The 57,671-nt window shown below is 68.4% G+C and carries 46 protein-coding genes (1 of these 46 running past the window's edge); 21 read left to right on the forward strand and 25 right to left on the reverse strand.

Going from position 1 to position 57,671, the window contains the following annotated elements:
- Positions 1–92: 92 nt before the first annotated feature.
- Positions 93–257, reverse strand: a complete 165-nt coding sequence (locus tag ASF26_RS08145; protein ID WP_026175630.1) for a YqaE/Pmp3 family membrane protein — start codon at positions 255–257, stop codon at positions 93–95.
- Between the two features lie 335 nt (positions 258–592).
- Here ASF26_RS08145 and ASF26_RS08150 point away from each other — a divergent pair, with 335 nt between their 5' ends.
- Positions 593–1,132, forward strand: a complete 540-nt coding sequence (locus ASF26_RS08150; protein ID WP_348271079.1) for a hypothetical protein — start codon at positions 593–595, stop codon at positions 1,130–1,132.
- A gap of 89 nt (positions 1,133–1,221) precedes the next feature.
- Here the strand turns inward: ASF26_RS08150 and ASF26_RS08155 are convergent, their stop codons facing one another.
- The 5 genes from ASF26_RS08155 to ASF26_RS08175 form a co-directional block, all read right to left on the reverse strand.
- Positions 1,222–2,520 (reverse strand): DUF4167 domain-containing protein, encoded by a 1,299-nt coding sequence (locus ASF26_RS08155; protein ID WP_056252016.1) that lies wholly within the window; start codon positions 2,518–2,520, stop codon positions 1,222–1,224.
- A 402-nt stretch (positions 2,521–2,922) separates the two neighbouring features.
- Positions 2,923–3,885, reverse strand: a complete 963-nt coding sequence (gene prmC / locus ASF26_RS08160; protein WP_244475874.1) for a peptide chain release factor N(5)-glutamine methyltransferase — start codon at positions 3,883–3,885, stop codon at positions 2,923–2,925.
- An 11-nt stretch (positions 3,886–3,896) separates the two neighbouring features.
- Entirely contained in the window at positions 3,897–4,982 is a 1,086-nt protein-coding gene (prfA, locus tag ASF26_RS08165) for a peptide chain release factor 1 (protein ID WP_056252020.1), read from the reverse strand.
- 99 nt (positions 4,983–5,081) lie between these two features.
- Positions 5,082–7,346, reverse strand: coding sequence for a phosphoenolpyruvate--protein phosphotransferase (gene ptsP, locus ASF26_RS08170; RefSeq protein ID WP_056252024.1), 2,265 nt, complete (start codon positions 7,344–7,346; stop codon positions 5,082–5,084).
- Positions 7,347–7,419: 73 nt separating this feature from the next.
- Positions 7,420–8,655 carry an aspartate kinase gene (locus ASF26_RS08175; RefSeq protein WP_056252028.1) on the reverse strand — a complete coding sequence of 412 codons (1,236 nt, stop codon included), beginning with the start codon at positions 8,653–8,655 and terminating at the stop codon, positions 7,420–7,422.
- Positions 8,656–8,845: 190 nt separating this feature from the next.
- Here ASF26_RS08175 and ubiG point away from each other — a divergent pair, with 190 nt between their 5' ends.
- The 3 genes from ubiG to ASF26_RS08190 all read left to right on the forward strand — a co-directional run bounded on the left by ubiG (position 8,846) and on the right by ASF26_RS08190 (position 11,265).
- Entirely contained in the window at positions 8,846–9,592 is a 747-nt protein-coding gene (gene ubiG, locus ASF26_RS08180) for a bifunctional 2-polyprenyl-6-hydroxyphenol methylase/3-demethylubiquinol 3-O-methyltransferase UbiG (RefSeq protein WP_056252031.1), read from the forward strand.
- A 49-nt stretch (positions 9,593–9,641) separates the two neighbouring features.
- On the forward strand, positions 9,642–10,211 hold the full coding sequence (locus ASF26_RS08185) for a YbhB/YbcL family Raf kinase inhibitor-like protein (protein ID WP_056252036.1): 570 nt from the start codon (positions 9,642–9,644) through the stop codon (positions 10,209–10,211).
- A gap of 79 nt (positions 10,212–10,290) precedes the next feature.
- Positions 10,291–11,265 (forward strand): NADPH:quinone oxidoreductase family protein, encoded by a 975-nt coding sequence (locus tag ASF26_RS08190; protein WP_056252039.1) that lies wholly within the window; start codon positions 10,291–10,293, stop codon positions 11,263–11,265.
- Positions 11,266–11,464: 199 nt separating this feature from the next.
- Here the strand turns inward: ASF26_RS08190 and ASF26_RS08195 are convergent, their stop codons facing one another.
- From ASF26_RS08195 to ASF26_RS08205, 3 genes are all read right to left on the reverse strand, one after another.
- Entirely contained in the window at positions 11,465–14,779 is a 3,315-nt protein-coding gene (locus ASF26_RS08195) for an error-prone DNA polymerase (RefSeq protein ID WP_056252042.1), read from the reverse strand.
- A gap of 352 nt (positions 14,780–15,131) precedes the next feature.
- Positions 15,132–16,703, reverse strand: coding sequence for a DNA polymerase Y family protein (locus tag ASF26_RS08200; protein WP_056252045.1), 1,572 nt, complete (start codon positions 16,701–16,703; stop codon positions 15,132–15,134).
- Positions 16,627–17,397 carry a hypothetical protein gene (locus ASF26_RS08205; protein WP_056252049.1) on the reverse strand — a complete coding sequence of 257 codons (771 nt, stop codon included), beginning with the start codon at positions 17,395–17,397 and terminating at the stop codon, positions 16,627–16,629. The genes ASF26_RS08200 and ASF26_RS08205 overlap by 77 nt, the downstream gene beginning before the upstream one ends.
- Positions 17,398–17,703: 306 nt before the next feature.
- Between ASF26_RS08205 and ASF26_RS08210 the strand changes: the two genes are divergently transcribed.
- Positions 17,704–18,618 (forward strand): collagen-like protein, encoded by a 915-nt coding sequence (locus ASF26_RS08210; RefSeq protein ID WP_056252127.1) that lies wholly within the window; start codon positions 17,704–17,706, stop codon positions 18,616–18,618.
- On the opposite strand, the gene ASF26_RS08215 is transcribed toward ASF26_RS08210, so the two are convergent.
- From ASF26_RS08215 to ASF26_RS08225, 3 genes are all read right to left on the reverse strand, one after another.
- Positions 18,613–19,848 (reverse strand): TIGR03862 family flavoprotein, encoded by a 1,236-nt coding sequence (locus tag ASF26_RS08215; protein ID WP_056252052.1) that lies wholly within the window; start codon positions 19,846–19,848, stop codon positions 18,613–18,615. The two genes, ASF26_RS08210 and ASF26_RS08215, sit on opposite strands and share 6 nt — an antisense overlap.
- 58 nt (positions 19,849–19,906) lie before the next feature.
- The gene (locus tag ASF26_RS08220) at positions 19,907–20,671 is read right to left on the reverse strand and encodes a ComF family protein (RefSeq protein ID WP_056252055.1); all 765 of its coding nucleotides are present in this window, start codon (positions 20,669–20,671) and stop codon (positions 19,907–19,909) included.
- Between the two features lie 100 nt (positions 20,672–20,771).
- A complete protein-coding gene (locus ASF26_RS08225) occupies positions 20,772–20,999 on the reverse strand; it encodes a hypothetical protein (protein WP_056252058.1) in 228 nt (75 codons plus the stop codon).
- A gap of 101 nt (positions 21,000–21,100) precedes the next feature.
- On the opposite strand from ASF26_RS08225, the gene ASF26_RS08230 reads away from it, so the two are divergent.
- Together ASF26_RS08230 and ASF26_RS08235 are read left to right on the forward strand one after the other, a co-directional pair.
- Entirely contained in the window at positions 21,101–22,012 is a 912-nt protein-coding gene (locus ASF26_RS08230; RefSeq protein ID WP_056252130.1) for a methyltransferase domain-containing protein, read from the forward strand.
- Positions 22,013–22,022: 10 nt separating this feature from the next.
- Positions 22,023–22,382, forward strand: coding sequence for a DUF427 domain-containing protein (locus ASF26_RS08235; protein ID WP_056252061.1), 360 nt, complete (start codon positions 22,023–22,025; stop codon positions 22,380–22,382).
- Between the two features lie 6 nt (positions 22,383–22,388).
- Here ASF26_RS08235 and ASF26_RS08240 read toward each other — a convergent pair whose 3' ends face one another.
- From ASF26_RS08240 to argJ, 4 genes are read right to left on the reverse strand one after another with little or no spacing between them, the layout of a single operon-like run.
- Complete coding sequence (locus ASF26_RS08240) at positions 22,389–23,927, reverse strand: DUF6880 family protein (protein ID WP_056252065.1); 1,539 nt, start codon at positions 23,925–23,927, stop codon at positions 22,389–22,391.
- A gap of 52 nt (positions 23,928–23,979) precedes the next feature.
- The gene (mutT, locus tag ASF26_RS08245; protein ID WP_056252066.1) at positions 23,980–24,399 is read right to left on the reverse strand and encodes an 8-oxo-dGTP diphosphatase MutT; all 420 of its coding nucleotides are present in this window, start codon (positions 24,397–24,399) and stop codon (positions 23,980–23,982) included.
- A gap of 14 nt (positions 24,400–24,413) precedes the next feature.
- Entirely contained in the window at positions 24,414–25,145 is a 732-nt protein-coding gene (locus ASF26_RS08250; RefSeq protein WP_056252068.1) for an SIMPL domain-containing protein, read from the reverse strand.
- Positions 25,142–26,392 (reverse strand): bifunctional glutamate N-acetyltransferase/amino-acid acetyltransferase ArgJ, encoded by a 1,251-nt coding sequence (gene argJ, locus ASF26_RS08255; protein WP_056252072.1) that lies wholly within the window; start codon positions 26,390–26,392, stop codon positions 25,142–25,144. The genes ASF26_RS08250 and argJ overlap by 4 nt, the downstream gene beginning before the upstream one ends.
- A gap of 287 nt (positions 26,393–26,679) precedes the next feature.
- Between argJ and ASF26_RS08260 the strand changes: the two genes are divergently transcribed.
- The gene (locus ASF26_RS08260; RefSeq protein ID WP_018042091.1) at positions 26,680–27,084 is read left to right on the forward strand and encodes a hypothetical protein; all 405 of its coding nucleotides are present in this window, start codon (positions 26,680–26,682) and stop codon (positions 27,082–27,084) included.
- A 112-nt stretch (positions 27,085–27,196) separates the two neighbouring features.
- Here ASF26_RS08260 and ASF26_RS08265 read toward each other — a convergent pair whose 3' ends face one another.
- On the reverse strand, positions 27,197–27,727 hold the full coding sequence (locus tag ASF26_RS08265; RefSeq protein ID WP_056252075.1) for a PRC-barrel domain-containing protein: 531 nt from the start codon (positions 27,725–27,727) through the stop codon (positions 27,197–27,199).
- A 181-nt stretch (positions 27,728–27,908) separates the two neighbouring features.
- On the opposite strand from ASF26_RS08265, the gene ASF26_RS08270 reads away from it, so the two are divergent.
- The 3 genes from ASF26_RS08270 (at position 27,909) to ASF26_RS08280 (ending at position 29,402) form a co-directional block, all read left to right on the forward strand.
- Entirely contained in the window at positions 27,909–28,466 is a 558-nt protein-coding gene (locus tag ASF26_RS08270) for a glutathione peroxidase (protein ID WP_056252078.1), read from the forward strand.
- A gap of 380 nt (positions 28,467–28,846) precedes the next feature.
- Positions 28,847–29,074: a hypothetical protein gene (locus ASF26_RS22940; protein WP_056252081.1), complete on the forward strand. Its 228-nt coding sequence runs from the start codon at positions 28,847–28,849 to the stop codon at positions 29,072–29,074.
- An 88-nt stretch (positions 29,075–29,162) separates the two neighbouring features.
- Entirely contained in the window at positions 29,163–29,402 is a 240-nt protein-coding gene (locus tag ASF26_RS08280) for a hypothetical protein (protein ID WP_018042095.1), read from the forward strand.
- Between the two features lie 418 nt (positions 29,403–29,820).
- Here the strand turns inward: ASF26_RS08280 and ASF26_RS08285 are convergent, their stop codons facing one another.
- A complete protein-coding gene (locus tag ASF26_RS08285; RefSeq protein WP_082477563.1) occupies positions 29,821–31,128 on the reverse strand; it encodes a GGDEF domain-containing protein in 1,308 nt (435 codons plus the stop codon).
- Between the two features lie 333 nt (positions 31,129–31,461).
- Between ASF26_RS08285 and ASF26_RS08290 the strand changes: the two genes are divergently transcribed.
- Together ASF26_RS08290 and ASF26_RS08295 are read left to right on the forward strand one after the other, a co-directional pair.
- A complete protein-coding gene (locus ASF26_RS08290) occupies positions 31,462–32,088 on the forward strand; it encodes a nitroreductase family protein (RefSeq protein ID WP_056252089.1) in 627 nt (208 codons plus the stop codon).
- A 10-nt stretch (positions 32,089–32,098) separates the two neighbouring features.
- On the forward strand, positions 32,099–33,718 hold the full coding sequence (locus ASF26_RS08295; RefSeq protein WP_056252092.1) for an AMP-binding protein: 1,620 nt from the start codon (positions 32,099–32,101) through the stop codon (positions 33,716–33,718).
- Positions 33,719–33,806: 88 nt separating this feature from the next.
- Here the strand turns inward: ASF26_RS08295 and ASF26_RS08300 are convergent, their stop codons facing one another.
- Positions 33,807–34,481: a hypothetical protein gene (locus ASF26_RS08300; protein WP_056252096.1), complete on the reverse strand. Its 675-nt coding sequence runs from the start codon at positions 34,479–34,481 to the stop codon at positions 33,807–33,809.
- 149 nt (positions 34,482–34,630) lie between these two features.
- On the opposite strand from ASF26_RS08300, the gene ahcY reads away from it, so the two are divergent.
- The 5 genes from ahcY to addB all read left to right on the forward strand — a co-directional run bounded on the left by ahcY (position 34,631) and on the right by addB (position 44,974).
- Complete coding sequence (gene ahcY, locus ASF26_RS08305; protein ID WP_018042100.1) at positions 34,631–36,031, forward strand: adenosylhomocysteinase; 1,401 nt, start codon at positions 34,631–34,633, stop codon at positions 36,029–36,031.
- A gap of 312 nt (positions 36,032–36,343) precedes the next feature.
- A complete protein-coding gene (locus ASF26_RS08310; protein WP_056252100.1) occupies positions 36,344–38,923 on the forward strand; it encodes a PAS domain-containing sensor histidine kinase in 2,580 nt (859 codons plus the stop codon).
- A 411-nt stretch (positions 38,924–39,334) separates the two neighbouring features.
- Positions 39,335–40,921, forward strand: coding sequence for a tRNA (adenosine(37)-N6)-threonylcarbamoyltransferase complex ATPase subunit type 1 TsaE (gene tsaE, locus ASF26_RS08315; RefSeq protein ID WP_056142886.1), 1,587 nt, complete (start codon positions 39,335–39,337; stop codon positions 40,919–40,921).
- A 166-nt stretch (positions 40,922–41,087) separates the two neighbouring features.
- Positions 41,088–41,831: a nucleotidyltransferase family protein gene (locus ASF26_RS08320; RefSeq protein ID WP_056142837.1), complete on the forward strand. Its 744-nt coding sequence runs from the start codon at positions 41,088–41,090 to the stop codon at positions 41,829–41,831.
- A gap of 23 nt (positions 41,832–41,854) precedes the next feature.
- Entirely contained in the window at positions 41,855–44,974 is a 3,120-nt protein-coding gene (addB, locus tag ASF26_RS08325) for a double-strand break repair protein AddB (RefSeq protein ID WP_056252131.1), read from the forward strand.
- On the opposite strand, the gene dmeF is transcribed toward addB, so the two are convergent.
- Complete coding sequence (dmeF, locus tag ASF26_RS08330) at positions 44,975–45,952, reverse strand: CDF family Co(II)/Ni(II) efflux transporter DmeF (RefSeq protein WP_056252103.1); 978 nt, start codon at positions 45,950–45,952, stop codon at positions 44,975–44,977.
- Between the two features lie 102 nt (positions 45,953–46,054).
- Here dmeF and addA point away from each other — a divergent pair, with 102 nt between their 5' ends.
- Positions 46,055–49,525: a double-strand break repair helicase AddA gene (addA, locus tag ASF26_RS08335; protein ID WP_056252106.1), complete on the forward strand. Its 3,471-nt coding sequence runs from the start codon at positions 46,055–46,057 to the stop codon at positions 49,523–49,525.
- On the opposite strand, the gene ASF26_RS08340 is transcribed toward addA, so the two are convergent.
- Positions 49,515–50,789 (reverse strand): PQQ-dependent sugar dehydrogenase, encoded by a 1,275-nt coding sequence (locus tag ASF26_RS08340; RefSeq protein ID WP_056252109.1) that lies wholly within the window; start codon positions 50,787–50,789, stop codon positions 49,515–49,517. The genes addA and ASF26_RS08340 overlap by 11 nt on opposite strands.
- A 392-nt stretch (positions 50,790–51,181) precedes the next feature.
- On the opposite strand from ASF26_RS08340, the gene trxA reads away from it, so the two are divergent.
- Complete coding sequence (gene trxA / locus ASF26_RS08345) at positions 51,182–51,502, forward strand: thioredoxin (protein WP_027170765.1); 321 nt, start codon at positions 51,182–51,184, stop codon at positions 51,500–51,502.
- A gap of 170 nt (positions 51,503–51,672) precedes the next feature.
- Here the strand turns inward: trxA and ASF26_RS08350 are convergent, their stop codons facing one another.
- From ASF26_RS08350 to trpA, 4 genes are all read right to left on the reverse strand, one after another.
- A complete protein-coding gene (locus ASF26_RS08350; RefSeq protein ID WP_018042111.1) occupies positions 51,673–52,497 on the reverse strand; it encodes a hypothetical protein in 825 nt (274 codons plus the stop codon).
- 317 nt (positions 52,498–52,814) lie between these two features.
- On the reverse strand, positions 52,815–54,140 hold the full coding sequence (locus tag ASF26_RS08355) for a folylpolyglutamate synthase/dihydrofolate synthase family protein (RefSeq protein ID WP_056252112.1): 1,326 nt from the start codon (positions 54,138–54,140) through the stop codon (positions 52,815–52,817).
- 28 nt (positions 54,141–54,168) lie between these two features.
- Positions 54,169–55,071 carry an acetyl-CoA carboxylase, carboxyltransferase subunit beta gene (accD, locus tag ASF26_RS08360; RefSeq protein WP_026175637.1) on the reverse strand — a complete coding sequence of 301 codons (903 nt, stop codon included), beginning with the start codon at positions 55,069–55,071 and terminating at the stop codon, positions 54,169–54,171.
- Positions 55,072–55,153: 82 nt separating this feature from the next.
- Positions 55,154–56,020 (reverse strand): tryptophan synthase subunit alpha, encoded by an 867-nt coding sequence (trpA, locus tag ASF26_RS08365; RefSeq protein ID WP_056252114.1) that lies wholly within the window; start codon positions 56,018–56,020, stop codon positions 55,154–55,156.
- Positions 56,021–56,337: 317 nt separating this feature from the next.
- Here trpA and ASF26_RS08370 point away from each other — a divergent pair, with 317 nt between their 5' ends.
- A protein-coding gene (locus ASF26_RS08370; protein WP_056252118.1) for an ATP-binding protein crosses the window boundary here: on the forward strand, positions 56,338–57,671 show its 5' portion. It continues 730 nt past the right edge of the window; only the first 1,334 of its 2,064 coding nucleotides appear in the window; the start codon lies at positions 56,338–56,340; the stop codon falls past the right edge of the window.

The following is a 57,671-nucleotide window of genomic DNA, read 5'->3' on the forward strand; positions in this document are numbered from 1 at the left end:
GTCCCCGCAACCAAACACACCAGAACACAACACGCAAAAGCCCGCAGCGTAAAACGCCGCGGGCTTTGTCATGTCAAATGACATATCGGAACTCAGCGAGAACGCATCACGATCCAAAGCGCGTGGATCGAACCCGGCAGATAGAACAAAATGCACAGCAGGATGTTCAGGAAGAACTGAACCCCGATCCCGACGGTCAGGAGCACCGCGATCGGCGGCAAGAAAATCGCGATGAGAATGCGAATGAGGCTGGACACAGTGTTCCCCTGATCGATCATGTGATTGGTCGCTCCGGTGAACCGAAACGGCCGCGCTTAAGTTCCCTCGGCCTCGCTGTTCCCGCAGCGCGACTGGTCGTCATCTCATGCTGATCGAAAGCCTTCACTACCTGACGACGCCGGTCCCGCGGGCGCAGCGGACGCTGGGGTATCTGCGTGAGAGCGTCCTGTTGATGTCGCGGTCGCGGCGTTGCCGCGCGGCATGGGCGGACCATCTCGATGCGGCCCGGTCCGCCATACGGCAATCCTGCGCAGATCTGGACCGTCGTCGCACCGCGGTGGTCCTCGGGTCGGGCCTCCTGGACGACGTACCCTTGGCTCATCTGGCCCAATGTTTCGAGCGCGTGATCCTCGTGGACATGGTCCATCTCTGGCCGGCGCGCTGGGCGGCGCATCGCTATGCGAATGTCGCTCTGCAGGTCTCGGATCTGAGTGGATGCGTGAAATGGCTGAGAGGGGAGGGGGAGCGGTGTGCCGATCCTCTCTCGGTGTTCGATCGGGGTGACATCGACTTCGTCGTCTCAGCCAATTGTCTTTCGCAATTGCCGATCCTGCCACTGGATTGGTTCGAGTCGCGCAACAGACCTCCTCCCGATGAACTTGGCCGCAGTATCGTGGCGGGTCACCTCGAAGGATTGTCACGTCTGCAGACGCGTGTCTGTCTCGTCGCCGATACCGAGCAGGTGACGGACAATCGCGAAGGCCAGCTCGTCGAACGGTTCGATCTTCTGCATGGCATCGTCCTGCCCGAACCGGATCGGTCCTGGATCTGGGAGATCGCACCGTTCGGTGAAGTCGAACGACACAGAAGGGAATGCCATCGCGTCCAGGCTCATCTCGATTGGCGACCATGAGAGATTGGCAGGGCGTCGTAGCGCCCGAACGAAAAAAGCCGCCCGGTCAGGGGCGGCTTCCGAATTGGTCGGGCAGCGGGTCCGATACCCTATTCCACGGTGGAGGGCGTATCGTCGGTGCTGTTGCTGCCGCCCTCGGAACTCTCCGATCCCTCGAAACGCGGACGACGCCGACGACGGGGCTTGGGGGCGGTGGGAGAGGTATCGTCCTTCGACACGTCGCCGGCGAGATCCCGCGTCGGTTCCGGCGCGGCGGTCGGTTCCACGAAACGCTCAGGCACCGGCGGCGGGGCCACTGGGCGAGGAACGGCGGTCAGGAAGGCCGGAAGGGCAGCCACATCCTCGGAAGACCGTAGATCGGGCTCTTCCCGGCGACGGGAACGCCGCGGGGCCGTCTCCGAAGAACGACGGGCGTCGTTGCGGGCGGTGTCCTGACGGGGGGAATCCTGGCGAGCAGTTTCGAAGCGAACCGGTTCCTGGCGCGGACTCTCCTGACGATGAGCATCCTGCCGGGGCGCTTCCTGACGTGAGGTGTCCTGGGGCGTGACGTCCTGCTTCGGCTGAGCATCGCCGCCCTGAAATTCGCTGCGAGGGTTCTCGTAGCGGGAGCCGTCGTTGCGGCCTTCGTTACGACCCTGGGCACGATTGAAATCGGCACGGGGCTGGTCCTGCCGAGCATAATCCTGGCGCGCCTGGTCAGGCCTCGCCTGCTCGTTCCGCGGCTGCTCGTACCTCGGGCTTTCTTGCCTCGTGTTTTCCTGCCTGTTGCCCTCGCCCCGGAAGGAATCCTGCCGGTTGTAATCCTGCCGACCACCGTCGTTGCGGTTTCCGTCGTAGCGAGAGCTTTCCTGGCGGCCGCCATCTTGCCGGTTGCCGTCTCGATTGCCCTCGAAACGCTGCGGGCGATCGTTGCGGTTCTGGAAGCGCTCACGGCGTGGATGACGCTGATCCGACGGCGAGTCTTGCCGTGTATCTTGCCGGGTATCCTGGCGGGGCTCGTAGGATTGCGGCTGTGGCTGAGGCTGTTGGGCCGGATCGCCGTATTCCTCGTTATAGCCGTTGCCGTAGCCGTTGGCGGCATAGCCCAGGCTCGCGCCCTGACCCTCATCGTCGCCGTCGTCGTCATCGTCGTAGCCGTTACGGGCATACCCACCATTCTGCTGGCGGTTCTGCTCCTGGGCACCCGAGATGATGCGGAAATAATGCTCGCCGTGCTGGAAGTAATTCTCCGCAGCCACTGGGTCGCCGCTGGCTTGCGCATCGCGCGCGAGCTGGGCGTATTTGTCGGCGATATGCTGCGCCGTCCCGCGGATTTTTACATCCGGCCCGTTGGACTCGTAGGAACGCGTCAGCGGATTGGGACCTTTGGGGCGGTTGCGACCGCGCATCCGTCTATTCTGGTTTGGTCTCATCGGTCTCGATTGACCCTCGTTCAAATCGGAGCGTCTGATGATGCGGCGGGGCTACGGGCGAAGAAGGAGAACCCGTTTCGGGCACTTCCTAGTCCTCGTAGGATCCGGTCAGTGGTTCCGCGATCGATTTTGCCGTGCTCGCCGTATGTCCGGTCAACCGATTCCTGCGCTCACAGTGCGGCGCTCATCGGTCGTCTGGCACTCAATTCATCAAGCTTCCACACGGCGTCTCGTGCGTATCGGCTTGATGGTGGGGAGATCGTCTAAAAGTATCGCGTGCTAGACGCCGCCGACACTTCTACCTCGATCCGCCTTGACGGATCGTTCGCGACCTGACTGTGACACTAGCGACTCCCCAAGCCCACAACAAGCTCTTTTTCACCTCCTGTCGTCGTTGGCTGTTGGTGGATGTCCGGCCAGCGTGACGACACGGGCGTGGCCGGCCAGATCTTGCCTCACGGACCCCCGTGCGAACCCCGCCTCGCGGCCGATCCTCAATACGTCCTCGGCCTGATCATGGCCGACCTCGAAGACGAGGGCTCCGTCCGGGGTGAGCAGGGGACGACCGTCCGTCGCCCCGCTCACTTCCCTCACGATCCGTCTGTACGCATCGAGTCCATCCTCGCCACCGTCGAGGGCGCCGAGCGGATCGTGGCAGCGGACTTCCCTGGACAAGGTCGAGATGATCGCGCTCGCGATGTAGGGCGGGTTCGAGAGGACGACGTCGAACGGCTTGCCGAGGGCGGAGCACCAATCCCCCGCAACGAAGGCGGCCCGCCTCCCGACACCGTTGATCCGGGCATTGGTCCTGGCGCAGGCGAGCGCTTCGTGCGAGCGGTCGAGCCCCACTCCGAAGGCCTGTTTCCATTCGCCGAGGAGCGAGACGAGAATGCAGCCGGATCCGGTTCCGAGATCGAGAAGGCGGAGGGGGCGGTCGCGGGTGGTGTGGAGCGCCAAAGCGGCATCGACGACGGTCTCGGTATCGGGCCGTGGCACCAGGGTCGCCGCGTTGAGGATGAACGGGAGGCCCCAGAACTCCCACTCGCCGAGGATGCGCGCCACGGGCTCGCCCGCGAGCCGTCGCCGCATCGCTTGCCCCAGCCGCAGGGCACCCTGCTCGCCGATGGGCTCCGCACCGGAAAGGGCGAGCTCTGTCGGCGTGATGCCGAGGACGTGGAGGAGGAGGAACCGGGCATCGCTTGCCCCACCGTCGATCCCGGCCTGGGAAAAAGCCGCAGCGGTGTGGCGTAGGGCCTGCGAGCGGGGCTGCCGAGGATCGATGCCGCCACTCACCGCGCCGTCTTCCGTCACGCCACGTCGCGTGCCGCCAGGCTCGTTCACGCCAGGCTCGTTCACGCCATGCCTTCGGCGGCCATGAGTTCCGCCTGGTGCTCGGTGATGAGGGCATCCACGAGTTCGTCGAGGGCCTCCCCCGCGAGCACCTCTTCCAGCTTGTAGAGGGTGAGGTTGATGCGATGGTCGGTGACCCGCGCCTGAGGAAAATTGTACGTGCGAATGCGCTCCGAACGATCGCCGGAACCGACCTGCGACTTGCGGTCCGCGGCCCGGACGGCATCCTTTGCCGTGCGCTCCGCATCGTAGAGCTTGGCACGCAGGAGCGACATGGCGCGCGCGCGGTTCTTGTGCTGCGAGCGCTCTTCCTGGACGAAGATGACGATCCCGCTCGGCATGTGGGTGATGCGGATCGCCGATTCCGTCTTGTTGACGTGCTGGCCGCCGGCGCCCTGTGACCGCATCGTGTCGATCTTCAGGTCGGCATCGTTGACGACGATATCGACCTCCTCGGCTTCCGGCAGCACCGCCACCGTGGCGGCGGAGGTGTGAATGCGTCCCTGCGCTTCGGTATCGGGCACGCGCTGGACGCGGTGCGCTCCGCTTTCGAATTTCAGCTTGGCGAAGACGCCCTTGCCCTTCACCTCGGCGATGACCTCGCGATAGCCGCCGACGGTGCCTTCGCTCTCGGAAATGACGTCGACCTTCCAGCCCTTCAGGTCGGCGTATTTCGCGTACATGCGGAACAGGTCGCCGGCGAAGAGCGCGGCCTCGTCGCCGCCGGTGCCGGCGCGGATTTCGAGGATCGCGCTCTTCTCGTCGGCGGCGTCCTTGGGCAGCAGGATGACCTGGAGCGCCTTATGGGCGGCCTCCAGCCCCGCTTCCGCATCGGGCTTCTCGGCGGCGGCGAGAGCGCGCATCTCGGCATCCCCTCCCGGCTCGTCGATGAGGGCCTCGATCTCGGAGAGGTTCGTCGCCGCGGCGCGGTAGGCATGGATCGCCGCCACCACGCCGTCGAGCTCGGCCAGCTCCCTGGACAGCTGGACGAAGCTGTCGGAATCGGCCGAGCCTGCGCTGAGCGTGGCGGTGACGATGTCGTGCCGCGTCAGGATGGCGTCGAGACGGTCTGAAGGAATAGGGGTCATCGCCCGGAGGATACTCTCAACTGTGGAAGACGCATGTCCGACGGACGTGCCGGGTCCGCGGGGGTGGTCGTGGCTCTCGGCAGAACGCCGTCACGCTCGCTAGATAGGCACGCCCTGCGCCTTGGCGAAGGCCGTGAGGAGCGGCCTCAAAGAAGCGCTGTCGCCCGCCCGTTCGATCTCCGCATCGATGAGAGCGGTGACGGCGGCCGCATCGAGGGCGAGCACCATCGCCTTGACCGGGCCGATGGAGGCCGGCGACATCGACAGGTTGCGGAAGCCGAGGCCGATCAGGGCCATCGCCTCCAGGGGCTTGCCGCCGATCTCGCCGCAGATGGTGACGGGGCAGCCGGCGGCGGTCGCCCGCTCCGCGATGAGGCGGAAGGCGCGCAGGGCCGGGATGCTGAGCGTGTCGAACCGGTCGGCGACGCGGCGGTTCTCGCGGTCGACCGCGAAGAGGAACTGCATCAGGTCGTTGGAGCCCACCGACAGGAAGTCGGCGACCTTGGCGATCTCGTCGATCTGGAACAGGAGCGAGGGCACCTCGACCATCACGCCGAGGCGGCAATCGCTCGGCAGGACATGGCCGTGGCGGCGCAGATGCGCCTTCTCGCGGTCGACGATGGCCTTGGCGCGGACGAACTCGTCCACCGTGGCCACCATCGGGAACATGATCTTGAGGGGCCGGCCCGACGCGGCCCTGAGAAGCGCGCGCAGCTGCACCCGCAACAGGGCGGGGCGGTCGAGGCCGATGCGGATGGCGCGCCAGCCGAGGGCCGGGTTCTCCTCCTCGAGGGCCGGCATGTAGGGCAGGATCTTGTCGCCACCGATATCGAGGGTGCGGATCGTCACCGGCAGGTCGCCGGTGGCCGAGAACACCGCCTCGTAGAGCGATTGCTGCTCGGCGGCGGACGGCATCCGCTGCGCCACCATGAACTGCAGCTCGGTGCGGAACAGGCCGATGCCCTCCGCCCCGGTCTCGTGGAGATGGGTCAGGTCCACCAGCAGCCCGGCATTGAGCTGCAGGCCGATGGCGACCCCGTCCCTGGTGACGGCGGGCAGGTCGCGAAGCGCCCGGTACTGTTCCTGGCGGCGCGCGCGCAGGCGGACCTGCTCGGCATAGGCCGCCTCGATCTCGGGCCCAGGCCGGACCTGGATCTCGCCGGTGACCCCGTCGACGATGATCGCATCGCCCGCGTCGCAGAGCGCCGTGGCGTTGGCGATCTCACCCACCGCCGGGATCCCGAGGGCGCGGGCGACGATGGCGATGTGGCTCGTCGGGCCGCCTTCCTCCAGCACCACGCCGCGCAGGGAGGCGCGATCGTAGTCGAGGAGGGCCGCCGGCCCCATGGAGCGGGCTACGAGGATCGCGTTCTCGGGAAGCTCCCGGTGCGTGCCGTTGCCCTCCGTGCCGATCAGCGTGCGCAGGAGGCGATTGGCGAGGTCGTCGAGGTCATGCAGCCGGTCGCGCAGATACGGATCGCTCTGTCGCATCATCCGGGCGCGGTTGTCCGATTGGACGCGCTCCACGGCGGCCTCCGCCGTGAGGCCGGAATGGACCGCCTCGCGCATCCGGCGTAGCCAGCCCTTGTCGTGGGCGAACATCCGCACGGTCTCCAGCACCTCGCGCGATTCGCCGGTGCCGATAATGTCGCCGCGCTCCACGAGTTCGTCGATGGCCGAGCGGACCTCGCCGATGGCCTCCTCCAGCCGCTCGACCTCGCGCTCGAGGTTCTCGGCGATGAGCTGCTTCACGATGATGCGTGGCTCGTGCAGAACCACGTGGCCGAGGCCGATGCCGTCGGCGAGGGCCACACCGCGCTGGCTTACGGCGCGGCGCGCGGCCGAGCCCGCGCCCGGCGCCAGGGATTGCAGTTCACCCGAAGCGATCATCTCGGACAGCACCATCGCCGTCGTCTGGAGCGCCTCGATCTCTTCCTCCGAATAGACCCGGTAAGTGAGGTTCTGCACCACGAGGACGCCGAGGGTGTTCCCCGCGCGCAGGAGCGGCACGCCGAGGAAGGCGTGGTAGGCCTCTTCCCCGGTCTCGGGCCGGTACGAGAAGGACGGATGCGACTGGGCGTCCGAGAGCGAGAGCGGCTCTGCGGTCTTGGCGATGAGGCCGACGAGGCCTTCATCGGCCCGCATCCGGGTCAGGTGGACGGCCGAACGGTTCAGGCCCTCGGTGGCAAACAATTCGAGCGTGTTGTCATCGCTCAGCACATAGACGGAGCAGACCTCGGCAATGACGTTCGCCGCGATGAGGGTGACGATACGATCGAGACGTGCCTGTGGACTGACCGGCTCCGCCATCGCTTCGCGGAGGCGGCGCAGCAGCAGGCGCGGGCCTCCGGGCGCAGCAGGCATGGACTCCTCGATCCGAATTCAGTCCCCCGAGGCCCGCCTGCGCAAGTTTCGTGCGCGACGACAGGGGCGGCGCTCAAGCCTGGTCGAGGCCGTATAGCGAGTGGAGTGTGCGCACGGCAAGCTCCGTGTAAGCCGCATCGATCAATACGGAAAACTTGATTTCCGATGTTGTGATCGCGCGGATGTTGATTCCCTTCTGCGCGAGCGCCCTGAATGCCTTGGCGGCGACGCCCGCATGGCTGCGCATGCCGACGCCGATGGCCGAAACCTTCACGACATCGGTGGCGCCCTCGATCTGGGCGAATTCGATGATGCCGCTCTGGGCGTCGAGAATCGTGCGGGCGCGATCGTAATCGGCGGACGGGACCGTGAAGGTCATGTCCGTGGTCGACTGGTCGCCCGACACGGTCTGGATGATCATGTCCACGTTGATGTTGGCGTCCGCCAGCGGCCCGAAGATCGCCGCGGCGATGCCGGGACTGTCCTTGACGCGCCGGAGGGTGATCTGCGCCTCGTCCTTCGAGAAGGCGATCCCGGTGATGATCTGCTGTTCCACGATGTCGTCCTCGTCGCAGATGAGGGTGCCTGTGCGGGCGTTGTCGGGCGGGTCGAAGCTGGAGCGCACCGTGGTCGGTACGCGATGGACCATGGCGAGCTCGACGGAGCGGACCTGGAGCACCTTGGCGCCGAGGGAGGCCATCTCCAGCATCTCCTCGAAGGTCACGCGCTCCATGCGCCTGGCCTTTTGCACCACACGCGGGTCGGTGGTGTAGACGCCGTCGACGTCGGTGTAGATGTCGCAGCGCTCGGCACCGATGGCGGCGGCGATGGCCACCGCGCTGGTATCCGAGCCGCCCCGGCCGAGCGTGGTGACGCGGCCGGTCTCCGCATGGATGCCTTGGAAGCCGGCGATCACGGCGACTTCACCGCGGGCGAAGCCGGCATCGAGATTTTTGGGGTCGATCGCCTCGATCCGTGCCGAGCCATGGGCGTCGGAGGTCTCGATGGGGATCTGCCAGCCCTGCCAGGAGCGGGCCTTGATGCCGTTCTTCCGGAGCGCCGTGGCGAGGAGGCCCGCGGTGACGAGTTCGCCCGAGGCGACGACGGCGTCGTACTCGGCCTCGTCGTAGAGCGGGTTGGCGTCCTTGACCCAGGCCACCAGTTCGTTGGTCTTGCCGGACATGGCCGAGACCACGACGGCGACGTCGTAGCCGGCCTCGATCTCGCGCGCCACGTGGAGGGCCACGTTGCGGATACGGTCCACGGTCGCCACCGATGTGCCGCCGAACTTCATCACCAAACGGGGCATGTCGGGTCCGCGTCGATCCATTCCAGAGCCGGCCGTATGCCGGGAGCACGGCGCTTTATCGGCTTCGAGCCGGAGCGGCGTCCCGCCGCTGTACCGGCCGGTGCTTCGGCGGGTACAAGGGCACTTCGGACGTGTCAACAATCGGGCATGCGGGCGGGATGGCCCGCATCCGGGTCGGAAGGTCAGGCGAATGAACCCAGCGGCATCCTCTTCCATCGACGCCGAGGAAGTCGCGCGCTTCGAGGGCATCGCCGCGACATGGTGGGCCGAGGACGGGCCGATGAAGGTGCTGCACCGGTTCAACCCGGTGCGCCTCGCCTATATCCGCGACGCGATCTGCCGGAAGTTCGGCCGCGACCCGCGCATGCCCCACCCGCTGAAGGGGCTGACCATCGTCGATGTCGGTTGCGGCGGCGGTGTCCTGTCCGAGCCCCTGGCGCGCCTCGGCGCCAGCGTCACCGGGCTCGATCCGGCGCCCACCAACATCGCCGTGGCGCGTTCCCATGCGAAGGCCGGGGGCGTGGCGGTGGATTACCGCTCTCAGACCATCGAGGAGGTGGTGGCGGCGGGCGAGCGGTTCGACGTCGTCCTGATCATGGAGGTGGTGGAGCACGTGGTCGACATGCCGGCCTTCGTCGCCAGCGCCTGCCAGGCGGTGAAGCCGGGCGGTCTCCTGTTCGCCGCCACCCTGAACCGCACGATGCGCTCCTTCGCGCTGGCCATCGTCGGAGCGGAATACGTCCTCGGCTGGCTGCCGCGCGGAACCCACGACTGGAACAAGTTCGTGAAGCCGGACGAACTGTCCCGCGCCATCGCACGCGGCGGCCTCTCCGTCACCGATACCACCGGCGTCGTGTTCAATCCCCTCGACGGGAGCTGGCGGCCCGCCCGCGACACGGCGGTGAACTACATGGTCGCGGCCGCCCGTTCGGCCTGAACCGGGTGCGCCCCTCCTCGTTGACCACGCGAATCGACGAGGAGACGTCATGCTGGAAAAGCTTCCGCACGCGGTCGGCGTGGCCCTGTCGGGCCTGAAGGCCGGGCTCGACACGACCGCCTACCACCAGGATTTCGGGAGCGTGCCCGAGACGATCTCGCTGACGAGTCCGGCCTTCGCCGATGGGGCGAGCCTTCCTGCGCGCTTCACCGCCGATGGGCCGGGCGTCTCGCCGCCGCTGTCATGGAGCGGCCTGCCGGCCGGTACGAGCCGCGTGGTGCTTCTGGTGGAGGATGCCGGCAGCCCGACTCCGAAACCCCTCGTCCATCTCATCGCCTGGAATCTCGCCGCGAGCGAAAGTCTTCCCGAAGGCGCTCTCGCCAGCGCCGCCGGTGAGGGATCGCAGCATGACCTCGGGCAGAACAGCTTTCTCAAGGACCAATGGCTGCCGCCGGACCCGCCCACCGGACATGGCCCCCACACCTACCTGTTCCAGATCTACGCCCTGGATGCTCCGCTCGATCTGCCGGCGAGTCCGGGACGTGCCGCGCTCATCGAGGCCATGACGGGTCGAGTCCTCGCCAAGGGCTGCCTGACCGGACTCTACGAGCGCCGCTGACGCCGCCGCTTGCGCCGATGCCGCCAATCGGTGCAAGCGCGCTCAAGCAAAAGGCGCTGCGGCTCAAGGGAGGATCGGCATGAAGGCTTTGCTCTGCACCAGGCTCGGCGGCCCCGAGGATCTCGCAATCGTCGAAGTGGCCGATCCGGTCGCCGGTCCGGGTGAGGCCGTGGTGCGGGTGACGCTGGCGGCGCTGAACTTCTTCGATACGCTCATCATCGCAGGTCGCTATCAGGTGAAGCCCGATCTGCCGTTCTCGCCCGGCGGCGAAGCGGTCGGAATCATCGAGGCCCTCGGAGAGGGCGTCGAGGGTTTCGAGGTCGGCGACCGCGTCATCGTCCACCGCACCTACGGCACCTGTGCGGAGCGCATCGCGGTGGGCACCCGGCATCTCACCCCCGTACCCGATGTGGTGAGCAACGAGCAGGCGGCCGGTCTCACCATCACCTACGGCACCTCGCTCCACGCACTGCGGGATCGCGCGAAGCTTCAGCCCGGCGAGACGTTGGCGGTTCTCGGCGCCTCGGGCGGCGTCGGCCTCGCCGCGGTGGAACTCGGCGTAATCATGGGCGCGAAGGTGATCGCCTGCGCTTCCTCACCGGAGAAGCTCGCCGTGGCGCAGGCGCACGGAGCCGAGAGGGGCCTCGACTATAGCGCCGACAATCTGCGCGAGGGCCTCAAGAAGCTCACCGAAGGGCGCGGCGTCGACGTGATCTACGATCCCATTGGCGGCGACTACGCCGAACCTGCGCTACGTTCGCTCGGCTGGAAGGGGCGCTACCTCGTCATCGGCTTTGCCGCCGGCGACATCCCGCGCATCCCCCTCAACCTCGCTCTCCTGAAGGGCATCGACATCCATGGCGTGCATTGGGGTGTGTTCGTTGAGCGCGAGCCCGAGGCTCACCGGGCGAACCAGGAACAACTCCTCGCTTGGGTGGCGGAGGGGCGGCTCAAGGCCAAGATCCACGGCACCTATCCGATGAGCGAGTACGAGAATGCGCTCGGCATCCTCAAGCGCCGCGAGGCCGTGGGCAAGGTGCTGCTGCGGCCGTGAGTCGGACAAGCTCTCCTCCCCCTTGCGGGGAGGAGTTGGAGGTGGGGGTGGTGGGGTGACCCTCAGGGCGTGGAGGCTGGCGGAGCCGCCCCCACTCCTGACCTCTCCCCACAAGGGGGAGAGGGACGCGCTCTGCCTGGAAAAAGCAGATGGATGAATCCGGTAGCCGCCTGCGGGGAGAGGGGATGCGCACCGCCCTTCAATGGAAATCCCGGCTGCGGTAGACGCGCCGGTCCGGCGGCGCCCCGAAATCCGTGGTCTCCGGTGAGAGGGGGAGACCGCCCTCGCGCAGGGTCCGCAATTCCTCCGTCAGGTCGCGGAACTGCTCGGCGACGAGATGGACCACCAGCCCCGAGCGCTGGATGCGCCCGCGCACGGCGATGAACCGGGCGCTCATGGCGATGCGCCGGTTGGCTTCGAAGACCTTCTTCCAGACGATGACGTTGCAGATGCCGGTCTCGTCCTCCAGCGTCAGGAACACCACGCCCTTGGCGGTGCCGGGGCGCTGCCGGGTGAGGACGAGGCCCGCCACCGTGACGCGGGCATTCTGGGCCCATGAGGGATCGTGATGCGCCGCCGCCGGGATCGCGCCGATGCGGGCGAGGCGGGCGCGGAAGAACGCCACCGGATGGCCCTTCAGCGAAAGGCCGGTGGAGACGTAATCCTCCGCCACATGCTCGGAGAGCGCCATGGCGGGCAACTCCACCGCGGGCTCGGCCCGGAACAGGCCGTCATCGGCATGGAAGGCGAAGAGCGGCATCGGCGCATCGAGGAGATGGGTGCGCCGGTCGGTGGAGACGCCCCGCCCGGCGCTGGCGCGCGTCGAGGTGCCTTCCAGTGCCCTCACCGCCCAGAGGGCGGCGCGGCGGTCGAGGTCGAGGGAGCGGAAGGCGTCCGCTTCCGCTAGGCGCTCGAGGGCGTTGCGGGGCAGTGTCAGGGCGGCCTGCAGGCCCTCGACGCTGGCATAGCCGTTGCCGCGCAGAGCAACGAGCCGGGCCATGCCGGCCTTCGGCAGGCCGCTCACCTGGCGCAGGCCGATGCGGACGGCGAAGCGGCGCTCCGGCCCCCTCTGCGCCGAGGCCGGTTCCAGGGTGCAATCCCATTCGCTGGCATTGACGTCGGGTCCGCGTACCTCGACGCCGTGGGCACGGGCATCCCGCACGAGCTGGGCCGGCTGGTAGAAGCCCATGGGCTGCGAGTTCAGGATCGCGGCGAGGAAGACGTCCGGGTGGCGGCACTTCATCCAGGCCGAGGCATAGACCAGCAGGGCGAAGCTCGCAGCGTGGCTCTCGGGAAAGCCGTAGGTTGAGAATCCCTCGATCTGCTTGAAGCAGCGCTCGGCGAAATCGCGCGGATAGCCGCGCCCGGCCATGCCCTCGATGAACTTGGTCCTGAAATTCACGATCTGCCCGTTGTGCCGGAAGGTGGCCATGGCCCGGCGCAACCCGTCGGCCTCCGAGGGCGTGAAGCCGGCCGCCGTGATAGCGATCTGCATCGCGTGTTCCTGGAACAACGGCACGCCGAAGGTCCGCTTCAACACCTCCTTGAGTTCGTCCTTCGGCCCGTGCTCGGGGGAGGGGGACGGGAAGACGACGGGCTCCTCGCCCGAGCGCCGGCGCAGGTAGGGATGGACCATGTCGCCCTGGATCGGCCCCGGACGCACGATGGCGACCTGAACCACGAGATCGTAGAATTCCTTCGGCTTCAGGCGCGGCAGCATCGACATCTGCGCCCGGCTCTCGACCTGGAACACGCCGACGGAATCGGCCTTCGACAGCATCGCGTAGACCTCCGGCTCCTCGCGCGGGAGGTCGGCCAGCGTCTCGTAGGCGATGCCGTGATCCTCGCGCAGGAAGTCGAGGCCGCGCCGGAGGCAGGTGAGCATGCCGAGCGCCAGCACGTCGACCTTGAGGAGGCCGATCGTGTCGATGTCGTCCTTGTCCCATTCGATGAAGGTACGGTCGGCCATCGCCGCGTTGCCCACCGGCACGGTCTCGTCGAGACGTCCCTTCGTCAGCACGAACCCACCCACATGCTGCGACAGGTGGCGCGGGAAGCCGATGAGCTGGATCGCGAGGTCCACCGCCTGCCGGATCGCCGGGTTGGCGGGGTCGAGCCCGGCCTGCGCGATATGCTGGTCGGGCAGGCCGGCGCCCCAGGAGCCCCAGACCGTGTCGGCCATCATGCCGGTGATGTCGGGGGTGAGGCCCAGCACCTTGCCGACCTCGCGGATCGCGCTGCGAGGCCGGTAGTGGATCACCGTGGCGCAGATCGCCGCCCGGTCTCGCCCATACCGGTCGTAGAGATACTGGATCACCTCCTCGCGGCGCTCGTGCTCGAAATCGACGTCGATGTCGGGCGGCTCGTCCCGGCTCTCGGAAATGAAACGGGCGAACAGGAGCCGGATCTTGGTCGGGTCCACCGCCGTGATGCCGAGGCAGTAGCAGACCACCGAATTGGCCGCCGAGCCGCGGCCCTGGCACAGGATTCCCCGGTTCCGGGCGAATTCGACGATGTCGTGGATGGTAAGGAAGTAGCGGGCGTAGTCGAGGCGGCGGATCAGGTCGAACTCGTTGCGCAGGGAGGTTTCGACCGTCTCCGGGATACCGTCCGGGTAGCGCAGTTCGGCCCTTTGCCGGGTCATGTATTCGAGATGCCCCTGGGCCGTCCGGCCGGGGGGAACGGGCTCGTCGGGATACTCGTATTTCAGCTCCTCCAGCGAGAAGACGCAGGTCTCGGCGATCTCGATCGTGCGTGCGATCGCCTCCGGGTGGTCGGCGAAGAGCCGGGCCATTTCGGCGGGCGGCTTCAGGTGACGCTCCGCATTGGCCTCCAGGCGGTAGCCGGCCTCGACCAGGGTGCAGCCTTCGCGGATGCAGGCGAGCACGTCCTGCAGGGGGCGCCGGCCGGGATGGTGGTAGAGCGCATCCGAGACCGCCACCATCGGCGCGCCGAGGCGCTCCCCGAACCCGGCGAGGCGGCCGAGCCGACGCCGCTCGTCGCCGCGATAACGATGGCTCGCGCCCAGGAAGACGCGGCCCGGGGCCGTCTCCGCCAGGGCTGCGAGATGGCGGCCGAAGACGGGATCGTCCTCCTCCGGCGGGAGCGCGATGAAGACCTGCCCCCTTGCCGCCGCGAGCATGTCCGGGACACCGAACCGGCACGCGCCCTTCTCCGAGCGGCGGTTGCCGTCCGTGAGCAGCCGGCAGAGCCGTCCGTAGCCGTCTCGGTCCATCGGATAGGCGACGGCCTCGAACCCCTCCTCGGTGACGAGGCGGACCCCCGGCAGGTAACGGATCGTCGGTTCGCCCGCCTTCTCCCGGCGTTTGGCCTCGGCATGGCCGCGCACCACGCCCGACAGCGTGTTGCGATCGGCGATGCCGATGGCGTGGAGCCCGAACTCGGCGCCCTGCGCCACCATCTCCTGCGGATGCGAGGCACCGCGCAGGAAGGAGAAGTTCGTGGTGACAGCGAGCTCGGCATAGGCGAGTCCCGCGCAGGTTGGAGAGGTCATATGACCCCGACCCTCCCCCCTCTGCGGGCTACGATATGCACACATCTCGCCGGATCCGCGGGTCCCCTCTCCTGGAAGGAGAGGGACAGGGTGAGGTGCGTGAGCTTTCCGGAGATGGACAACACCTCACCACAGCCCTCTCCTTCCAGGAGAGGGGGCCTGTCGCGCCTCGAGTCGAACCTTCTTGGATCGAGCGAACAGCCGTCGAGCGGATGTGTGAATCCAGTAGTCTCTGCGGAGCAGGCGGGAGAGGGGGCGACCTCTCCGGAGACGGCGCTCCCCTCTCCCGACCCTCGCTGACGCGAGGGCCACCCTCCCCCGCAAAGGGGGGAGGGGAGGCGGCGCCAAACCCTCACGCGAACAATCCCTGTACGAACCAGCGCGCCGCCGTTTCAGCCGTGTGGAAGCCCTCCCGGTAGAGCCAGAGGCGCCGGCCGGATTCGTCTTCGACCACGTAGTAATCCCGGGCGGGGGCAGGGGCGTGCCACCAGGCGTCGGCGATGCGCTCGGGACCCTCGGCATGGGCGATCCGGTGCAGGCGCCGCCGCCAGCGGAAGCGCTGGGGTGGTCCGTCCGGGGCGAGCGAAAACACCTCGTCGGCCGCCTCGCTGCGAGACAGGAGAACGAGGGGCCGGGGCGGCATCCCGCCCTGTGGCCGGGTGCCGACCCGCTCGGGCCACCGCATCTCGATTCTCCTCACCCGCCACGGCTCCAGGGCATCGGCGCGTTCGGGGATGTGGCTCGCCCGTGGGCTCATGCGGATGACCCTCGCCCCGATGCGTTGTCTGAGGGCGTCGGCGAGGCGGGCGGTCCCGCCGGTCTCGGCCTCCCGGTCGAGGCCCGTCTCGGCCAGGGCGCCCTGGCGTGCCTCCAACCGGCCGATGCCGGTCACGTCGAGCCGCACGGTCTCGAAACCGAAGCCGGCATCGAGGGCCGGCCCTAGCCGGTCGAGGCGCAGATCGAGCAATCGCCCGACCTGGGTCGGGCAGAGGGTCGGTTCCGACAGGCCGAGATCGAGGCTGCGCTCGATTCCGTCGACCCGGTATAGGCTCAGCCGCAGGGAGCGCGCCCCCAGGCCCGAGGCGGCGAGGCGGGGGGCGATCTCCTGCATCAGCCGTATGGCGGTGGCGACGATGATCGCCTGATGCCCGATCGGGTCGAGAAAACCCCGGCTCGCGCCGAAGGCGGCCGGCTCCCCCAAGGAGACCAGCGGCTCCGGCCTCCTCCCCAGCGCCTGGTCGAGGCGCAGGAGCAGGGTCTCGCCGAAGCGTCGAGCCAGGGGAGGGCGGGCCGCCTCGGCCAGCGCTCCGATCCGGCGGAGGCCGAGGCGGCGCAGGGATTCGGCGATGGCCGGCTCGATCCGCAGGGCACTCACGCAGAGGTCGCGCAGGGCCGGCGCGTTGCCTCCCCGGGGCACGATGACGGGACGCGTCGAAGCACCGTGGCGGGCGAGCGCGAAGGCGCAGGCCGGCGTGTCGGCCAGGGCCAGCCGGGCGGGTATGGCATTGGCCGACAGGCGGGCGGCGAGGTCGCCCATCAGGGCGTCTTCCCCGCCGAACAGGTGGCTCGCCCCCTCCACGTCGAGAAAGAAGCCGTCTCCGCCTTCCCCCGGCCCGAACGGCGCCACCATGGGTGTATACCGCTTGGCCCAGAGGCAGAGACGCGCGAGGGCGGCGGCATCGGCCTCCGGGTCTGCGGGATGGACGGCGATGCCCGGCCCGATCCGGGCGCGAGCCCGTGCGAGGGGCTCGCCCGGACGCAGGCCGAGAGCCCGGGCGGCGGCGTCGACGGCCGTGATGCGCAGGCCTCCCGGCCCGATGGCGGCCACGACGGCGGGAGAGACCGCGTCATCCTGCGCAGCCCGAGCGCGCCTGAGACGCGTCAGCGGCCACTGCTCCAGCCAGACCGAAACGATGCGCGGCATGATCCCACTCCAGAAGCCAATTCCCCGTCCGTCCGTTGCGACAGCGGTCGAGCCGTGCCCGCCAGCAGGGCCGCTCGATGCAGCCGAACCGGTCCCGCAGGGCCGCCCCCGAGCCGATTCGCCAGCGGGTCGCTGCCATGTTCGGGTTTTCCGCCTGCGGTGGCCGCAGGACGAGGAGGAGGCGGGAGGCCGCCTCGCCCGCCAGATGCAGCCGCTGGCTCTGCTTCAGGGGCAGGCCGGCATCCACCAGCCCCGCCACCGCCCTCAGCCCCTGCGAGCGCAGGGCCTCCTCCACGGCTCGGTAGGCATCCGCGTCGCTCTCCACCTCCAGGATCAGCAGGCGGCCCGGATCGAGGCCGAGCCCGGCCAGACCGTGGCCGTAGGGTGTGGGATGCCCCTTGCCGATGACGAGGAGAGCCTCCCCCTCCACCTGTGCGAGGTGTCGGGCCATGAGGGCGAGGGTGAAGCCCAACGCCGCTGCTTCGTCGCCCTCGGATTCCGGGGCGATTTCGTGCGGCCGGCCGAGGGAGAGCCCTCCGCCGGAAAGGCAGGAATCGATATGGGCGATTCCCAGAGGCAGGGTCTCGACGGACAGGACGTCGGCCTGTCCTGCCCCGTGGCCGCGCAGGGCGTCCAGAGCGATCCGCCGGCGCCGTTGAAGCCCGTTCGTCTCCGTTTCGCCGTCATCGCGCATTGTCGTCGAGCCAAATCCATCATGTCCGCCCCATCGCCAGACAATAGGAACAAAACAAGAACAAGCTCAACCGGTTTCAGGGGGATGAAAAATAACCGAACGGTGACAGCCGCTTCCCCTGTGGACGGCTGTGGATGAGTGTGGATGGAGGAATGGCCGCGAGACGGCGGGACGATCCGGGCCGGACTTGACCGCATGACCGGACCCGGCATTGTCCCTCCGCCGTGCCGGACCTCCGGCGCATCAGCCTGGAAAGAACCCATGCGCCTCGACCATGCCGCCCAGTGCCCGGCCCCGACAGGCTTCATGACCAGATCATTGATGGGATTGATGATCCTCGCCGGGCTCGCTGCCAGTCCGGCAGGGGCTCAGGCGCCCGGCCAGGTCAGTCCCGGCCAGCCCGGCCGTGGGATGAGCGCCGCCCCTGCGACGGATGCCGCCGTGGCTCCGGGGCCCAGGGCGGCCAGGGCGGCCAGGCCCAAGCGGGTCGTGGCGCCGTCGCAGCCGATCCAGGTCTACGATGCGCGGATCGAGGCGGGGGATCTGCGGATATCCGGCAGCGTGCGCAAGGCCGGCACCGTCGTGATCCTCGACGAGGACATCTCGGTGATGGCCGATTCGCGGGGCCGTTTCCTGTTCCGCCTGCCATATCGGCCCGCCACCTGCGTCGCGGCACTGAAGGCCGGCGAGGACGAGAGGGAGGCCGTGGTGGCCAATTGCGCGCCGGCCGGCGAGCCCGGCCCCAAGGGCGATGCCGGCCCTCAGGGAGAACCCGGACCTCAGGGCATGGCAGGGCTTGCCGGACCGCAGGGCATGGCGGGACCGGCAGGCGAGGCCGGGCCGAAAGGCGAGGCGGGACCGAAGGGCGAGACAGGCCCGCAGGGGCCGGTCGGTCCCAAGGGCGATATCGGTCCCAAGGGTGAGGTTGGTCCAAAAGGCGATGTCGGCCCCAAGGGGGAAACGGGTCCCAGGGGGCCAGCCGGTCCTCAGGGCGAACCGGGGGCGGCCGGCCTCACCGCCAGTGCCGCCAACTCCACCCTGCGTTCCGTTCGCAACGAGAATTGCTCGTCCGGTGGCTGCGAGTTGAGCTGTGACAGCGGGGAGGCCTTCGTCTCGGCCTATTGCCTGTCTTCCGGCAGTCCGTCCTTCGCCAATGGCGGCGCCAGTGCGTCCTGTCCGTCCGACGCCAAGGGCATGGTCGGGTTCTGCTCGCGCCTATAGGTCCGGGCCGGCCTCATCGAGCCAGTCCATCATTCCGGCGGCCGCCGCACGGCCGCTGGAAAAGGCGCCCTGCAGCAGGTAGCCGCCGGTGGGGGCTTCCCAATCCAGCATCTCGCCGGCGACGAACACGCCGGGCCGCGCCTTCAGCATGAAACGGGAATCGATGGCCTCGAAGGCGACGCCGCCCGCCGTGGAGATCGCCCGCTCGATCGGACGGGGGGCAAGGAGGCGCAAGGGAGCCGACTTGATCAGGGCCGCGAGCTCGGCCGCCGCAGACGGAAGGGCGCGACCGGCGGCCTCGCGCAGCAGACCCGCCGCCACGGGATCGAGCCCCGCATCCTTGCGCAGGCGCGTGGCGAGGGAGGCTCCCTGCTTGTGCGTCGCGAGGCGTCGCATCAGCGCATCCTCGGTGAGGTCCGGCCGCAGATCGAGGACGAGACGGGCCTCACCCTTGGCCTCGATCTCATCGCGGATGAGGCGCGACAGGGCATAGACCGCCCCGCCCTCGATCCCGTCCGCGGTGACCATGGCTTCGCCGCGGACGGTCTCGTCGCCGAGACTGAGCGCAACGCGCTTCAGGGGCGTCCCGGCGAAGCGTTCGCGGAATATGTCCGACCACGGCACGGTGAAGCCGACATTGGCGGGCTTGAGGGGCGAGACGGCGATGCCCGCCCCGGTGAGAAGCGGGACCCAGGTCCCGTCCGAGCCGAGCCGTGGCCAGCTCGCTCCACCGAGGGCCATCAGGGTCGCCCGGGGGGCCACCGTGACGCGCCCGTCCGGCGTCTCGAAAGCCAGGCTTCCATCCGCCTCCCAACCGAGGAAGCGATGACGGGTGAGGATGCGGACGCCGATAGTGTCGAGCCGCCCCAGCCAAGCCCGCAGGAGCGGGGAGGCCTTGAAGCTCTTCGGGAATACACGGCCACTCGACCCGACGAAGGTCGGCTGGCCGAGCCCCTCGCACCAGTCCCGCAAGGCTTGCGGAGGAAATGCGTCGACCGCCTTCGCGAAGGACGGATGCGCCGGGTGGTAGCGGCGGTGGAACGTTTCCAGCGGTTCGCCATGGGTGAGGTTGAGGCCGCCGCGCCCGGCGATGAGGAACTTGCGCCCCAACGAGGGCATCCGCTCGTAGAGCGTGACGCGGTGACCGGCCTCGGCCAGAATCTCGGCGGCCGCCAGTCCGGCCGGGCCTCCGCCGATCACCGCGATGTCTCGTGACGCCAATCCTGTCATGCAAATTGGGAGGCCGTGGCGGAGCCCGGCTGTCAAGGGCGGAGGTCGGTTTGTTGAGTCAGCCTGCCTCGGCGGCGACCAGGGCGAAGGTGAGGACGTCCACCGAAGCCGCTCCTCCACGCAAGAGTACCCGCGAGGCGGCATTGGCGGTGGAGCCGGTGGTCGTGACATCGTCGATGAGCAGGATTCTTCGCCCCTGAAGCCTGGGCTTCGCCGATGCGGGGACCCGGAACGCGCCCTGGAGATTCGTCGCCCGCGCCGCGCGGCTGAGCCCGACCTGCGAGCGCGTCGCCCTCACTCGGGTGAGAAGCGAGGTCTCGCAGGGCAGGGAGGCGATGCGGCCGATGCCACGGCCGAGAAGGGCGGCCTGGTTGAAACGGCGGCGCCACAGCCGGGTCCAGTGCAACGGCACGGGAACGAGGCAATCGGCCTCCTTCAGCAATTCGGCGCCCGCCGATGCCATCATCCGCGCCATGGGGGCGGCGAGATCGAGCCGGTCCTCGTATTTCAGGCGGTGGACGAGATCACGCGCCACATCGTCGTAGAGCGCGACGGCCCTGGCGCGCCCGAAGACCGGCGGATCGGCGATGGCCCGTGGGGACAAGAGCGGGCCGAGGCCGAGATCGACGGGAAACGGCGTGCCGAGGCGCTGGCAATAGGGCTGCTCGATGAGGCGCAGGCTCGACCAGCAGCGGGGGCACAAAGCATGCGGATCCGAGGTGGCGGCGCCGCAGCCGGCGCAGGTCGGCGGGTAGATCAGGCCGAGGGCGCCCGCCGAGATCGAACGGACGCCTCGCCGAAGAAGCTGGGCGGCGGACACCATGCCCCTTGATTAGGCCCGGTTCGCCGCTTCGCGAAGACCTAGCGCAGGCAAAACATTGCGCAGGATTGTCCCGGCGAAACGACGTCCGAAAAGCGGCGCCTTACTGCGCGGCGGGCTGCTGGCCCTGGTTCTGCTGCTTGTCCTTCTTGTTGGCCCTGTGGTGACCGATGGCGCATCCGGCCGCCGCTCCCATCTTGCCGTGTCCGGCCATATGGCCGGCGATGCCGCCCACGAGGGCGCCCTTGATACAGCCCTTGGCTTCGGCGGCATCGCTCAGGGACAAAGCCGCGAGGGTGGACAAGGCGATCGCCGCAACGATTCGAATCATGGGTCCGGTCTCCGGTTTCCGTTATGATGCTCCAACATTCCGCCGTTCACGCCCGTTCCCCGCTGGCAAGATCACGTTTCCGCGCCAGCTATCAGGTCGAGATGACGATTCCACCGCCCCTCTTCGACACGGGTCTCGCTCGCTGGCGGCTCGCCCGCGCCATACGGGCGGGCTATGCGGATTTCCTGCTTTCACGCCTCGCCGACGATCTCGACGATCGTCTCGCCGCGGTGCTGCGCCCCTTTCCCGAGGCCCTGGACCTTGGGACGCCGAGTTCCGCCCCCGCCCGCCATCTTCTGCGCTCCGGCCGTGTCGGCGCCATCACCCGCGTGGCGCCACTGGCCGAGGCCGGCGATGGTCTCGCCCTCATGGTCGGCGATCCGGAGGCGTTGCCGCTGGCGGCTTCCCGTTGCGATCTCGCCCTGTCGTTACTCGCCCTGCAGCACGTCAACGACCTGCCGGGTGCGCTGGCCCAGCTGCGGCGGGTGTTGAAGCCCGACGGGCTGTTCGTCGGCTGTCTCCTGGGTGGCCGCACCCTCACCGAACTGCGCCAGTCCTTCGGACAGGCCGAGGTCGAGATCGAAGGCGGAATCAGTCCGCGCGTGGCGCCCTTCGCCGAGGTGCGCGAGATGGGCAGCCTCCTCCAGCGCGCCGGCTTCGCCCTGCCGGTGACGGATGTCGACACGATCACGGTGCGCTACGCCGATCCCTTCGCCCTGATGCGCGACCTGCGCGCCATGGGCCTCACCAACGTGCTGACCGAGCGCCGCCGCACGCCCCTGCGCCGCGATACCCTCATGCGGATGGCCGCGATCTATGCCGAACGGTTTGCCGATCCCGACGGGCGTTTGAGGGCGACGTTCGAGATCCTGTGGCTTTCCGGCTGGGCGCCGCACGAGAGCCAGCAGAAACCGCTGAAGCCCGGCAGCGCCAAGTCCCGTCTCGCCGACGCCCTGGGCGTTCCCGAGATCACGCCCGGCAAGATCACGCCCGGCACGACCAGCGATCCCTGAGGAGACGACCATGAGAGAGCCCGGCCCGGACCACCCCATCACCATCGAGACGAGCCACCGGCGCGTCCGCGTCATCCTCGCCGGCACCGTGATCGCGGAATCCGATGCCGCCCTCGTCCTTCGCGAGGCGAGCTACGGGCCGGTCTATTACCTGCCCCGCGTCGATGCCCGCTGGGAGCGTTTCACCCCCTCGGCGCGCAGGAGCCACTGCCCCTACAAGGGCGAGGCCAGCTACTACACGCTGACGGTGGGCGACACGGTCCGCACCGATGCCGTCTGGAGCTACGAGGCCCCGTTTCCTGCCGTCGCCGAGATCAAGGATCATCTCGCCTTCTATCCGGACAGGGTGGACGCCATCGAGATGGGGTGAGGCCCGTCATACGCGGGATTGACCGGCCTTCTCCCAGAAGGCGGATTTTCGCCCGTGCGCTTTGCGCAGGGCGTCGCGGTAGGTGGCATGGTCTGGGATGAGGTCGCCCGGTTCGAGGCGCTGCGCCAGGGCGTCGAGGGTCAGGAGGTGGCGTGCGCCGTAACCGTAGGCGCTGGAGCGGCCCTTGCTCAGCATGTCGTCGATCATGCAGCGGTAGAGCAGGCTCGCCGCCTTCGGGCTCGCCTCTTCCAGAGCTTCCGCCGCGGGAGTGAGGATCTCATAGCGGTTGCCGTCCCATGTCGCGGCCCTGTCGATGACGAGGCGCGCGGCGCGGTCGAGCTTGGGCCAGTGCACGAGGAAATGCAGGGCGCGGTAGGGGTCGGCGTGAGAGGCCGCATGGTCGAAGGCGCGCTCCATCGCTTCCTCGTCCTCGAAGTCGGGAAGCTTGGCGACGTAGTCGCGCAGCATCTCGCGGTCGAGACGGGCTTCGAAACAGGCCCAGCGCTTTGCCTGCGCCTCGTCCCTGCGGCCGAGAGCGTCGAGGATGCGGATTTCGAGGGAGGCTCGCTCACGCTGGGGCGCGTCCGGGTCGAAGCTTCCCGTCAGCATCTGCTCGCGGGTGACGACGACGATTCCGCGCTTCTGCGGTCGTCCGATCCAGTCGAGCGCCTCGGCGGCGCGGTTCGCCGAGAGCAGACGCTCCGCCACGGCCACAATGTTGGGATGATCGGGGGAGATCGCCTGCTCCAGGGATATGAAGGCCTCGACGTCGCCACGCCGGTCGGCGAGGGCCTGGCGCATCCGCAGCAGGCGCATGCGCTCCATCTTCCGGTCCCAGCCCTGCGTGCTCATCGTGGCCGAGCGGGCTGCCGGCTTGCCCGACCCTTTCGGTTCCGATGGCGTCGCCGATGCGAGGGCCGCGTCGACCGGGGCCAAGGCCGTATCGGGCAGGCCCTCCACCACCGTGAGCAGCAGGGCATCGAGGATGCCGAACCCGTCCGTCTCGAGGAGCGGCACCAGTTTCACGGCCAATTGGGCGGCGTCCGCCGGAGGGAGCCGAAGCGCCAGATCGGCGGCGGCATGCGTCGCCCGTTCGTAGACGCCCACCACCTGACCGTTGGAATCATCGACGCGTTCCAGCACGCCCTGCGCCCCGCCGAGGAAACGGATCAACCGGTCGAGGGCGGCGTCCACGTCGAGGGGAGCCAGTTCCGAGACGATGGTGGAGATCGTGGCGTCGAGATCGGCGGAAAAGGCGCGCCGTTTCTGCCAGTCGATAAACCCATGGGCTCGCTCCAGGGCGGTGAGCCGCCGGTCGACGAGGGCGGCGACGGCATCGGGGCCCTGCAATCCGGCGATCGCCGCTGTGACGAGCTTCTTAAAGGCGGGGTTACGCGCGGTCTCGTCGAGGACGAGGCCGATCAATCGGTCGAGCCCCAGCGGCGCCAGTGTCTCGGGCGACGGCGTGGTCTTGCGAGAGACGCGCTTCGGCTTCTGCGCCGCCACCGCGTTCGGGACTGCCTTCACCGCCGTCTTGCGCGCCATGCTTCCCGTCTCCCGCCCTCGGCGGACAACCTGAGGCGGTTGGCCTCCGCCATCAAGGTCCGAGGAGATCGACCAGGAACGGGATCAGCGGCGCATCGGCCGGGGGCATCGGCTGGTCCTTGAGCGCGCGCGGGCGCACCCATTTCAGCGCCTGCCCCTCCATGGAACGGGCCATGCCCTCCCAACGGCGGCAGACATAGAGCGGCATCAGCAGGTGAAAGTCGGGATAGGCGTGGCTCGCGAAGGTGAGGGGGGCGAGACAGGCCTCCTTCACCTCGATCCCGATCTCCTCGCGCAATTCGCGGATCAGGGTCTCCTCCGGCCGCTCGCCGGGCTCGACCTTGCCGCCGGGGAACTCCCAGAGACCGGCGAGCTGCTTGCCCTCCGGGCGCTGGGCCAGGAGGACTCGGCCATCCGTATCCACCAGGGCGACCGCCACGACGAGGAGGATCCGGAACGGAGACGCAGTCACGGCAGAGTCTTGCGTCACGGCAGGATCGCGAAGCTGGCCGAGACCTCGGCGCTCGTCTCGATCGTGCCCGCCGCGAGCGGCACCGGCACGCCGGAGCGTTTGGACCGCATTGGAGGCGCCGCCATCGCCATCGGCATGCCCCCGCCCTGGGGCGTCGTCTGGATCAGCAGGGCCGCTCCGAGCTTCACTCCGGCCGCCTCGGCGAGGCGTCCGGCCTGCGCCACCGCATCCTTCATGGCCGCCACCTGCACGGTCGCCTCCGCCGCATTGGGGTCCTTCAGGCCGAACGCCACGCCCTCGATCCGGTTGGCGCCCGCGTCCAAAGCCTTGCGCATCAATTCGCCGAGCTTGCCCATATCGGCCAGGCGCACCCGCACGCTGTTGGCGGCGCGGTAGCCGTCCGGCTTCTCGGTGATGCTGCCGTCGGGCTGGCGTACCTCCCGCGTCGCCTGGGTGAGGGTGACCGCCGTCGTGCCGATATCGCTCTCGCCGACGCCGAATCCGGCCGACAGCGCGATGAGCGCGCGGACGACATTGCTCGCTCCGTCGAGGGCGGCGGCGGGCGTCGCGCCCTTGGCCTCGATCCCGATCTCCACCGAGGCGAAGTCCGGCGGCGTCTCGGCGCGGGCGCGGCCGGTGACGACGATGCGGCTCTCGTGCTTGGCCTTATCGTCGTCTGCCAAGGCGGGGAGCGCCAGGGCGAGAGCGAGGCTCGCCGCCGCCGCCCGGTGGAGGAGGCGCCTCATGAGCGGTAATCCCCGTTGATCTCGATGTAGCCCTTGGTCAGGTCGCAGGTCCAAACCCGCGCCGTGCCGTCACCGAGACCGAGGTCCACCGTCACCGAGACATCGGATTCGCGCATGACGGCGCTCGCCGCCGCTTCGCTGTAATCCGGGTCGCGGGCGCCTTCGCGGGCGACACGGACGTCGCCGAACCAGATCGCGAGGCGATCGCGGTCGGCGGGCTCTCCGGCCTTGCCCACCGCCATCACGACACGTCCCCAATTGGCGTCCTCGCCAGCGATGGCCGTCTTCACCAGGGGCGAATTGGCGATGGACATGGCGATGCGGTGAGCCGAGGCGCTGCTCGTCGCGCCCTTCACGTTGACGGTGACGAACTTGCGCGCGCCCTCGCCATCCTTGGCGACCAGCTGCGCCAGCTCGATGAGTAGATCGTCCAGCGCCGCGCGGAAGCCCGACAGGCGGGCGTCGCCCGGATCGGTCACGGGCGCGTTGCCGGCGGCTCCGGTGGCGAACAGCATCAGCGTGTCGGAGGTGGAGGTGTCGCCATCCACCGTCACGCAGTTGAAACTCGTCTGCGTGCCGGCGCTCAGAAGGGTCTGGAGCACCACCTGCGGCAAGGCCGAGTCAGTGAAGACGAAGCTCAGCATCGTCGCCATGTCGGGGGCGATCATGCCCGCACCCTTGGCGATGCCGTTGATCGTCACCGTTGTCCCGTCGATCGTCGCCGTGCGGGTGGCGAGCTTGGGGAACGTGTCGGTGGTCATGATCGCCTGCGCCGCCGCCGCCCAGGCTTCGGGGCCGGTCTCGGTCCGCGAGGCGCAATCCGCCAGCACGCCCTCGAATTTCGTCGCGTCGAGCGGTTCGCCGATGACGCCGGTGGAGGCGATGAAGATCTCATCGGGCCGGCATCCGGCCGCCTCGGCACCGATCTTGGCGGTCAGCGCCACGGCGTCCCGGCCGCGCGAGCCGGTGAAGGCGTTGGCGTTGCCGGAATTGACGATCAGCGCGCGGGCGCCTTCGCGCGCCAGCGCCTCGCGACACCAATCCACCGGGGCCGAGGGGCATTTGGAGCGGGTGAACACTCCCGCCGCCTGCGTTCCCGGCTGCATCGCGAGGTAGAGCACGTCGGTGCGTCCGGAATAGCGGATGCCGGCCTGCGCGGTGGCGATGCCGACGCCGCCGATGGGGGGAAGCTCGGGCACGCTCGTCGGGGCGAGGGGCGAGACGGGAGTGGCTTTGGCTGATGACATCGGTCTGTCGGGCTCCGGCTGTCCGCCGCGAACGGTGGCGTCCCACGGCGGCGCCGTGTTGCCCCGTGCGCTGCCGCCCCGTCAACCGCCGGAGCGGCGGATGCGCCGCCGATCCAGGGAACAGTCGAGCCGGAGAGGAATTCCCTTGATACAGGTCGCCTACTGGCACAGGCTCCTTGTCTTGCGACACCATCACATCCTACGATGCTGCGTCGCACAGTGATCGCAGTGCCGGTGGCGGCTCGTGCCGATCCAGGCATGTCCCGACAGGAACAGGAGTTTCGATCATGGAATCGACGGCTTCCACCGGAGGAGCCTATGGCGTTCAGGTTCTGATCGCCGGACGACAGAAACATTGGCGCGACGAGGTCGCCTCGCAGATCCGGCGCGCCGGTTACTCGGCGACCACCGTCGATTCCGGTGTCGATGCGATGACGGTCCTGGCGCTCGGCCTGCCGGTCGATGTGCTGGTGACCGATATCAGCCTCAAAGGCGAGTTGTGTTCCACCAAGCTGGTCCTGGAAGCACGCGCATTGCGGCCCGACCTGCGGATCGTCTTCGCCAACGAGCCGTCATGCGATCCTCTTCCCGACGTGATTGACGAGGGGGCCGACGATGTGTTCGTCACGAACGAAGTGAGAAACGACGCAGTCGCCAGCACCGTGCGCGAGGCTCTCTGCACCCGCAACTGAGGTGCACTGACCGGACCTGGGATTCCGAACGAGAGAGGCGGCCGAGGCAACGATGTCTCGGCCGCCTCTCTCGTTTGATGACCGCAAAATGGGATGCGCGGCGAGATCGATCTCAGGGGGCCGTCTTGCTCTCCGCCGGCTTGGTCTCGGACGCCTTCGTGTCCGCCGGCTTCGCGTCGCCGGAATTCGGCTTGGCCTGGCCGAGATAGACATATTCCGGTGCGGCGCGGAGCTGGTCCTTGTTGGTGTCGATCGTCGCCTTCAGCGTCTTGTCGTCGACGCGGGTGAGCTTCAGGGCGCTGGGGTCGACGGCCACGTATTTCGTGCCGATGCCGAGGAAGCCGCCGACGCCGACCACCCAGGCCTTGATGGTGCTGCCCTCGTCGAGAACGATGTCGGCGATCTCGCCGATCGTCTCGTTGGCGCCGTTCTGGATCGTCAGGCCGATCAGCTTGGACGTGACCCGGTCCGTGGGGGTCTGTGCGACGAAGGTCGGACGCAGATCGTTGCTGAGGGTCGCGGGCGCCGCCGGCACCGGTGCCGTGCCCGCATTCTGCGGTTCCGTCGTCTGAGCGCCGGCGATCGTCGCTCCCGCGAAGACGAGGGGCGTTGCAAGGGTCGCTGCAAGCAACAGGATGCGCATAGGGCGTGTCTTTCCGCTCTGGGTTCGGGGGTCGAACTCGGTCCTCGCTCAAGCTGAGCCCTTGCGAAAGGTTCCACCGACGCCGCGCCCGATGGTGGACAGGCGGGAAGACCGGACTAGTTTCGGCTGAACCGAGGATGAGCCGATTCCCATCCTCGGCTCTGCAAGGGAGCGACCCTCGATGACCCTACTTCGCCGACAGGCCCTGTTTCTTCTCGGCACCGTCATCGCCACAGGCGCGCGCGCCGCGACCGGTGACGGCAATGCGGGGACCTTCACCTTCGAGAAACCGGAAGGCGGGCTGATCGCTCTCAAGGATTTCGCGGACAAGCCGATCCTCGTCGTCAACACCGCCACTGCCTGCGGCTTTGCCGGGCAGTTCTCCGGGCTTCAGGCCCTGTGGACGCGCTTCGGCGGGCGAGGCCTGACGGTGATCGCCGTGCCGTCGCCGGATTTCGGCAATCAGGAGCCCCTCGACGGCGTCGCCATCGCCGAGGCGGCCCGCCGGAATCACGGCGTCACCTTCCCGGTCGCCGCCAAGACCCATGTGCGCGGGCCGCAGGCCCATCCGTTCTATCGCTGGGCCGCCGCCGAGAAGCCCGGCTCCACGCCGAACTGGAACTTCCACAAGTATCTGGTGGGTCGAAACGGAAGTCTCATCGGCGCCTATCCCTCGTCGGTGGAACCCAACGACCCCCGCATCGTCACCGCCATCGCCGGTGAATTGGGTCAGAGCTGACGCCCGACGAACCCGTCACCGTGGGATGTCGCGGGGTGGCAGAAACGAGTCGCTCCGCTGCGGCCGCACGGCCCGCCGCCGGGTCTCCCGGCCCGGTGAGCGTTCGTAGGCGGGTTGGGCGCGGGGTGGGGCGGCCGAGGGGTAGTTCGACGCGAAGGGATTTGACGGCACGCGCTCGGGGCTCCCGAACAGGCTTCCGCCCGATTGGGCAAAGGCCGCCGGGCAGACGAGAATCGCGCAGAGGGACGCAGCAGGCAGGACAAGGCGCATCGCCGGATCTTTCGCATTCCATTCGGTCGTTGACGCCATAGCCCGGCTTCCCACATCCGGCGAGGCCCAGCGCACGGGCCGTGACCCGTCGGCCCGGAAGGAAGACAGAGATGGACCCTCACGAATTCGAGCATGACGGCACACGTTACGAGGTGCATTTCGAGCGGGTGGCCGAGGGCTGGATCTGCAGGATTCTCCGGGAAGGGGGAGACACCGCCCATATCATGGCGTTCCCTGACGGAATCGGCTTCGACCAGAGAGAGGTCCGGGAGTCTCTGATCGCGGGGTGTGAGGCCGCCGTGGACGTCCTGGACCCCATTCCACCCACCCGGCACTGAGCCTGCGACGGAACCTCGGACAGCCCCGCTCCGTTCGCCATGCCAAGCACGTGGCGCCACAACGCAGGCGCCGTGAGGAGGAACCCGCATGTCCGAGATCACCTATCGCATCGTCGAACACGATGGCGGCTTCGCCTACAAGGTCGGCGACGTCTTCTCCGAGACCTTCCCCAGCCACGACGAGGCCCTGCAGGCCGCCCAGGCCGCCGCCGCCGAGCAGCAGGTGCCGGGCTCCACGGAAGGCATCCGCTACCAGGACGGCAAGGGCGACTGGCACGACGAGACCGCCCAGGGCAACGACCGTCCCACGGCGAAGGTCGTCGATTAGCCCACGCCCAGTCCGCGCCGGCATCGTCGCCCCATCGGGCGGGTCCGGCGCGGGCTGAGGTCCGGACCGGACGAGTCGATCAGAGACAGGTCGCTCCGGATCGTCTCGCGGCTCAGGCACCGGGGACGGACGCGGCCGGTGCTCCGAGCACCAGCCCAACCAGGATTTCCGTCACGCGCGGGCCGGGTTCATTCCGGAGTGACGTCCGGCGTGTCTGCAACCTGTGGACGCCTCGTCCCGACTGACCCGGAGCCTCGACTGTACCGAGGCGTCGCCGGATTTTCGACGGAGCGGCGGTGGACGGCCCAGCGGCTGCGGGGACGCACCGGACCGATCTGGACATGTCGGTAAGAGCGGCGCCGGCGCTGCCTTCCTCGCAACGCCGCAATGGTCGAGACCATGACGCTGGGCGTGCGGTTCATCCCGCCTTGGCGATGGGTGGTTTCTGGTTGACGCTCCAATGTGCGGCCGCCACGCGTCGTGTTGGGCCTCCATCACCGTTGCCGGCCTTGCCATTGTGACAGGTCCGGTTCCGGCCCGTCCCCTTCGCCTCGTAGAGCGCCATGTCGGCTGCCTCGACCAGCCCCCCGGCCGTGACCGCGACGCCGTAGCTCGTCGCCACCCCGATGCTGACGCTGACGAAGCCGAGATCGTCGTTCCTGTTGCCGTGCAGGAGGCCCTTCTCGGCGACGCTGCGTCGGAACCGTTCCGCGAATCCATAGGCTTCGTCGGGGTCTTTGGTGTGCATGAGGACGGCGAATTCCTCACCGCCATAGCGGCACACGAACGCCCCCGAGCCCGCGGCCGTCTTCGCCAGGAGGGTGGCGACCTCGCGCAGGCAGGTATCGCCGGCGCCGTGGCCGTAATGGTCGTTGAAGAGCTTGAAGTGGTCGACGTCGATCAACATCACGGCGAAATGCCGGCCGGCCAGGCTGGCCTCCCAGAACTCCGAGAGTTCGCGGGCGAAAGCCCGGCGATTGGCGATGCCGGTGAGGGAATCGGTGGTGGAGAGGTGGGCGAGGGTCGTGTTGTCCTCGGCCAGCCGCTTGGCGCGCAGGGTCTCGCGCAGGTTGACGAGATAGTCCCGGCGGTTCGCGGCTTCGATCCTGTAGGTGGCGACGAGGCTGAAGAGGATGCCGGTCATCATGTCGAGACCGAGGACGCCCCCCACGGAAGGAACGATTTCCGGCTTGAGACACAGCCCCGCCACCACGGCCACGGCCGTGATGCCCGACAGGAAGCAGGCCCAGAAGAACCGCAGGGGCAGGGTGATGTTGGCGAAGAGGACGCTGAGCCAGATCGTTGCCGTGGTCAGCGAGACCAGGGGCCCCGTTCCCATCCAGAAGATCAGGATGGGGATGCCGGTGGCGGCGAGCATGCCGATTCCGCCGATGGCCTCCCGAACCGGCCCGCTGACCCGCCCCACCGCCCAGATGATGAGCAGAGCGAGCGGAGTCATCGCGAAGACGCGTAACCCGACATTGAGCAGGGCCAGGTCCGGCGTCGTCACGAAACCGGCGATGTTGTAGATGTGGAAGACGACCATGCCGAGGATGATCGTACGACGAATGTCGCGGATGCGTTTCGCGCGCGTGTCATCCTCGAAGCGCGCTTCGAGATCGGGGGCGAAGGCGAGCTTCAAGCTCTGCGTGTGCAGCTGCCGGTCGATGGCGTCGAGCATACGTACGTCTTCGCCGACGCTCGAAGCATCGAGCGCTGACTTCACGTCAATGTTCAACCGGCAAATTGATTGTTCAGTCACGCGATGCGTCCACGGCTCACCGCCATTCGCCCCAAAGTCACCCTAGCCCAAGCCTTGGACCGCACCGTCCTAAACAGCGAAATCGCCGTTTCGCCCCATCGCTGGGTCAAATATGCCCCCAGCTTGGACGAATATACCTAATGACGCTGAATTTTTCTGAAAACGATCCATCAAAATGAATCGATTTTTGTACAACCGGAAATAGAATTCAGCGCGCCTTCGGGTCGAGTGCACAGGGGACATTTGCGCTTTGCACCCAACCTCGTGCATCTCCCCCTGAACGCGTCGCCGGCACGAATGTGCCATGCGGATTCGTCACTCTTGGAGATTGCCTTGCCGCCTCGTCAGCCCGACCACGAGATCGATCCACTCTTCATCGAGCGCCGCTCGCCGCGCGCCTTCACCGGCGAGGCCGTGCCGGAAGCGGAGTTGCTGCGCATGTTCGAGGCGGCCCGATGGGCGCCGTCGGCGTATAACTCGCAGCCCTGGCGCTTCCTCTACGCCCTGCGCGATACGCCCGACTGGCAAGTGTTCTTCGACCTGATCGTGCCCGGCAACCAGAAATGGGTGAAGGACACCGGGGCCATCGTCATCCTGGTCTCGAACACGCAGATGAAGGTCGGCGACGAGCTGAAGCCGTCCTGGAGCCATTCCCTTGATGCCGGCGCGGCCTCGGCGAATTTCCAGCTCCAGGCGATCCGCCAGGGCTGGCACGCGCATGGAATGACCGGCTTCGACCGGGAGCGTACGATCACGGCGCTCAACGTTCCGGAGACCTATCGGGTCGAGGCCGCCTATGGCGTCGGCCGCATGACCGATGCTGCCGATCTCACGGAGGAGCAGACCGCGAAGGAGAGCCCGACCGGGCGTCGTCCGATCACGGATTTCGTCTTCGCCGGCGGCTTCAGAACCGCCGGGGAGTGAGGTCTCCGTCGTGCTGAAACCGGCCTCCGATTACGACACCCTGGTGTCGGGCTTCGCCTGGGACATCCCCGAGCGGTTCAACATCGGCGTCGATGTCTGCGACCGCTGGGCCGGGATCGACCCGGACCGCGCCGCGATCCACGACGTGTCGTCATCGGGGGCCGTGACGACGACGACCTTCGGGGACTTGAGCGAGGCGTCGAACCGCCTCGCTCACGCCCTCGTCGGGCTCGGCCTGCGCCCGGGCGACCGCGTCGGGGTGCTTTTGCCCCAATCGGCCGCCGTCGTGATCGCCCATGCCGCCGCCTACAAGCTCGGCGCCATCGCCCTGCCGCTGGCGGGCTTGTTCGGCCCGGAGGCTCTGGAATACCGCCTGTCGGATTCCGGCGCCGCCGCCCTCATCACCGATGCGGCCGGACTGGCGAAGATCGAGGGCATCCGCCACGCCCTCCCGGCTCTCGCCCATCTCGTTTGTCTCGACGGCGCCGCCGAGGGAGTGCACGCCTATGCCGACCTGATCGGCCCGGCCCCGGCGGGCTTCACGGCCATCGACAGCCGGGCCGACGATCCGGCCCTGATGATCTACACGTCAGGCACCACCGGCCTCGCCAAGGGCGCGCTCCATGCCCATCGCGTGCTCCTAGGCCATCTGCCGGGCTTCTGCATGATGCACGACTTCCCCCCCAAACCCGGCGACCTGATGTGGACGCCGTCCGATTGGGCCTGGGCGGGGGGCCTCCTCAACGCGGTCCTGCCGAGCCTGCATCACGGCGTGCCGGTGGTGGCGCGGGCTGCGGCGCGGTTCGCGCCGGAATCGGCCCTGGCGCTCATCGCCGAACTCGGCATCACCACGACGTTCCTGCCGCCCACCGCCCTCCGGATGCTGCGCGGCGTCGCCGACCCGCGCGGGCGGTTCGACCTCTCACGCCTGCGCAACATCGCCTCGGCCGGCGAGGCCCTGGGTCCCGAGACCTTCGAATGGGTCCGCGCCGAACTCGGTCTCACCATCGGCGAGGCCTATGGCCAGACCGAGTGCAACCTCGTCCTCGCCTCCTGCAAGGCCGCCGGCATCGCGCGGGCGGGTTCCACCGGCCGGCCGGTGCCCGGCCACCGGGTCATGATCCAGCGCGCCGACGGCAGCGAGACGGCGGTGGACGAGCCCGGTGAGATCTGTGTCGCCCGCCCCGACCCGGTGATGTTCCTCGGCTACTGGAACCAGCCCGAGGCGACAGCCGCGAAGTTTCGCGGGGAGTGGATGCTCACCGGGGACACCGCCCGGCGGGATACGGACGGCTACGTCCATTTCATCGGCCGCGAGGACGACCTCATCACCTCGGCGGCCTACCGCATAGGCCCGGTGGAGATCGAGGATTGCCTCCTGCGCCATCCGGCCGTCGCCTCCGCGGCGGCGGTGGGCAAGCCGGACCCGCTCCGCACTGAGATCGTCAAGGCCTTCGTGGTCCTGCGGGAAGGCATCGTCGCGAGCGAAGCCCTGGCCGACGAGATCAGGGCCTTCGTCCGCTCGCGGCTCTCGGCCCACGAATATCCGCGCGAGATCGCGTTTCGCGAGTCCCTGCCGATGACGACCTCGGGCAAGATCATCCGGCGGCAGTTGCGCGACGAGGGCTGAGGCTCATCGATCGGTTAAGCGCACCGAGAACGGTCTCGTCGGGCGGCCAGATGCCGGGCAGGTCATCGGAAATGACTTTGGGGGCGGGTCAGGGACCGGGTGGAACGGCCCCGTCCCTGGCTTCCTGCAGCCGGCGAACCCATTGCCAGAACGGGTCGTCGCTCGCCTTGGCGAAACTGTCCGGCGGCGCCGGTACGATCTCCGAGACTGTTCTGGGGATCGTCACGCCGTAGGTCGTCGTCAGCCAATCCCGGAAGGGCGGGTTGTCGACCTCCATCTCGTAATCCGGTTCGTCTTCCGGCTCCGCGTCGGGATCCGCGAGCCCGGTCCCCAACTCGTTGTGACCGATGGCCAGGAGCCGCAGGAAATCGAGGGGTGTCTGCCCGAGCACGCAAAGGCCGTCACCTTCTGATCCGAGATGGACGATGCGCTGACATCCTTCGTCATCGAGCCAGAAGGCCGCGTAGGAACCGTCTGCGCCGGTCCGGGCGAAGGGGATCAGGCGCGCGGCGGGTTCCGGGTTTCCGAACCAGCCGTCGGCATAGGAGTGGGCCTCGTCCTCACGCTCGACCCGGAACAGAACGACCGCACCGCGGTAGGGCGGCTCCAGCGGCTGAAGCGTTCCGAACCTGTCGCCGGGCACACGCTGGCTCTCGTGCAGAAGGCCCCGCTCCTCGATCCAGTCGAACAGGGAGGCGATCTCCGGCGGCAGCGTGAAGCCGGCCGGCAGGCGTGCGCGCATGTCGTCGGTGAAGCGTCCCATCCGCTCTTTCCTTCCCGTCCCGCTATCCCAATCCCAAACCGGTGCAGCCTGGAACACGTATAAAGACATCTTTATGTCTTGATTGCTTCGCGCCGGTTCGCCTGCTATAGGCCTCGCCACAACGAAGCGAGAGACGGAGAAGCGACCCCATGGCCCAGGATTACATCGTCAAGGACATCGGTCTGGCCGATTACGGCCGCAAGGAAATTTCGATCGCCGAGACCGAGATGCCGGGTCTGATGGCCACCCGCGAGGAATACGGTCCGTCGCAGCCCCTGAAGGGCGCGAAGATCGCCGGCTCGCTGCACATGACGATCCAGACGGCCGTGCTGATCGAGACCCTGAAGGCGCTCGGCGCCGACATCCGCTGGGTCTCCTGCAACATCTACTCGACCCAGGACCACGCCGCCGCCGCTATCGCGGCCGCCGGCATCCCGGTCTTCGCCATCAAGGGCGAAACGCTCACCGAGTACTGGGATTACACCTCCAAGCTGTTCGACTGGCATGACGGCTCGATGCCGAACATGATCCTCGACGATGGCGGCGACGCCACCATGTTCGTCCATCTCGGTCTCCGCGCCGAGAACGGCGACACCGCCTTCCTCGACAAGCCCGAGTCGGAAGAGGAGGAGATCTTCTTCGCCCTCCTGAAGAAGAAGCTCGCTGAGAAGCCGAAGGGCTGGTTCGCCGGCCTCGCCGATTCGATCAAGGGCGTCTCGGAAGAGACCACCACCGGCGTGCACCGCCTCTACAATCTTGCCAAGGAGGGCAAGCTGCTCTTCCCGGCCATCAACGTGAACGACGCCGTCACCAAGTCGAAGTTCGACAACCTCTACGGCTGCCGCGAGTCCCTGGTGGACGGCATCCGCCGCGGCACCGACGTGATGATGGCCGGCAAGGTCGCCATGGTCGCCGGCTTCGGCGATGTCGGCAAGGGCTCGGCCTCGTCGCTTCGCCATGCCGGCTGTCGCGTGCTGGTCTCCGAGGTCGATCCGATCTGCGCCCTCCAGGCCGCCATGGAAGGCTACGAGGTCGTGACGATGGAAGATGCCGCGCCCCGCGCCGACATCTTCGTCACCGCCACGGGCAACAAGGACATCATCACTCTCGACCACATGCGGGCGATGAAGGACCGGGCCATCGTCTGCAACATCGGCCATTTCGACAACGAGATTCAGGTCGCCGGCCTGAAGAACATGCAGTGGTCGAACATCAAGCCGCAAGTGGACGAGATCACCTTCCCCGACGGCCACCGCATCATCCTCCTCTCGGAGGGTCGCCTGGTGAATCTCGGCAACGCCACCGGCCATCCGTCCTTCGTGATGTCGGCTTCGTTCACCAACCAGACGCTCGCCCAGATCGAGCTCTGGACCAACCCGGGCAAGTACGAACGCCAAGTCTACACCCTGCCCAAGGCCCTCGACGAGAAGGTGGCGATGCTCCATCTCGAGAAGATCGGCGTGAAGCTCTCGAAGCTTCGTCCCGATCAGGCCGCCTATATCGGCGTCTCCGAGAACGGCCCCTTCAAGCCGGACCATTACCGCTACTGATCGGACGGGCGGGAGGCGACTTCCGCCGGTTCGCGAATACGGAGTGAGAAAGGCCCGGCGTCTCGCCGGGCCTTTTTCGTCACACTCGCCGCGCCGAGGCGGTGCCGCGAGTGTGTCCTTTCTGCGCCGATGTCCGGGCAACCGGTCGGCAACATGGTGAACTTAAGCTTAACCCTCTTCCGGCAGGATTCCGGCTCGCGCTAGTGTGGGGTGATTCCTCATGTGGAGGTAACCTCGCAGCCGCCTTTCGAGGCGTGTCGCGGGTAGGGCGCAGTTGCGCCTCAGCGACGATTCGTAGGGGCGGTACGTGTCATGAGGGTCGATGAAACGGCACGCCTGTACGGGCGTGTCGCCGCTGCCGTCGTCTCTGTCGCGGTCGGTTTCGCGACGGGCATCGCGATGATGAGACAGGCCGCGGCGGCCTCCGCCGATGGAGCGCCCGCGCCCGTGCCGAGTGCGTCGACGCTCGGCTCCGGCTATGCCGGCGAGCAATCATCGTGGGGCTTCGGGCTGCCGCTGCACATGCACAATGCCACCGGCCTCGCGATCCTCATCGGTCTCACGGTTTTCGCGACGATCCTGTCCCTGCTGCATCTGCGCGAGCGCGGGCGGTGGACGCGGCGCGAGCGCGCCCTCATCGCCGACCTGGATACCCTGCGCGGCTCCGAGGACCGGGCCGAGATGCTGCTCAGCTCCGAACGGCAGGTCATCGTCACATGGTCGGGGCGCGGCGAGGCCATCATCGAAGGCGACCTCACCCTCGCCTTCGACGGCAACCGCGTGAAGCCCGGCCCGGCCGGGCTCATCCTCGCTTTCGGAACCTGGCTTGTGCCGGCGGATGCGGGCGCGATCGAAGCCTCCCTCGATGCGTTGCGCGAACGCGGCGCCGGGTTCCGCATGACGGTGCGGGCGCAATCGGGGCGGATCATCGACGCGCACGGGCAGCCCCTGGCCGGCCGGGCGCTGCTGCGCCTGCGCGAGACCACCGAGGAACATCGCGAACTCGCCGAATTGCGCGAGACCCTCGACGAGACCAAGCGCGGCTTGTCCGCCCTCGCGAGCCTCCTCGACGCAATTCCCCAGCCGGTCTGGCGCCGGAACCGCGATGGCAGCCTGGCCTGGGTCAACACGGCCTATGTCGCCGCCGTCGAAGCCGGAAGCCGCGAGACGGCCATCGCCGGCGGGATCGAACTCCTGGACCGTCAGGCGCGGGACCTCATCGCCCGCAGCGATGGCGACCGGACGGCATCCGGGGGCAGGGCGGCAAAGCGCCTGTCGGCGGTGGTGGCCGGCGGCCGGCGCATCCTCGACGTCACCGAGGCCGTCATCGATTCGGGCCGCGTGGGCATCGCCGTGGACGTCTCGGAACTCGAGAGCGTCCGCGCCGACCTGCAGCGTCAGATGGACGCCAACGTCCGCACCCTCGACCAGCTTCCCACCGCCGTGGCGATGTTCGACGCGCGCCAGCGGCTGATCTTCCACAATGCCGCCTATCGCCAGCTCTGGAGCCTCGATCAGGCCTTCCTCGATTCCGGCCCCCTGGACGGCGAGATCCTCGATCATCTGCGCGCCGCCCGCAAGCTTCCCGAACAGGCCGACTTCAAGGCGTGGAAATCCGACGTGCTCGCCGCCTACCGCGCCGTGGAGGCCAGCGAGACCTGGTGGCATCCGCCCGATGGACGCTCGCTGCGTGTGGTCGCCGATCCCAATCCCCAGGGCGGCCTGACCTACCTGTTCGACGACGTCTCCGAGAACGTGAAGCTCGAATCCCGCTACAATGCCCTGATGCGGGTGCAGGCCGAGACCCTGGACACGCTCAAGGAACCGGTGGCGGTGTTCGGCGCCGATGGCCGCCTGACTTTCGCCAATCGTGCCTTCTCGACATTGTGGCGCCTGGAGCAGGAGACCCTCGGCGAGCGTCCGCGCGTCGATGCGGTGATCGATGTCTGCCGCAAGTTGTCGCCGGACGAGGAGCCCTGGCTCGATATCCGCGGTGCCATCACCGGCCTCGAGAGCCGGGCGGGCCTGACCTGTCGTCTGGAGATCGTGGACGGCACGGTGCTCGATTGCGCCGCACAGCCCCTGCCGGAGGGGGCGACGCTGCTCACCCTCATCGACGTCACCGCCAGCGTGAACGTGGAGCGGGCGCTGACCGACAAGAACGACGCCCTGGAACGGGCTTCGCAGCTGCGCGACACCTTCGTCCACCACGTCTCCTACGAACTGCGCTCGCCGCTGACCAACATCATCGGCTTCACCCAGCTTCTCGGCGACGAGACCGTGGGCGCGCTCAACGAGCGCCAGCGCGAATATTCCGATCACATCATGCGCTCCTCGGGGGCGCTCCTCGTGATGATCAACGACATTCTCGATCTCGCCTCGATCGATGCCGGTTCCCTCGAACTCGCCCGCGAGGTCATCGACGTCCGGGCGACGGTGGAGGCGGCCGCCCGCGGCCTGGAGGACCGTCTGGCCGAATCCGCCATCGGCCTCGATCTCGACATGCCCGCCGATATCGGCAGTTTCGTCGCCGACGGAAAGCGCGTGCGGCAGATCCTGTTCAACCTCCTCTCCAACGCCGTGGGCTTCTCGTCACCCGGTCAGGTGGTTCGCGTCACGGCCCACCGGACGGAGACGGAGCTCACCCTGACCGTCCGCGACGAGGGCCGCGGCATGCCGGAAGACGTCGCCGCGCGGGTGTTCGACCGTTTCGAGAGCCGCACCCTCGGAACCCGCCATCGCGGCGTCGGCCTCGGCCTCTCCATCGTGCGCTCGTTCGTGGAGCTCCATGGCGGCCGGGTGGAACTCGCATCGAAGCCGGGGAGCGGCACCCGCGTGACCTGCACGTTTCCCGTCAACGTCGCGGAGCCGAAACGCGCGGCGGCGGAATGACGCCGCCGATCGACGTGCATCGAGGCCACGTCGACGAAATGTCCGCCGCGGGGCTTAAACCGGACGTCAGGCCCATTCCGGCGCTGGAAGCATCCTGACGTCCTCCCGCGACCTCATCGACCCTGATCCATCCCCGGTGAAAACGAGGTCGGCCCGCTCGCGCCGCTGGCCCGCACATGCGTCAGCCCTTAGGGTGAGTGGCGATTTTGATTAAGGGTGCTTGCGTAAGATGAGCGGCGCGCCTCACGTCTCGGCCATTGCGTGGCCGGGCTTCGAGGCCGCAGCGTGGCTAAGCAGGTTCGCGTTGTCGAGCCAACGCTTCACCTTGCTTAGGCCATTGAAGTATCGCAGGTTTTGGGACGCAAAACCGGTGACCACTTTTGCGAAACCTGCTTGGCGCGGACGGAGGATGTGGCGGTGAGTGAGGACGGTTCGGGCGAGCCCCGGCGCGAGACCAAAGCCGCCTGGGCCTTCGTCCTTCCCGACGAGGGCGCCACGGAGGATCTCGGCCGCTTTCTCGCGGAGTTCCTGCTGCCGGGCGACATCGTCGCCCTGTCCGGCGGGCTCGGCGGCGGAAAGACCACCCTTGCGCGGGCGCTGATCCGCGAACTCACGGGCGAGCCTGAGCTCGAAGTCCCGAGCCCGACCTTCACCCTGATCCAGCCCTACGAAGGCAAGAACGGCCGGCAGATCGTCCATGCCGACCTGTACCGCCTGCGCGGGCCGGACGAGCTGGTGGAACTCGGCTTCGACGAGATGACCGAGACCGCGATCACCCTGGTGGAATGGCCCGAGCGCCTCGGCTTGCGTGATGGGCCTATCCTGTCCGTCGACCTGTCGCTGCGGCCGGAATTCGGTGAGGGCTCGCGCTTTGCCCGCATCGACGGCCAGGGCGGCATGCGCGCCCGCATGCAGCGTGCCCGCGCCCTCCGCGCTCTCCTCGACCGCAGCGGCTGGGACGAGGCGGAGCGCATCCTCATGCAGGGCGATGCGTCCTCGCGCGCCTACGAGCGTCTGGTGAAACCGGACGGGACCAGGGCCGTGCTGATGATCTCCCCGGCGCGGCCGGACGGGCCGCCGGTGCGCAACGGCAAGCCCTACAGCGCCATCGTCAAGCTGGCCGAGAGCGTCCACGCCTTCGTCGGCGTCGACCGTGGTCTTCGCGCCCTCGGCTTCTCGGCACCCCGCATCTACGGCGAAGATCTCGACGAAGGCCTGCTCATCATCGAGGATCTGGGCTCGGAACCCGTGGTGGATGCCAATGGCCCGCGCCCCGAGCGCTATGCCGAGGCGGTGCGCCTCCTGGCCAAGCTCCATGCCACCGAGCTCCCCGGGGTTCTCCCCGTCGCCGATGGGGTCGACCACGTCCTGCCGCCCTACGATCTCGAAGCGCTGCTGTTCGAGACCGAGCTCCTGCCGGATTGGTACTGCCCGTCGGTACTCGGGACCTCCCTGCCCGCACCCGCCCGCTCCGAATTCGTGGCGCTCTGGGCCGAGGTGCTGCGCGGCGTCGAGCCGGAACGTCCGACCTGGACCCTGCGCGACTATCATTCGCCGAACCTGATCTGGATGCCCGAACGCGAAGGGCTGGAGCGCATCGGCGTCATCGATTTCCAGGACGCGGTGCTCGGCCACCCCGCCTACGATCTCGCCTCCCTGCTGCAGGATGCCCGGGTCGATGCCACGGCCGAATTCGAACTGCGCCTGCTCGGCCTCTACGTGCGTGAACGGCGCAGTCGCGAGCCGGATTTCGACATGCAGGGCTTCGCGCGGGCCTATGCGGTGATGGCCGCCCAGCGCGCCACCAAGATCCTCGGCATCTTCGCCCGGCTCGACAAGCGGGACGGCAAGCCGGCCTATCTCGCGCATCTGCCCCGGATCGAGGGCTATCTCGCCCGCAACCTCGCCCATCCGGCGCTCACCCGCATTCGCCTGTGGCACGAAGAGCATCTGCCCCATCTCGTGGCCAAGGAGCCGGCGGAGGAGGGCGAGGCCTGAGCCCGTGGAGGCGGGCGCCGGTGACCGAGGCCAGCGAGAAAGCCAGGGCGAGCGCGTGGAGCGATTGCCCTGCGGGGCCGCGCTTTCGGGCTTGACCCGAGGAGCGAGTTCCCCACGATGCCGCCGCACCCGATGCCATAGCCCTCGCCCCCGAGACGCCGACGGAATGTCCGACAGCCCCGTATCCGCCATCCAACGCGCCTTCGTCCTCGCGGCGGGCCTCGGCAAACGCATGCGGCCGATCACGGCGACCGTGCCCAAACCCCTTGTGGAAGTGGCCGGCCGCGCCCTGCTCGACCATGCCCTCGACAGGGCGGCGGAGGCCGGGATCGGGGAGGCGGTGGTCAACGTCCATTACCTCGCCGACCTGCTCGAAGGTCATCTGGCACGTCGCAGCACGGCGCCGGCGATCCGGATCTCCGACGAGCGCGACGCCCTCCTCGAGACCGGAGGCGGCGTGAAGAAGGCCCTGCCGCTTCTGGGCACGGACCCCTTCGTCGTCCTCAACTCGGATTCGTTCTGGCTGGAAGGGCCTCAGCCCAATCTCGGCCGGCTCATCGACACCTGGGAGCCGGAGCGGATGGACATTCTGCTCCTCGTCGCACCCACGGCGACGAGCCTCGGCTACGAGGGCAAGGGGGATTTCGTGATGAATGCCGGTGGCGCCCTCCAGCGTCGCGGCGAGCGTGAGGTCGCGCCCTTCATCTATGCCGGTGTCGCCATCCTCAAGCCCGAACTCTTCGCCGGCACGCCGGAGGGGGCGTTCTCGCTCAACCTGCTGTTCGACCGCGCCATCGAGCGGGAACGCCTGTTCGGCCTGCGCCTCGACGGCCAATGGCTCCACGTCGGCACCCCGGAGGCGATCGAGGCCGCCGAAGCGCGGGTGAAGGCGAGCGCGCAGGTGCAGTGAAGGGGCAGGATCGGAACGACGACATGACGGAGTCCCGCGTCTTCACGATCCCCCCCGGCGCCTCGTTCCTGCCGACCCTCGCCGACGCGCTGATCTCCGGCCATCTCGTCGGGAACGTCGCCGGTGATCCCTTCGCCCTGGCCAGCGTCACCCTCTATCTGCCGACGCGGCGCGCGACGCGGGCCCTGTCCGCGATCCTGGCCGAGCGGCTCGGCAGCGCGCTCCTGCCGCGCCTGATCCCGCTGGGCGAAGCGGATGAGGCCGAACTCGACGTCGCCGCCAATCCGCTCATCGAGAACGGCTCCGACCAGCTCGCCCCGGCGATGCCGCCCCTGGAGCGCCGGCTGATCCTCGCCCGCCTCGTCCAGGCCTGGGCCGAGACCGTCGACCGCAAGCTCCTCCCCATGGGCGACGACGTGCCCTTCCTCGTTCCCTCCTCGCCGGCGGACGCCGTCTACCTCGCCTCCGATCTCGAGAAGCTGATGGACGCCCTCACCGTGGAGGGCGTGGCCTGGACCGAGATCGCCAGCGCGGTGGAGGCCGAGTACTCGCATTATTTCGGCCTCACCCTCGATTTCGTGCGCATCGCCGCCGAGAACTGGCCCAAGATCCTGCATGACCGCGCCTTGAGCGATCCGGTGGCGCGCTCGCGCACGCTCATCCTCGCGGAGGCGACGCGGCTGATGCGTGACAAGCCCGGCGACCCGGTCATCATCGCCGGTTCCACCGGGTCGGTGCCCGCGACCGCAAAGCTGATCGCGGCCGTCGCCACCCTGCCGAGGGGGGCGGTGGTGCTGCCGGGCCTCGATACCGACCTCGACGAGGCCGGCTGGGACGCCATCGAGACGGGGGAGGGGGCGGATCGCGAGATCGCCCACGGCCATCCCCAGGCCATCCTGCATCGCCTTCTCGGCCCCGGCTGTCTCGCCCTCGGTCGCGGAGCGATCACGGCGCTGGGGGAGCCGGCGCCTCGGGACCGGGCACGGACGGCGCTGCTGTCGCAGGCTCTGCGCCCGGCCGAGACCACCGATGCCTGGTCGGAGCTGTCGCCCGAGGCGCGCCGCGAGACCGCCGATACCGGAATGGCGGGCATCGCGGTGATCGAAGCCGCCGATGAGCGGGAGGAGGCCCTGGCCGCCGCCATCGCCCTGCGCGAGACCCTCGAGACGCCCGGCGCCACGGCCGCCCTCGTCACCCCCGACCGCAACCTCGCCAGACGGGTGGCGGCCGAACTCGCGCGCTGGGGGATCGTCGCCGAGGATTCCGCCGGGGAGGCGCTCTCGGTCAGTCCGGCCGGTCGCCTGGCGCGCATGGCGGCCGAGATGGCGGCGGACCTGCAGCCGCATCGGGTGATCGCCCTCCTCGCCCATCCGCTGGTCCGCCTCGGCATGACGCGCGACGAGGTCCGGCGCGGTGCGGCGGCCCTCGAGATCGGCGCCCTGCGCGGGCCGGCGCCCGCTGCCGGATTCGCCGGATTGCGCCGGGTCCTCGCCGACCGGCGGAATGCGACGGGACGCATCCCCCGCGCGCAGCGCCGCCTCGCCGACATCGATTGGGATTTGGCGGCCCGGATCGTCGACCGCCTCGAACAGGCCTTCGACGGGTTCCTCCGGTCCGAGGAGGGCGGCAGGGTCGACCTCCTCGCCTTGGGGCGCAGCCATGCCGCGGTCTTCGAACGGCTGATCGCGCCCGCCGAGGGGGACGAACCCGCGGAGGACAACTCGATCTGTGTCCTCGACACCCTGTTCGACGACCTGTCCACGTCGGAACCGGGCCTGTTGCCGGGAATGCCCCTCGATTACCCGGCCTTCTTCACGGCGCTCGCCCGTGAGCGGGTGGTGACCTGCGGCGGGATACGCCCCCATCCCCGCCTGCGGATCCTCGGCCTCCTCGAAGCCCGGTTGCTCGATGCCGACCGCATCGTGCTCGGCGGCCTCGACGAGGGCGTGTGGCCGATGAAGACGGTGACCGACGCCTTCCTCAACCGCCCCATGCGCGAACGCATCGGCCTCAATCCCCCCGAGCGGCGGATCGGGCAGACCGCCCATGATTTCGTCCAGGCGCTCGGCTGCCACGATGCCGTCATCACCCGCTCGGCCAAGCGCGAAGGCGCACCGACGGTGCCCTCGCGCTTTCTCCAGCGGCTCCAGGCTTTTGCCGGCGAGGCCTGCTGGCAGCGCGCCCGCGAGAGGGGGCGGCGCTTCCTCGGCTACGTCGCCGCCCTCGACCGAGGCGCCGGCCCGGTGCCGGCGCGCCTGACCCAGCCGAAGCCAAAGCCCGACCCGGCCCTGTTTCCCCGGACCTTGAGCGTCACCGAGGTCGAGACCCTAGTGCGCGATCCCTACGTCATCTTCGCCCGCCACGTGCTCGGGCTCGATCCCCTGGAGCCCGTCGCCGGGCGGCCCGGTGCCAGCGAGCGGGGGACGCTGATCCATGCGATCCTCGGCGACTTCGCCGAGGCCCATCCCGAGATCCTGCCCGAGGATGCCGCAGAGCGCCTGAACGCCCTGGCGCAGGCGGAATTCGCCGATATCGCCGACACCTTTCCCGAACTCTATGCCGAGTGGTGGCCGCGCTACGGCCGGATCGCCGCCGAATACCTGGACTGGGAGGCCGAGCGTCGTCCCGCCCTCATGCGGGTGCGGCCGGAGATGTCGGGCCGCTGGGCCCTGCCCATGGGCAAGGAGACCTTCACCCTGCGCGGGCGTGCCGACCGGATCGAGCTGCGCCGTGACGGGACCGCCTGCATCGTCGATTTCAAGACCGGCCAGCCGCCCAGCAACAAGGAAGTCTTCGCCGGCTTCTCGCCCCAGCTCACCCTGGAGGCGGCGATGCTGAAGGCGGGCGCCTTCGAGGGTGTTCCGCGCAGCGAGGAAACGCCGGACCTGCTCTACGTCCACGCCACCGGCGGGCGGAACCCGTTCACCCCGCTCCCGGTCAAGCCGCCGCGCGGCGACCCGCGCACCCTGGACGCCATCGTCGAGGAGCACGAGCGACGCTTCCGCGGCCTCGTCGCCCGCTTCATGGCCGGCGACGCGGCCTATGTCTCGCGTCCCTACCCGAAATTCGCCAAGTCCTACGGCGACTACGATCACCTCGCCCGCGTGCTGGAATGGTCGCTGGCCGGGGAGGGGGAGGGGTAATCAGGCCGCTCCCTGCTCCCGCACATGGCCGTGGCATTGGTTCGCCTCCACGGTGATGTGCGAGAGCCCGTCCAGATCGGCCAGCTTCGCCTTGTACGTCGCCGGTTCCTGCGGGTGGTCGGAGACGAGGGAGACGATCAGCCCGGTATGGCCGGGGCCGAGGCGCCAGAGGTGGAGATCGGTGATCGTGTCGCCGTTCGTTTCCAGCCGCGTACGCACCGAGTGAGCGAGCCCCCGATCCGGCACCGCATCGAGCAGTGTCGCGCCGGCGGAGCGGATCAGGGTCCAGGACCAGGCGACGATGACCGCCGCGCCCACCAGTCCCATGGCCGGATCGAGCCAAGCGATGCCGAGATAGCGACCCGCCAGCAGGGCCGCGATGGCCAGCACAGATGTCAGCGCATCGGCCAGGACGTGGACATAGGCCGCCCGTAAGTTGGTGTCCCCATGGTCGCCATGGCCGTGCCCCGCCTGATGGCCGTGATCGTGCGGGTGGTCGTGGTGATGGGCGTGGTCGTGCCCGTCGCCGTGGAGCAGCCATGCGCTGGCGAGGTTCACGAGGAGGCCGAGGACCGCGATCGGCAGGGCTTCGCCGAAGGCGATGGCCTGGGGGCTGTTGAGGCGCAGCACGCTCTCATAGCCGATGGCGAGCGCGATCATGGCAAGGATGATGGCACTGGCGAAGGCCGCGAGATCGCCGAGCTTGGCGGTGCCGAAGGCGAAGCGCGGGTCGTCGGCATGCAGGCGGGCGAAGCGATAGGCCAGGGCCGCGATGCCCAGCGCCGCCGCATGGGTGGACATGTGCCATCCGTCCGCGGTGAGGGCCATCGACCCGAAGACCGTCCCGCCGACGATCTCCGCCACCATCATCGCCAGGGTCAGCCCGACGACGAGGACGGTCCGGCGCTCGTTGCGCTCATGGGCATGTCCGAGGAAGTCGTGGCGATGCTGCCAGGTCTCGCTGCTGTGGCTGTGCATGACGGGGTGTCCTGAGGGAATCGTCCGGCCGAACATAGGGCGCTTTGGCGAGGCGATCATCCTTCTCTATGGAGAGAGGGAGCCAAGCCCGGAGCAGACAGGTTGCCCTTCGTCGTCGACGATCTCACCAAGGCGAGCCAGCGCCGCGCCGCCGATCCCCTGGCCTCGGCCTGGGTCTCGGCCAATGCGGGGGCGGGAAAGACGAAGGTTCTCACCGACCGGGTGGTGCGCTTGCTGCTGAACGGGGCGCCGCCCGCCCGCATCCTCTGCCTCACCTTCACCAAGGCGGCCGCCGCCAACATGTCGATCCGGGTGTTCCGGACGCTCGGCCGCTGGGTCACCCTGGACGATGCCGCGCTCACGGCCGAACTCACCGAACTCACCGGCGAGGCTCCGGCGCGCCGGACCCTGAAGGCGGCACGGCGCCTGTTCGCCCGTGCCGTGGAGACGCCGGGCGGACTCAAGATCGAGACCCTGCACGCCCTCTGCGAGCGGCTCCTGCACATGTTCCCGTTCGAGGCCAACGTGCCCGCCCGCTTCCAGGTGCTCGACGAGAATCAGGCCGCCGACCTGTTCGCGGCAGAGACCGACCGAGTCCTCGCCCTGGCGATGACCGGCCGGAATCCCGATCTGCGCTCCGCCTGGGACCGGGTCGGCCCGGAGGCCACGGGCGATACGCTCCGTGCGATCCTGCGCGCGGCCATGCGGGCGCAGTCGACCTTCGACGGGACGGACGGTCTCTCCGAACCCCTCGCCGCCCTGTCGCGCTCCCTCGGCCTCTCGGCCGGCGAGACGGCCGATACGGTCCTCGACCGTATCCTCACCGGGGGGCTCGACGATTGGAGCGGCCTCGCCGAGCGCCTTCGCACGGGGAAATCCACCGATGAGGGGCTCGCCGACAGGTTGGTCGCGGCGGAGGCGACCCGTGAGGCCTCGGCCCGCCTCGACCTCTACCGGTCGGTGTTCTTCACCGAGAAGGGCACCCCGAAGGCGGACAGGAGTCTCGGCACAAAAGACGTCCCGGCGGAGGTGAAGGAGGCGCTCCTCGCCGAACGCGACCGGCTCGATCCCCTGTTCGACACCTTGCGGGCGGCCAAGGCCCTGGAGCGGACGCAGGCCCTGTTCGTCCTCGTCGCCGAGATCCACCGGCGGGTCGAGCGTCAGAAGGCGCGCCTCGGTGCCCTCGATTTCGACGACCTGATCCATAAGGCCCTCGATCTGCTCTCGCGGGTGGACGCCGCCTGGGTCCTGTACAAGCTCGACCGCGGCATCGATCACGTCCTCGTGGACGAGGCGCAGGACACCAACCCGCGCCAATGGGACATCCTGCGCCGCATCACGGCCGATTTCGCCAGCGGCGAGGGCGCTCGCGAGGGGCTGCGCACGCGCTTCGCCGTGGGTGACCCGAAGCAGTCGATCTACAGTTTCCAGGGGGCCGAGCCGCGTGAATTCGCGACCGTGCATCGCGAATGGCGCGCGGCCTCCGAGCAGGCCGGTCTGCCCTTCGAAGACGTGACCCTGAACGTGTCGTTCCGCTCGACGAAGGGCATCCTGCGCGCGGTGGACGCCACCTTCGCCGTCCCCGAGCATTACCAGGGCCTGTCCTTCGACGACGCGGCCGTGGGCACGACGCACGAGACGGCCCGTCGGGACGCGCCGGGCGTGGTCGAGATCTGGCCCATCGAGGTTCCGGCACAGGAGGAGGAGCCCGACGCCTGGGCGGCCCCGGTGGACGCACCGGAGGCCAACGCGCCCCCCATCGTCACGGCGCGGCGCGTGGCGCGGGCGGTGAAGGCCTGGACCACCACCGGCGACGAAGGCGGGCGCGTGTGGCGTCCCGGCGACGTGCTCATCCTGGTGCGCAAGCGCTCCGCCGCGTTCGAGGAGGTGATCCGCGCCCTGAAGGTCTGCGGTGTCCCCGTGGCGGGTCAGGACCGCCTGGACATCACTGCCCATATCGCGGTGAACGACCTCGTCTCCATCGGCCGTGCCGGCCTGCTGCCCGCCGACGATCTCACCCTGGCCGGCGCCCTGAAGACGCCCCTCGTCGGGCTCGACGACGACGACCTCGTCCGCATCGCCGCCCGGCGCGACGAGAGCGAGACCCTGGAGGATTCCCTCGCCCGCCATGCGGCGGCGGGCGACCCGGCCGCGATTCGCGGGCATGAGGCCCTCACGCTGTGGTCGGAACTGGCGGCCCGGCATGGGCCTTTCGGGTTCTATGCGAGCCTGCTCGGGCCGTATGAGGGGCGGATGCGGCTGGTCTCCCGCCTCGGCGGCGAGGCGGGAGACGCCATCGACGTATTCCTCATGAAGGCCGCCGAGGCCGAGCAGGCCTCCGAGGCTCCTTCGCTGGACGGCTTCCTCACCCGCTACGACATCGCTCCGGGACGGGGCGCCAACGGCCTCACCGTCAAGCGCGATCTCGAATCCGGCCGCGACGAGGTCCGGGTGATGACGATTCATGGGGCCAAGGGGCTGGAAGCCCCCGTCGTCGTCATGATCGACGGCTGCGAACCCCTCGGGCGCAACGATCCGCATCTGCTCGCCATGCCGGGGGGGCGTGACGGGGCGATGCCGCCGGTCTGGGCCGGGTCGAAGTCCCAGGATACGCAGGCCGTCGCCGCCGCCCGCGAGGCGCATCAGGCCCGCGCCCGCGAGGAGCACAACCGTCTCCTCTATGTGGCGCTCACCCGCGCAGCAGACCGCCTCACCGTCGCGCCGTATCGCGGTCACGAGGAGCAGGGCGAGACCGCCTGGTGCGAGATGGTCCGGAAGGGGCTGGAACAGGCGTTCGGGCCGGGCGAATCCCTCGAGGCCGCCTACGGTCCCGTGCTGCTATGGCGGGACGGACCTGTACGACCCGCTGTGGCCGCTTCCTCGCCCCCTGCGGAAGCAGCATCGTCGATCCCCGGATGGTTGAGGAAATCGGCGGGGTCGGAGGTCGAGGCGGCGCCGCCGGTCAGCCCCTCCGGAGCCCTTGGCGCTGCGGATGGTCAGCGCACTGTGCCGAGGCGGCAGGCCAATCCGCAGGCCCGCCGCCGCGGCATCCTGATCCACTCGCTGATCGAACATCTTCCGCGCCTCGATCCCCATCAGCAAGCGAGCGCGGCCTCCGCCTTCGTCAAGGCGCGGGCGCCGTCGCTTCCGGCGGCGGAACAAGACCGGCTGGTTTCGGATGTTCTGAACCTCGTGAACGATCCCGCCCTCGCCGTGCTCTTCGACGGGGATGCGAGGGCCGAGGTCACGATATCGGGGCATGTCAGCGTGGGCGGGACGTCGCGACCGGTCTTCGGACGGGTCGATCGCCTGAGTATCCGTCCCGAAGGGATTGTCGTGGCGGATTTCAAGACGAGCCGGCCGCCACCCGACCGTGCTCCCATTCCCGAAGAGGAGGCGGCGCAGGTCGCCCTCTACGTGGCGCTACTGCGGGACATCTATCCGGGGCGTCCCGTCGACGCGATGCTGGTCTGGACGTCCGGTCCGGTCATCCGCCATCTCGGCGAGGCCGACATCGCGTCGGCGCTCGCCTCACTCTCCGCCCGCCCGTCTCACACCGCGATTACGGCGTGAGCTTGAGGATCTGTCCGTCCGGACCGTCCGTCACCGCATAGACCGCCCCATCGGTGCCGACCCTTACGTCGCGGATCCGGTGGTCGAGGGGAATGCGTTCCTCCGTGACCACTTTGTCGCCGTCGAGCTTCAGCGCGACGATGCCGCCGCTCATGAGGCCGCCGACGAGGAAAGCGTCCTTCCAGGCGGGGAACAGGGTGCCGCTGTAGAGCGCCATGCCGGACGGCGCGATGACCGGATCCCAGTAATAGACCGGCTGGACCGTGCCGCCCGCCTGGGTCTTTCCCTCGCCGATCTTCTCGCCGCTGTATTCGATGCCGTAGGTCACTTCCGGCCAGCCGTAGTTCAATCCGGGCCGGGGGCGATTGAGTTCGTCGCCGCCGCGCGGGCCGTGCTCGACGGTCCAGAGGCGCCCCTGGCCATCGAGGGCCGCGGACTGGATGTTGCGGTGCCCGTAGGACCAGATTTCGGGCTTGGCCTTCTCGCCGCCCGTGAACGGGTTGTCCTTCGGCGCATTCCCGTCGGTGTCGATGCGGAAGACCTTGCCGAGGCCGCTGGTGAGGTCCTGGGCCTGGACGCGCGGTCCCTTGTCCGAGCGCTCGCCCACGGTGACGAACAGCTTGCCGTCCGGGGCGAAGACGAGGCGGGAGCCGAAATGCTTGTCGCCCTCGTAGGACGGCGTCTGGCGGAAGATGACCTTCACCTCGTCGAGACGGCCGCCATCCTTCTCCTCGATGAGCTTGGCGCGGGCGACCGTCGTGCCGTTCCCCTTGTCGCGCGGCTCGGAGTAGCTGACATAAATCAGACGGTCGGAGACGAAGCTCGGGCTCAGGGCCACGTCGAGCAGACCGCCCTGGCCTCGCGCATCCACCTTCGGCACGCCGGCGATAGGCTGGCCGAGCGTGCCGTCCTTGGCGACGATGCGCAGCTTTCCGCCCTTCTCCGTGACCAGCATGCGACCGTCCGGCAGGAACTCCATGGCCCAGGCGCTGTCGAGGCCCTTGGCGACGACGGTACTCTGCACCTTCGTGGCCTCGAGGGGCTTCGGCGCGCGGGTCTGGTTGGGAAGCAGGGGTTTGTAGGTCGTGTTGGCGGGTTCCGTTTCGGCGGGCTCTCCCCCCGTGGCCTCGTTCTGGGGCGCCGCGAAGGACTCGCCCCCGATCCGCGGTTGAGGCGTTCCGGATTTGCCATCCTGGGCGAACACACCGGTGCTGAGACTCAGGGCGGTGAGGGAGGCAAGCAAGGTCGGAGAGATGCGCGTCACGTGGTGATGTCCTCCATGGCCGGCGTTGAGGGCACCGGCTCTCGGCCTGTTTCGGGGCTGATCGCCGGATGGCGGCCGAGCCCGTATGGCACCGGCTCATCATGGGCATGCGCTCTGGGACGCTCGCCACGCGGACTGCCGGTCACGCTGGGAGATGGGGCGACGCGACGGCTTTGGCGAGGGGCAAGGGGAATCATGCGGGTGACAGGCGGCCGGGGCGGTCTCGCGCAAGCGCGGCGGAGGAAGAGCGGTGGATGATGCATGCGAGAATCGAACGGCTGTCCCGCCCTTGGCATCTTACGCCTTGACCGTCCCGGTTCACGTCGCCAACTCTCGCTCTCAAGCCGGCGCAGGCCTCGTCTCGCCGACCGTGCAATGGGAAAGGGATCGCAATGGCGACGGTAAAAGTGACCGACGCGAGCTTCGAGCAGGACGTTCTCCAGTCCGCCGAGCCCGTGGTCGTGGATTTCTGGGCGGAATGGTGTGGCCCCTGCCGTCAGATTGGACCGGCCCTCGAAGAGATCTCGGCCGACATGCAGGGTCGCGTGAAGATCGCCAAGGTCAACGTGGACGAGAATCCCGGTATCGCCGCCAAATACGGCATCCGCTCGATCCCCACCCTCCTGATCTTCAAGGGCGGTGAACTCGCCAGCCAGAAGGTCGGCGCGGCACCGAAGGGCGATCTCTCCCGCTGGATCCAGGCCAGCGCCTGAACGCTCGCGATCGACCATCGTGAAAAAGCCCGGCCTCGGAAGGCCGGGCTTTTTTTATGTCCGGTGGTGAGCACCTGCCTGTGCGGACCATGGTTTGGAAACGAAAAAACCCGGCCATGAGGCCGGGCTTCTCCGTTTCGAGACCTGTGTCGACGTTGCGACGTATCGGCTTAGTACGAGCCGAACTTGTAGTTCAGACCAGCGCGGACGACGGCGAACTCGCTCTCACGAGCGGTGACCGAGCGGCTGAGGACGAGCGAACCGTTCGGGTTCAGCACCGAGCGCTCCGAGGGGTTACCCTTGTTCTCGAGGTTCACGTACAGACCTTCGACCTTCAGCGTCACGGCCGACGAGCGGAAGAAGTTCAGGAACGAGTCGACGGGCATGGCGTACTCGATACCACCACCAGCGGTGTAGCCGGTGCGGAAATCGTCGCGGCCGGTGCCGCCGTCGCCGTAGGCGAAGCCGCCGGTGCCGTAGAACAGGACGCGGTCGAAGGCGTAACCGACGCGGCCGCGAACCGTGCCGAAGAAGTTCATCTCATTGCCCGGGATGCGGACAGAGGTGGGGCTGGTGAAAGCGCCGGCGGCGGGGCTGATGGTGCCCGTCACGGAGCGGCTCTTGTTGCCGAAGTCGGTGTACTGGGCGTCAGCTTCGAGACCGACGACGAGGCCCGAACCCGGGGTGAACTGGTAGTTGTAGCCGACCTGGCCACCGCCGACGAAGCCTTCGAGCTCGTTACCGCCGGTGGTCGAGACGACCACGGGGGTGCGGGTGAAGGAGTTCAGCACCGAACCACCCGGCAGGGCGTAACGGTTGCTGTCGCTGCCGGCGTCGAAGCCGTAACCGGCGTTGATACCGAAGTAAGCGCCCGTCCAGGTGAACACCGGCACCGGCACGAAGACCGGCGGCGCAGCGCGACGCGGAAGGTCGGCGGCGGTGGCCGCTGCCGTGAGGGCCGTGAAGGCCGCGAAAGAGGTGAGAAGCTTTTTCATCGTTGATCCCCAGCGAGTTGCCCGATCCACAATCAAACTAGTCGATTTCGGGCAGCCGAGATGTAGCGCAGGAGCCACACCCGATATCCGATGCCACAAGTATGGCCGGTTCGGTGAAAAGCGGGGATTGTCGCGATGTGTCGTCCGCTGATCCTAAGCAAGGACGCTGTGTTCGTCACGTCGGGCCGATGCCCGAGACCCTCGTCCGGCATGGTTGTCCAAGACAAACGATGCGGTAACCCTGTTCGACGAGGGCAAGGACTCGTCCGGCAGAATCACTTGCCTTCCGCCAGGAGACCGCCTCCCACCCGACGCAATCAGGTCGGAGGCGTACCGTTCGCGGTGAGGACGTTGCCCGCGAGATAGAGCGAGCCACAGATCAGGATACGCGGCGGCCGCTCGAAGGCGACGTCGGAGAGGCTCTCCAGGGCGGCTTCGACGCTGGAGGCCACATAGGCGGTGAGCCCCACATCGGCGGCGATCTGGGCGACCTCCTCGGCCGGCCGCGCAGCCATCTGGCCTCCGATCGGGACCGCGATCAGGTGGCGCGCCAGCCCCACGAAGTTGCGCAGGAAGCCTTCCGCGTCCTTCGTGCCGAGAAGGCCCACCACCAAGATCAGCGGCACGTCACTGCGCTCGCCGAGATCCGCCATCGCGGTCGCCAGAATGCGACCGCCATCGATGTTGTGGCCGCCATCGAGCCAGAGCTCCGCATCGTTCGGTGCCATGTCGGAAAGGCGGCCGCGGGTGAGCCGCTGCAGGCGGCCCGGCCATTCGACCTTGTTGAGGCCGGTCTCGATGGCCTCCACTCCGATATCGCCGAAACCGGCCGCGCGCAGGGCCGCGATGGCGGTGGCGGCGTTGGTGAATTGATGCCGTCCGTTGAGGCGGGGCTGGGGCAGGTCGAACAGGTCGAGTTCGTCCTGGTAGACGATCCGGCCGCGCTCGGCATGGACCGAGAAATCCTGGTTCCCGACCCGGATCGGCGTGGCTCCGATCTGCTCGGCGATGCGGCAGAGCACCGAATCCGCCTCCTTGTAATCCTGGGCGGCGATGATCGCCGGGCAACCGCACTTGAAGATGCCCGCCTTCTCGGTCGCCACCGCTTCGACGGTGTCGCCGAGATACTCCGCATGGTCGCGCCCGATCGGTGTGACGACGGCGGCCGCGGGATTGTCGATCACGTTCGTGGCGTCGACCCGCCCACCGAGCCCCACTTCGAGCAGGAGCACGTCGGCCGGGGTCTCCGAGAACAGAAGGAAGGCGGCGGCGGTGGTGATCTCGAACACCGTGATCGGCTCGCCCGCATTGGATGCCTCGCAGCGGGCGAGGGCGTCGGCGAGCTGGTCCTCGGGCACATAGCTGCCGCCCCCCACCGCACCGATGCGGATGCGCTCGTGGAAACGCACGAGATGGGGCGAGGTGTAGACATGCGCGGCGAGGCCGCCGGCTTCGAGAATCGCCCGCATGAAGGCGATGGTCGAGCCCTTGCCGTTGGTGCCGGCCACATGAATGACCGGAGGCAGCTTGCGTTCCGGGTGCCCGAGCCGTTCGAGCAAGCGCTGGATCCGGCCCAGCGACAGGTCGATCGTGCGAGGATGAAGGGCCAGGAAGCGGGCCATCAGCGCGTCGGAGGAATCCATGGATCGGCTCGCCGTATAGCGTGTGGGCTCAGGCCGGCTCGGCAACGGCGCCCGCGCCGGCCGGTGCCGCCGCGGGCTGGTTCATCAGCAGGCCGCAGAGTCGTGAGATCGTGTCCTTCAGGGCGTGCCGGTGCACGACCTGATCGACCATTCCGTGTTCCTGCAGATACTCGGCGCGCTGGAACCCGTCGGGCAGTTTCTCGCGGATCGTCTGTTCGATGACGCGCGGCCCGGCAAAGCAGATCAGGGCACCGGGCTCGGCGAGATGGACATCCCCCAGCATGGCGTAGGAGGCGGTGACGCCGCCCGTGGTCGGGTTGGTGAGCACTACGATGTAGGGGAGCTTCGCCGCTTTCAGCCGGCGCACGGCCACCGTCGTGCGCGGCATCTGCATGAGCGACAGGATACCTTCCTGCATGCGCGCGCCGCCGGAGGCCGAGAACAAAATGTAGGGCGTGCGCTTGTCCAGCGCCGTCTCGGCGCCGCGCACGAAGGCCTCGCCCGCCGCCATGCCGAGCGAGCCGGCCATGAAGGCGAAATCCTGCACCGCCAGCGTCATCGGCAGGCCCGAGACCCGGCCGAAGCCGATCTTGAAGGCGTCGGGCATCCCGGTCTTGGCACGGGCGTCCTTCAGGCGGTCGGCATAGCGCTTCTCGTCGCGGAACTTGAGCGGGTCGGCGGCCACCTCCGGCAGGGGCACGTCGATCCAGGTGCCCTCGTCGAACATCATCTTCAGGCGCGCCTGCGCGCTCATCTTCAGATGGTGCTCGGACCCCGGAATGACCCAGTGGTTCCCCTCCACCTCCTTGTGGAACACCATCTGCCCGCTATCCGGGCATTTGACCCACAGGTTTTCGGGCGTCTCGCGCTTGAACAGGGTCTTGATCCTGGGGCGCACGACCTCCGAGATCCAGTTCATGGGTTCAACCATCGTCGACTGACCGTTCTTGAGGGAAGGGGTCTCGGATGAGCCGGGGATCGGCTCTCGGATGGATCGTTCCGGCGTGGCTTTCTCAGGCGGTCCGGCCGCGCACGCCCTCGGCCAGTTCGCGCACCAGTTCGCTCACCGTCTCGGCGGCGTCCCGGCCGTCCACCACCGCCCGGTGGATCACGTCCACGAGCGCGGAGCCGACGACCACGCCGTCCGCACCCTTGGCGATCGCGGCGGCCTGGGCGCCCGTCCGGACGCCGAAGCCGACCACCACGGGCAGATCCGTATGGCTGCGGATACGGCCCACCGCCTCGGCCACCCGACCGAAATCGGGTGTCGCCGTTCCGGTGATGCCGTTGATCGACACATAATAGACGAAGCCGGCCGTGTTCGCGAGCACGGCGGGAAGGCGGCGCTCGTCGGTGGTGGGCGTCGCCAGCCGGATGAAGGCCAAGCCCTTGGCCAGGGCCGGCAGGCAGAGTTCGTCGTCTTCTTCCGGCGGCAGGTCGACGACGATGAGCCCGTCGATCCCCGCGGCGACGGCGTCGTCGAGGAACCGGTCGACGCCGTAGGCATGGATCGGGTTGTAATATCCCATCAGGATGACCGGGGTTCCGGAATTGTCCTCCCGGAAACGGCGGACGAGGTCGAGGGTCTTGACCAGATCCTGCCCGCCCGCGAGGGCGCGCAACGCCGCCGCCTGGATCGCCGGCCCGTCCGCCATCGGGTCGGTGAAGGGAAGGCCGAACTCGACGATGTCGGCGCCGGCCTGCGGCAGCGCCCGGAGCACCTTCAGGGAGGTCTCGGCATCGGGGTCGCCGGCCATGACGTAGGTCACGAGGGCGGCGCGCTTCTCCGCGCGGCAGCGGGCGAAGGTGGCCTCGATGCGTGTCTTCGTGGAACCGGCAATGTCCGGCTGCGAAGAGGTCTCTGACGAAGAAAAGGTCATGGTGCCTGCGTCTCGCGGCCTGGCCTCGGGGGAGGGACGGCCCAGGTACAAGCCGTCGCGCCTACACCATCGCGGCCTGCCCGTGAAGCGCGACGCGCCAAGCTGTCCGGCATCGGCTATGAGCGTGACGTGTCCATGCGGGGCGAGGGATGTCGTCCGTCGCGGCAAGGAAGCCTTAAGCTCCTTTCGAAAGCCGGCCTTCAATCTCACATGCGAGTGACAGGAATGGAGTGGGAGGGGGAACCTCGACGATATCGTCGCACTGCGCTGCGGTTCGCCCAGTGGCGATCCGCTCGGGTCGCCCCACGGAGAGGTCGATGATCACCCTTGAGGTCGCTCTCGCCATCACCCTGTTCGCGGTCCTGGCCACGGCGAGCCTGGTCGCCCGAGGCCTGCGACGGCCGGCAGGCGACGCGTCCGAGGTCGAACGTCTTCAGGACAGTATCTGGCGGATGTCCGAGAGCGAGGAGCGCTACCGCGCGCTCGTGGAGGCGACGACCGACGTCATCGTCCAGCGGGACACGCAAGGGCGCATCACATTCGCCAACGACGGATTCGGGCGTCTCTTCGGGGTCGAGCCGTTGACGCTGCTCGGCTCGACGGTGGACCTCGAAATCCTCGACCAGGGGCTTCGGCAGCAACAATCCGACGGCGTCAGCCGTGTCGAGATGCAGGTGCGCCCCGTCGATGGCATTCCCCGCTGGTTCTCCTTCATCGAGACGCGCGTCACCGGTCCCGGAGGACGCACGCAATGGCTGCGGGCGGGTTCGGACATCACCGAACGGATCGAATCCGCCCGCTCCCTCGATGAGGCGCTCCACCGCGCCGAAGCCGCCAACGTCGCCAAGTCGCGCTTTCTCGCCACCGTCAGCCACGAGTTCCGCACGCCGTTGAACGGCATTCTCGGCATGGCCGACCTCGTTCTCGAGACCGGCCTCGATGCCGAGCAGCGGACCTACGTGGAGGCGGTGCACACGTCGGGCCGGGCCTTGCTGACCCTCATCGACGGCATCCTCGATTTCTCGCGGATCGAGGCGGGACGCCTCGACCTGTCGGCCGAACCCTTCGATCTCCGAGCGGTGGTGGAAGGCGTGGTCGAACTCCTGGCGCCCCGCGCCCAGGACAAGGGCATCGAGATCGCCATCGACGTCGCCGACGACGTGCCGTCCGCATTCATCGGCGATGCGGACCGTGTCCGGCAGATCGTGGTCAATCTCGCGGGGAACGCCATCAAGTTCACCAATCAGGGCGGGGTCGGCGTCACGGTGACATGGGTCGCGCAGGAGATCGTCCTGGCGGTCTCGGATACGGGGGCGGGTATCCCCGCGGCGCGCATCCCCATCCTGTTCGAGGAATTCGAGCAGGGCGACAACAGCGCCAGCACACGCCACGAGGGAACCGGGCTCGGCCTCGCCATCAGCCGGCGCCTCGCCTCGCGGATGGGGGGGCACATCGACGCGCGCTCGGTCGTCGGCCAGGGCAGCACCTTCACGGTCCACTTGCCCCTGCCGGTCGGCGCTGCGTCGGAGGATGCGCTGCCGCCCGTCTCGCTGCAGGGGCGGAAGATCCTGATCGTCGCCGATTCTCCCTATCAGGCGCCGTTCCTCGCCCGGCGCCTGTCCCGGTCCGGCGCGTCGGCGGTGGTGGTGGC

This window comes from Methylobacterium sp. Leaf93 (genome assembly GCF_001422345.1).
Taxonomy (GTDB): Bacteria; Pseudomonadota; Alphaproteobacteria; order Rhizobiales; family Beijerinckiaceae; genus Methylobacterium; species Methylobacterium bullatum.

Coding starts and splice junctions, on each gene's coding strand:
- ASF26_RS08155 (WP_056252016.1), bottom strand. CDS start 2,520: ATGCGCGGTCGCAACCGCCCCAAAGGTCCCAATCCGCTGACGCGTTCC.
- prfA (WP_056252020.1), bottom strand. CDS start 4,982: ATGACCCCTATTCCTTCAGACCGTCTCGACGCCATCCTGACGCGGCAC.
- ptsP (WP_056252024.1), bottom strand. CDS start 7,346: ATGCCTGCTGCGCCCGGAGGCCCGCGCCTGCTGCTGCGCCGCCTCCGC.
- ASF26_RS08175 (WP_056252028.1), bottom strand. CDS start 8,655: ATGCCCCGTTTGGTGATGAAGTTCGGCGGCACATCGGTGGCGACCGTG.
- ubiG (WP_056252031.1), top strand. CDS start 8,846: ATGAACCCAGCGGCATCCTCTTCCATCGACGCCGAGGAAGTCGCGCGC.
- ASF26_RS08185 (WP_056252036.1), top strand. CDS start 9,642: ATGCTGGAAAAGCTTCCGCACGCGGTCGGCGTGGCCCTGTCGGGCCTG.
- ASF26_RS08190 (WP_056252039.1), top strand. CDS start 10,291: ATGAAGGCTTTGCTCTGCACCAGGCTCGGCGGCCCCGAGGATCTCGCA.
- ASF26_RS08195 (WP_056252042.1), bottom strand. CDS start 14,779: ATGACCTCTCCAACCTGCGCGGGACTCGCCTATGCCGAGCTCGCTGTC.
- ASF26_RS08200 (WP_056252045.1), bottom strand. CDS start 16,703: ATGCCGCGCATCGTTTCGGTCTGGCTGGAGCAGTGGCCGCTGACGCGT.
- ASF26_RS08205 (WP_056252049.1), bottom strand. CDS start 17,397: ATGCGCGATGACGGCGAAACGGAGACGAACGGGCTTCAACGGCGCCGG.
- ASF26_RS08210 (WP_056252127.1), top strand. CDS start 17,704: ATGACCAGATCATTGATGGGATTGATGATCCTCGCCGGGCTCGCTGCC.
- ASF26_RS08215 (WP_056252052.1), bottom strand. CDS start 19,848: ATGACAGGATTGGCGTCACGAGACATCGCGGTGATCGGCGGAGGCCCG.
- ASF26_RS08220 (WP_056252055.1), bottom strand. CDS start 20,671: ATGGTGTCCGCCGCCCAGCTTCTTCGGCGAGGCGTCCGTTCGATCTCG.
- ASF26_RS08225 (WP_056252058.1), bottom strand. CDS start 20,999: ATGATTCGAATCGTTGCGGCGATCGCCTTGTCCACCCTCGCGGCTTTG.
- ASF26_RS08230 (WP_056252130.1), top strand. CDS start 21,101: ATGACGATTCCACCGCCCCTCTTCGACACGGGTCTCGCTCGCTGGCGG.
- ASF26_RS08235 (WP_056252061.1), top strand. CDS start 22,023: ATGAGAGAGCCCGGCCCGGACCACCCCATCACCATCGAGACGAGCCAC.
- ASF26_RS08240 (WP_056252065.1), bottom strand. CDS start 23,927: ATGGCGCGCAAGACGGCGGTGAAGGCAGTCCCGAACGCGGTGGCGGCG.
- ASF26_RS08250 (WP_056252068.1), bottom strand. CDS start 25,145: ATGAGGCGCCTCCTCCACCGGGCGGCGGCGGCGAGCCTCGCTCTCGCC.
- argJ (WP_056252072.1), bottom strand. CDS start 26,392: ATGTCATCAGCCAAAGCCACTCCCGTCTCGCCCCTCGCCCCGACGAGC.
- ASF26_RS08260 (WP_018042091.1), top strand. CDS start 26,680: ATGGAATCGACGGCTTCCACCGGAGGAGCCTATGGCGTTCAGGTTCTG.
- ASF26_RS08265 (WP_056252075.1), bottom strand. CDS start 27,727: ATGCGCATCCTGTTGCTTGCAGCGACCCTTGCAACGCCCCTCGTCTTC.
- ASF26_RS08270 (WP_056252078.1), top strand. CDS start 27,909: ATGACCCTACTTCGCCGACAGGCCCTGTTTCTTCTCGGCACCGTCATC.
- ASF26_RS22940 (WP_056252081.1), top strand. CDS start 28,847: ATGGACCCTCACGAATTCGAGCATGACGGCACACGTTACGAGGTGCAT.
- ASF26_RS08280 (WP_018042095.1), top strand. CDS start 29,163: ATGTCCGAGATCACCTATCGCATCGTCGAACACGATGGCGGCTTCGCC.
- ASF26_RS08290 (WP_056252089.1), top strand. CDS start 31,462: ATGTGCCATGCGGATTCGTCACTCTTGGAGATTGCCTTGCCGCCTCGT.
- ASF26_RS08300 (WP_056252096.1), bottom strand. CDS start 34,481: ATGGGACGCTTCACCGACGACATGCGCGCACGCCTGCCGGCCGGCTTC.
- ahcY (WP_018042100.1), top strand. CDS start 34,631: ATGGCCCAGGATTACATCGTCAAGGACATCGGTCTGGCCGATTACGGC.
- ASF26_RS08310 (WP_056252100.1), top strand. CDS start 36,344: ATGAGGGTCGATGAAACGGCACGCCTGTACGGGCGTGTCGCCGCTGCC.
- ASF26_RS08320 (WP_056142837.1), top strand. CDS start 41,088: ATGTCCGACAGCCCCGTATCCGCCATCCAACGCGCCTTCGTCCTCGCG.
- addB (WP_056252131.1), top strand. CDS start 41,855: ATGACGGAGTCCCGCGTCTTCACGATCCCCCCCGGCGCCTCGTTCCTG.
- dmeF (WP_056252103.1), bottom strand. CDS start 45,952: ATGCACAGCCACAGCAGCGAGACCTGGCAGCATCGCCACGACTTCCTC.
- trxA (WP_027170765.1), top strand. CDS start 51,182: ATGGCGACGGTAAAAGTGACCGACGCGAGCTTCGAGCAGGACGTTCTC.
- ASF26_RS08350 (WP_018042111.1), bottom strand. CDS start 52,497: ATGAAAAAGCTTCTCACCTCTTTCGCGGCCTTCACGGCCCTCACGGCA.
- ASF26_RS08355 (WP_056252112.1), bottom strand. CDS start 54,140: ATGGATTCCTCCGACGCGCTGATGGCCCGCTTCCTGGCCCTTCATCCT.
- accD (WP_026175637.1), bottom strand. CDS start 55,071: ATGGTTGAACCCATGAACTGGATCTCGGAGGTCGTGCGCCCCAGGATC.
- trpA (WP_056252114.1), bottom strand. CDS start 56,020: ATGACCTTTTCTTCGTCAGAGACCTCTTCGCAGCCGGACATTGCCGGT.